At 72.2% G+C, this 56327-nt stretch carries 53 protein-coding genes (1 of these 53 running past the window's edge); 21 read left to right on the top strand and 32 right to left on the bottom strand.

The genetic code is table 11. The features are described from left to right. The 3 genes from ABZ117_RS24835 to hemL form a co-directional block, all read right to left on the bottom strand. Nucleotides 1–1242, bottom strand: partial view of a hypothetical protein gene (locus ABZ117_RS24835; protein ID WP_356823979.1) — the 5' portion only. The gene continues 51 nt to the left of window position 1, outside the view; the window shows 1242 of its 1293 coding nt (coding positions 1–1242); its start codon is at nt 1240–1242; the stop codon falls past the left edge of the window. Nucleotides 1243–1408: 166 nt separating this feature from the next. Continuing rightward, nucleotides 1409–2104, bottom strand: coding sequence for a histidine phosphatase family protein (locus tag ABZ117_RS24830; RefSeq protein ID WP_356823978.1), 696 nt, complete (start codon nt 2102–2104; stop codon nt 1409–1411). Next, a complete protein-coding gene (gene hemL, locus ABZ117_RS24825) occupies nt 2101–3420 on the bottom strand; it encodes a glutamate-1-semialdehyde 2,1-aminomutase (protein ID WP_356824065.1) in 1320 nt (439 codons plus the stop codon). The genes ABZ117_RS24830 and hemL overlap by 4 nt, the downstream gene beginning before the upstream one ends. Before the next feature lie 720 nt (nt 3421–4140). Here hemL and ABZ117_RS24820 point away from each other — a divergent pair. From ABZ117_RS24820 to ABZ117_RS24810, 3 genes are all read left to right on the top strand, one after another. Then, on the top strand, nt 4141–4689 hold the full coding sequence (locus ABZ117_RS24820; protein WP_356824064.1) for a hypothetical protein: 549 nt from the start codon (nt 4141–4143) through the stop codon (nt 4687–4689). Between the two features lie 420 nt (nt 4690–5109). After that, a complete protein-coding gene (locus ABZ117_RS24815) occupies nt 5110–5532 on the top strand; it encodes a hypothetical protein (protein WP_356823977.1) in 423 nt (140 codons plus the stop codon). A gap of 18 nt (nt 5533–5550) precedes the next feature. Further along, complete coding sequence (locus tag ABZ117_RS24810; protein ID WP_356823976.1) at nt 5551–8295, top strand: AAA family ATPase; 2745 nt, start codon at nt 5551–5553, stop codon at nt 8293–8295. Nucleotides 8296–8539: 244 nt separating this feature from the next. Here the strand turns inward: ABZ117_RS24810 and ABZ117_RS24805 are convergent, their stop codons facing one another. Next, on the bottom strand, nt 8540–9196 hold the full coding sequence (locus ABZ117_RS24805; RefSeq protein WP_356823975.1) for an NAD(P)H-binding protein: 657 nt from the start codon (nt 9194–9196) through the stop codon (nt 8540–8542). Nucleotides 9197–9349: 153 nt separating this feature from the next. Here ABZ117_RS24805 and ABZ117_RS24800 point away from each other — a divergent pair, with 153 nt between their 5' ends. Further along, the gene (locus ABZ117_RS24800; RefSeq protein ID WP_356823974.1) at nt 9350–10240 is read left to right on the top strand and encodes a LysR family transcriptional regulator; all 891 of its coding nucleotides are present in this window, start codon (nt 9350–9352) and stop codon (nt 10238–10240) included. 18 nt (nt 10241–10258) lie between these two features. On the opposite strand, the gene ABZ117_RS24795 is transcribed toward ABZ117_RS24800, so the two are convergent. Further along, nucleotides 10259–11149, bottom strand: a complete 891-nt coding sequence (locus tag ABZ117_RS24795) for a helix-turn-helix transcriptional regulator (RefSeq protein ID WP_356823973.1) — start codon at nt 11147–11149, stop codon at nt 10259–10261. Nucleotides 11150–11376: 227 nt separating this feature from the next. On the opposite strand from ABZ117_RS24795, the gene ABZ117_RS24790 reads away from it, so the two are divergent. Beyond that, the gene (locus ABZ117_RS24790) at nt 11377–12789 is read left to right on the top strand and encodes an MFS transporter (RefSeq protein WP_356823972.1); all 1413 of its coding nucleotides are present in this window, start codon (nt 11377–11379) and stop codon (nt 12787–12789) included. 46 nt (nt 12790–12835) lie between these two features. Here ABZ117_RS24790 and ABZ117_RS24785 read toward each other — a convergent pair whose 3' ends face one another. Then, the gene (locus tag ABZ117_RS24785; RefSeq protein ID WP_356823971.1) at nt 12836–13582 is read right to left on the bottom strand and encodes an MBL fold metallo-hydrolase; all 747 of its coding nucleotides are present in this window, start codon (nt 13580–13582) and stop codon (nt 12836–12838) included. A 205-nt stretch (nt 13583–13787) separates the two neighbouring features. On the opposite strand from ABZ117_RS24785, the gene ABZ117_RS24780 reads away from it, so the two are divergent. Next, nucleotides 13788–14369: an ABATE domain-containing protein gene (locus tag ABZ117_RS24780; protein WP_356824063.1), complete on the top strand. Its 582-nt coding sequence runs from the start codon at nt 13788–13790 to the stop codon at nt 14367–14369. Between the two features lie 19 nt (nt 14370–14388). Here the strand turns inward: ABZ117_RS24780 and ABZ117_RS24775 are convergent, their stop codons facing one another. Then, complete coding sequence (locus tag ABZ117_RS24775; protein ID WP_356823970.1) at nt 14389–15219, bottom strand: M55 family metallopeptidase; 831 nt, start codon at nt 15217–15219, stop codon at nt 14389–14391. Nucleotides 15220–15308: 89 nt separating this feature from the next. On the opposite strand from ABZ117_RS24775, the gene ABZ117_RS24770 reads away from it, so the two are divergent. Then, nucleotides 15309–15581 carry a hypothetical protein gene (locus tag ABZ117_RS24770; RefSeq protein ID WP_356823969.1) on the top strand — a complete coding sequence of 91 codons (273 nt, stop codon included), beginning with the start codon at nt 15309–15311 and terminating at the stop codon, nt 15579–15581. Nucleotides 15582–15659: 78 nt separating this feature from the next. On the opposite strand, the gene ABZ117_RS24765 is transcribed toward ABZ117_RS24770, so the two are convergent. The 5 genes from ABZ117_RS24765 to ABZ117_RS24745 form a co-directional block, all read right to left on the bottom strand. Further along, the gene (locus ABZ117_RS24765; protein ID WP_356823968.1) at nt 15660–17102 is read right to left on the bottom strand and encodes a HAMP domain-containing sensor histidine kinase; all 1443 of its coding nucleotides are present in this window, start codon (nt 17100–17102) and stop codon (nt 15660–15662) included. After that, a complete protein-coding gene (locus tag ABZ117_RS24760; protein ID WP_356824062.1) occupies nt 17103–17849 on the bottom strand; it encodes a response regulator transcription factor in 747 nt (248 codons plus the stop codon). 381 nt (nt 17850–18230) lie between these two features. Next, nucleotides 18231–18866, bottom strand: a complete 636-nt coding sequence (locus tag ABZ117_RS24755; protein WP_356823967.1) for an FMN reductase — start codon at nt 18864–18866, stop codon at nt 18231–18233. Continuing rightward, entirely contained in the window at nt 18863–19948 is a 1086-nt protein-coding gene (locus tag ABZ117_RS24750; RefSeq protein ID WP_356823966.1) for an LLM class flavin-dependent oxidoreductase, read from the bottom strand. Before ABZ117_RS24750 ends, ABZ117_RS24755 begins: the two co-directional genes overlap by 4 nt. 29 nt (nt 19949–19977) lie before the next feature. Next, nucleotides 19978–20385, bottom strand: a complete 408-nt coding sequence (locus ABZ117_RS24745; RefSeq protein ID WP_356823965.1) for a hypothetical protein — start codon at nt 20383–20385, stop codon at nt 19978–19980. Nucleotides 20386–20838: 453 nt separating this feature from the next. On the opposite strand from ABZ117_RS24745, the gene ABZ117_RS24740 reads away from it, so the two are divergent. The 3 genes from ABZ117_RS24740 to ABZ117_RS24730 are packed head-to-tail and all read left to right on the top strand — an operon-like array spanning nt 20839 to nt 22186. Then, nucleotides 20839–21177, top strand: coding sequence for a YnfA family protein (locus tag ABZ117_RS24740; protein WP_356823964.1), 339 nt, complete (start codon nt 20839–20841; stop codon nt 21175–21177). A 53-nt stretch (nt 21178–21230) separates the two neighbouring features. Further along, on the top strand, nt 21231–22007 hold the full coding sequence (locus ABZ117_RS24735) for an SDR family NAD(P)-dependent oxidoreductase (protein WP_356823963.1): 777 nt from the start codon (nt 21231–21233) through the stop codon (nt 22005–22007). Further along, the gene (locus ABZ117_RS24730) at nt 22004–22186 is read left to right on the top strand and encodes a hypothetical protein (RefSeq protein ID WP_356823962.1); all 183 of its coding nucleotides are present in this window, start codon (nt 22004–22006) and stop codon (nt 22184–22186) included. The genes ABZ117_RS24735 and ABZ117_RS24730 overlap by 4 nt, the downstream gene beginning before the upstream one ends. A gap of 21 nt (nt 22187–22207) precedes the next feature. Here ABZ117_RS24730 and ABZ117_RS24725 read toward each other — a convergent pair whose 3' ends face one another. Then, on the bottom strand, nt 22208–23053 hold the full coding sequence (locus ABZ117_RS24725; protein WP_356823961.1) for an NAD(P)H-binding protein: 846 nt from the start codon (nt 23051–23053) through the stop codon (nt 22208–22210). Nucleotides 23054–23123: 70 nt separating this feature from the next. Between ABZ117_RS24725 and ABZ117_RS24720 the strand changes: the two genes are divergently transcribed. Then, a complete protein-coding gene (locus ABZ117_RS24720) occupies nt 23124–23738 on the top strand; it encodes a helix-turn-helix domain-containing protein (protein ID WP_356823960.1) in 615 nt (204 codons plus the stop codon). On the opposite strand, the gene ABZ117_RS24715 is transcribed toward ABZ117_RS24720, so the two are convergent. After that, nucleotides 23739–24932, bottom strand: coding sequence for an RtcB family protein (locus ABZ117_RS24715; RefSeq protein WP_356823959.1), 1194 nt, complete (start codon nt 24930–24932; stop codon nt 23739–23741). A gap of 211 nt (nt 24933–25143) precedes the next feature. On the opposite strand from ABZ117_RS24715, the gene ABZ117_RS24710 reads away from it, so the two are divergent. The 3 genes from ABZ117_RS24710 (at nt 25144) to ABZ117_RS24700 (ending at nt 28443) form a co-directional block, all read left to right on the top strand. Further along, nucleotides 25144–25983 (top strand): DUF3558 domain-containing protein, encoded by an 840-nt coding sequence (locus ABZ117_RS24710; RefSeq protein WP_356823958.1) that lies wholly within the window; start codon nt 25144–25146, stop codon nt 25981–25983. Nucleotides 25984–26109: 126 nt separating this feature from the next. Then, the gene (locus ABZ117_RS24705; RefSeq protein ID WP_356823957.1) at nt 26110–27084 is read left to right on the top strand and encodes a DUF3558 domain-containing protein; all 975 of its coding nucleotides are present in this window, start codon (nt 26110–26112) and stop codon (nt 27082–27084) included. A 123-nt stretch (nt 27085–27207) separates the two neighbouring features. Next, nucleotides 27208–28443, top strand: a complete 1236-nt coding sequence (locus tag ABZ117_RS24700; protein ID WP_356823956.1) for a DUF2637 domain-containing protein — start codon at nt 27208–27210, stop codon at nt 28441–28443. A gap of 98 nt (nt 28444–28541) precedes the next feature. Here the strand turns inward: ABZ117_RS24700 and lysS are convergent, their stop codons facing one another. Then, nucleotides 28542–30305 carry a lysine--tRNA ligase gene (lysS, locus tag ABZ117_RS24695; protein WP_356823955.1) on the bottom strand — a complete coding sequence of 588 codons (1764 nt, stop codon included), beginning with the start codon at nt 30303–30305 and terminating at the stop codon, nt 28542–28544. A 126-nt stretch (nt 30306–30431) separates the two neighbouring features. On the opposite strand from lysS, the gene argS reads away from it, so the two are divergent. Then, nucleotides 30432–32195, top strand: a complete 1764-nt coding sequence (gene argS / locus ABZ117_RS24690) for an arginine--tRNA ligase (protein WP_356823954.1) — start codon at nt 30432–30434, stop codon at nt 32193–32195. 10 nt (nt 32196–32205) lie between these two features. Here the strand turns inward: argS and ABZ117_RS24685 are convergent, their stop codons facing one another. Continuing rightward, entirely contained in the window at nt 32206–33153 is a 948-nt protein-coding gene (locus ABZ117_RS24685; protein ID WP_356823953.1) for a YafY family protein, read from the bottom strand. A 73-nt stretch (nt 33154–33226) separates the two neighbouring features. On the opposite strand from ABZ117_RS24685, the gene ABZ117_RS24680 reads away from it, so the two are divergent. Both ABZ117_RS24680 and ABZ117_RS24675 read left to right on the top strand, forming a co-directional pair. Beyond that, nucleotides 33227–33616, top strand: coding sequence for a VOC family protein (locus ABZ117_RS24680; RefSeq protein WP_356823952.1), 390 nt, complete (start codon nt 33227–33229; stop codon nt 33614–33616). A 46-nt stretch (nt 33617–33662) separates the two neighbouring features. After that, on the top strand, nt 33663–34487 hold the full coding sequence (locus ABZ117_RS24675) for a DUF4253 domain-containing protein (protein ID WP_356823951.1): 825 nt from the start codon (nt 33663–33665) through the stop codon (nt 34485–34487). 16 nt (nt 34488–34503) lie between these two features. Here ABZ117_RS24675 and ABZ117_RS24670 read toward each other — a convergent pair whose 3' ends face one another. After that, on the bottom strand, nt 34504–35925 hold the full coding sequence (locus ABZ117_RS24670; protein ID WP_356823950.1) for a helix-turn-helix domain-containing protein: 1422 nt from the start codon (nt 35923–35925) through the stop codon (nt 34504–34506). A gap of 196 nt (nt 35926–36121) precedes the next feature. On the opposite strand from ABZ117_RS24670, the gene ABZ117_RS24665 reads away from it, so the two are divergent. Beyond that, on the top strand, nt 36122–36841 hold the full coding sequence (locus ABZ117_RS24665; RefSeq protein ID WP_356823949.1) for a DUF4232 domain-containing protein: 720 nt from the start codon (nt 36122–36124) through the stop codon (nt 36839–36841). Here ABZ117_RS24665 and hemB read toward each other — a convergent pair. The 6 genes from hemB to ABZ117_RS24635 all read right to left on the bottom strand — a co-directional run bounded on the left by hemB (nt 36828) and on the right by ABZ117_RS24635 (nt 43702). Further along, entirely contained in the window at nt 36828–37847 is a 1020-nt protein-coding gene (gene hemB, locus ABZ117_RS24660; protein ID WP_356823948.1) for a porphobilinogen synthase, read from the bottom strand. The genes ABZ117_RS24665 and hemB overlap by 14 nt on opposite strands. A 126-nt stretch (nt 37848–37973) precedes the next feature. Next, on the bottom strand, nt 37974–39683 hold the full coding sequence (locus ABZ117_RS24655) for a uroporphyrinogen-III synthase (RefSeq protein ID WP_356823947.1): 1710 nt from the start codon (nt 39681–39683) through the stop codon (nt 37974–37976). Next, nucleotides 39680–40687: a hydroxymethylbilane synthase gene (gene hemC / locus ABZ117_RS24650; RefSeq protein ID WP_356823946.1), complete on the bottom strand. Its 1008-nt coding sequence runs from the start codon at nt 40685–40687 to the stop codon at nt 39680–39682. The genes ABZ117_RS24655 and hemC overlap by 4 nt, the downstream gene beginning before the upstream one ends. Then, nucleotides 40684–42387: a glutamyl-tRNA reductase gene (locus ABZ117_RS24645; protein ID WP_356823945.1), complete on the bottom strand. Its 1704-nt coding sequence runs from the start codon at nt 42385–42387 to the stop codon at nt 40684–40686. The genes hemC and ABZ117_RS24645 overlap by 4 nt, the downstream gene beginning before the upstream one ends. Beyond that, on the bottom strand, nt 42384–43148 hold the full coding sequence (locus ABZ117_RS24640) for a redox-sensing transcriptional repressor Rex (RefSeq protein WP_356823944.1): 765 nt from the start codon (nt 43146–43148) through the stop codon (nt 42384–42386). The genes ABZ117_RS24645 and ABZ117_RS24640 overlap by 4 nt, the downstream gene beginning before the upstream one ends. Before the next feature lie 281 nt (nt 43149–43429). Further along, nucleotides 43430–43702 carry a glutaredoxin family protein gene (locus tag ABZ117_RS24635; protein WP_356823943.1) on the bottom strand — a complete coding sequence of 91 codons (273 nt, stop codon included), beginning with the start codon at nt 43700–43702 and terminating at the stop codon, nt 43430–43432. A 126-nt stretch (nt 43703–43828) separates the two neighbouring features. Between ABZ117_RS24635 and ABZ117_RS24630 the strand changes: the two genes are divergently transcribed. The 3 genes from ABZ117_RS24630 (at nt 43829) to ABZ117_RS24620 (ending at nt 47404) form a co-directional block, all read left to right on the top strand. Further along, nucleotides 43829–44758 (top strand): HAD-IB family hydrolase, encoded by a 930-nt coding sequence (locus tag ABZ117_RS24630; RefSeq protein ID WP_356823942.1) that lies wholly within the window; start codon nt 43829–43831, stop codon nt 44756–44758. 399 nt (nt 44759–45157) lie between these two features. After that, on the top strand, nt 45158–45937 hold the full coding sequence (locus tag ABZ117_RS24625; protein WP_356823941.1) for an ECF subfamily RNA polymerase sigma factor, BldN family: 780 nt from the start codon (nt 45158–45160) through the stop codon (nt 45935–45937). Nucleotides 45938–46171: 234 nt separating this feature from the next. Then, entirely contained in the window at nt 46172–47404 is a 1233-nt protein-coding gene (locus tag ABZ117_RS24620; protein ID WP_356823940.1) for a DUF5667 domain-containing protein, read from the top strand. Nucleotides 47405–47476: 72 nt separating this feature from the next. Here ABZ117_RS24620 and ABZ117_RS24615 read toward each other — a convergent pair whose 3' ends face one another. The 9 genes from ABZ117_RS24615 to ABZ117_RS24575 all read right to left on the bottom strand — a co-directional run bounded on the left by ABZ117_RS24615 (nt 47477) and on the right by ABZ117_RS24575 (nt 56209). Continuing rightward, the gene (locus ABZ117_RS24615) at nt 47477–48544 is read right to left on the bottom strand and encodes a lysophospholipid acyltransferase family protein (RefSeq protein WP_356823938.1); all 1068 of its coding nucleotides are present in this window, start codon (nt 48542–48544) and stop codon (nt 47477–47479) included. A gap of 14 nt (nt 48545–48558) precedes the next feature. Further along, nucleotides 48559–49620, bottom strand: coding sequence for an NAD-dependent epimerase/dehydratase family protein (locus ABZ117_RS24610; protein ID WP_356823937.1), 1062 nt, complete (start codon nt 49618–49620; stop codon nt 48559–48561). 184 nt (nt 49621–49804) lie between these two features. Beyond that, nucleotides 49805–49903, bottom strand: coding sequence for an AURKAIP1/COX24 domain-containing protein (locus ABZ117_RS24605; RefSeq protein ID WP_003948845.1), 99 nt, complete (start codon nt 49901–49903; stop codon nt 49805–49807). Nucleotides 49904–50038: 135 nt separating this feature from the next. Continuing rightward, nucleotides 50039–50251 (bottom strand): helix-turn-helix domain-containing protein, encoded by a 213-nt coding sequence (locus tag ABZ117_RS24600; protein ID WP_121791081.1) that lies wholly within the window; start codon nt 50249–50251, stop codon nt 50039–50041. Between the two features lie 128 nt (nt 50252–50379). Continuing rightward, nucleotides 50380–51195, bottom strand: a complete 816-nt coding sequence (locus tag ABZ117_RS24595) for a phosphatase (RefSeq protein ID WP_356823936.1) — start codon at nt 51193–51195, stop codon at nt 50380–50382. A 1120-nt stretch (nt 51196–52315) separates the two neighbouring features. Further along, nucleotides 52316–53488, bottom strand: a complete 1173-nt coding sequence (locus ABZ117_RS24590; protein WP_356823935.1) for an acetoin utilization protein AcuC — start codon at nt 53486–53488, stop codon at nt 52316–52318. Next, complete coding sequence (locus ABZ117_RS24585) at nt 53439–54668, bottom strand: MFS transporter (protein WP_356823934.1); 1230 nt, start codon at nt 54666–54668, stop codon at nt 53439–53441. The genes ABZ117_RS24590 and ABZ117_RS24585 overlap by 50 nt, the downstream gene beginning before the upstream one ends. An 89-nt stretch (nt 54669–54757) precedes the next feature. Continuing rightward, on the bottom strand, nt 54758–55471 hold the full coding sequence (locus ABZ117_RS24580; protein ID WP_356823933.1) for a VC0807 family protein: 714 nt from the start codon (nt 55469–55471) through the stop codon (nt 54758–54760). Between the two features lie 93 nt (nt 55472–55564). After that, entirely contained in the window at nt 55565–56209 is a 645-nt protein-coding gene (locus ABZ117_RS24575; protein WP_356823932.1) for an HAD family hydrolase, read from the bottom strand. Between the last annotated feature and the right edge of the window lie 118 nt (nt 56210–56327).

Genomic DNA, 56327 nt, shown 5'->3' with positions numbered 1-56327 from the left:
TCCCCCGGCGGGCCGCTGCCCGACCTCCAGCGTCCGCAGCCGGGCGAGCACCTCCGGCTTCTGCACGTCCATCCAGTCCACATACTGCCTGAAGGAGACCAGCCGGACGTCGGCGCCCTTCTCCTTCTCCCGCGCGATGTGCAGGAAGGCCTCCTCGACGGAGTCCATGTAGATGCCGCCGTTCCACTGCTCGAAGTGGTTGCCGATGAAGAACGGCGCCCGGTTCGTCTCGTACGCCCGCTGGAACCCCTGGATGTACGCCTGCGCGGACTGCTTGCGCCAGGCCGGGTAGTTGTAGGCGGGCGCCTTGGTCGAGTTCACGGACTGGTTGGCGAGCATGTTGTAGTCCATTGACAGGACCTCGAACGAACGTCCGGGGAAAGGTATCTGCTGGAGGGGCAGGTCCCAGATCCCCAGCTTCTTCACCGGCCACACCTGACGGCCGCCCGGCGAGGAGGCGTCGTAGCGCCAGCCCAGCTCACGGGCGGTGGGCAGCAGGTTGCCCTGGCCGAGCAGACAGGGCGTACGGCCGCCGGTCAGCTCCTTGTCGTAGTCGAAGGGCAGCGACGGCAGGTCGGTCCACCCGGTGTTGGTCCGCCACTCCTTCACGAACGCCTTGGCCTGCCGGATCTCGCTCGCCCACTGCTGCGGGGTCCAGTTGCCGACCGTGCCGTGACCGGCGCAGAAGTGCCCGTTGAAGTGCGTGCCGATCTCGTGGCCCTCCAGCCAGGCCCGGCGCACGTTGGCCAGCGTGGCCTTGATGTGCGGGTCGGTGAGGTAGCCGATGTCGGAGGCGCCGCGCGGGTTGTTCGGGGGCTCGTACAGCCGCCGCTTCGCCTCGGGCAGCAGATACAGCCCCGAGAGGAAGAAGGTCATGCTCGCGCCGTGCTCCTTGGCCAGGTCCAGGAAGCGGGGGAAGAGACCGTTGCCGACCTCGCCGGCGCCGTCCCAGGAGAAGACCACGAACTGCGGCGGGGTCTGGCCCGGCTCCAGCGGCTCGGGCCTGGCCGGCTGGTGCGGCTGGCGGCCGGTGAAGGAGGTCGAGCCGTCGCCGATGGGGCGCGCCGGGCGCGTGCCGCCGTTGCTGCCCTGCTCCTTCTTCCCCTTGCCGGAACCGTTCGGGTGCCCGGCGCCGTCCGAGGACGTGGAGCTCCCGCATCCGGCCAGCGAGGCGGCGGCCGCCGCGCCGGCGCCGAGGCCGAGTGCTCCCCTCCGGGAGAGGGTGCGGGAGAAGGTGCGCATGGAGATCCCCGATCGTCGCGCCTGCTGGTGGTCACCCAGTCAGAGGGCGCGAAGATCGGGGAGGTTCCTGTGATTCTTATGTTTTTCGCAATATCTACGGCGGAATACCCTAAGTCACACCAATCGGACTCTGTGTTCCCGGTTGTCCGCGCGGGAGCCCGTGCGGTCAGGCGCCGAAGGCCTTGCCCTGGGCCGTGCCCGCGCCCTTCTGGGGCTTGGCACCGGCACGCAGATGGACCGGGACGAGATCGATGGCGGGCTCGCTGTAACCCACCGACACGATCCTGTCGCCCTGGTAGGTGAACGTCGTCAGGGACGCGAGCGTGCACTGCCGCTTGCGCGGATCGTGCCACAGCCGCCGCCGCTCGACGTACGACCGCACGATCCAGATCGGCAGCTGATGGCTGACCAGCACCGCCTCGTGTCCGCGCGCCCGGTCCTTGGCCGCGTTCAGCGCGCCCATCATCCGCACGACCTGGTCGACGTACGGCTCGCCCCAGGACGGCCGGAACGGGTTGACGAGGTGCTTCCAGTTGTCCGGGTTGCGCAGCGCGCCGTCCCCGACACCGAAGGTCTTGCCCTGGAAGATGTTCTCGGCCTCGATCAGCCGCTCGTCGGTGTCCAGATCCAGACCGTGCGCCTTGGCGATCGGCGTGGCCGTCTCCTGCGCCCGCTCCAGCGGCGAGGCGCAGACATGGGTCACGTCCCGCGGGGCGAGGTGCTCGGCGACCCGGTCGGCCATCTGCCGCCCCAGCTCCGAGAGGTGATACCCGGGCAGCCGCCCGTACAGGATGCCGTCCGGGTTCTCGACCTCGCCGTGCCGCATGACGTGGACGACGGTGATGTCCTTGCTGTTGCTCATGCCGCTGTGGCCTCCGCAGCCGCCCGGGCCGCCGCCGGAAGGGCGTCGGCGATCTTCTGGATGGCCCGCTCGTCGTGGGCCGTGGACACGAACCAGGACTCGAAGGACGACGGCGGCAGGTAGACGCCGTTCGCCAGCAGCGAGTGGAAGAACGCGGTGAAGCGGAACGACTCCTGCCGCTTGGCGTCCTCGTAGGTGCGCACCTGCCGGTCCGTGAAGAACACCGAGAACATGTTGGAGGCGGTCTGGAGCCGGTGCGCGACCCCCTCCTTGGTGAGCGCCTCGCCGACGAGGGACCGGATCTGCGCCGAGACGGCGTCCACGGTCTCGTACGCCGCGTCGTCCAGCAGCCGCAGCTGGGCGAGCCCGGCGGCGGTGGCGACCGGGTTACCGGAGAGGGTGCCGGCCTGGTAGACGGGCCCCGCGGGGGCGAGGTGGGCCATGACGTCGGCCCGGCCGCCGAACGCCGCGGCGGGGAACCCGCCGCCCATGACCTTCCCGAACGTCATGAGGTCCGGCCTGACCCCGTCGACCCCGTACCACCCGGCGCGGCTGGTGCGGAACCCGGTCATGACCTCGTCGGAGATGTACAGGGCGCCGTTCTCCCGGCAGGCGTCCCGGAGCCCCTGGTTGAACCCGGGGTCCGGCGGCACGACGCCCATGTTGCCCGGCGATGCCTCCGTGATCACGCAGGCGATCTCACCCGGGTGCCGGTGGAACGCCTCCTGCACGGCCTCCAGGTCGTTGTACGGCAGCACGATCGTGTCGCCCGCCTGCGCACCGGTGACACCGGGCGTGTCGGGCAGGGCGAACGTGGCGACCCCGGACCCGGCGGCGGCGAGCAGCGAGTCGACGTGCCCGTGGTAGCACCCGGCGAACTTGATCACCTTCGACCGCCGGGTGAACCCGCGGGCGAGCCGGATGGCGGACATGGTGGCCTCGGTCCCGCTGCTCACGAGCCGGACCTGCTCGACGGGCTCGACGCGGGCGACGATCTCCTCGGCGAGCGCCACCTCACCCTCGCCGGGCGTGCCGAAGGACGTACCGCGGGCCACGGCCTCCTGGACGGCGGCGATCACCTCGGGGTGGGAATGCCCGAGGATCATCGGCCCCCAGGAACACACGAGGTCGACGTACTCGCGCCCGTCGGCGTCGGTCAGCCAGGCCCCCTTGCCCGACACCATGAAGCGGGGAGTGCCGCCGACGGCGCGGAAAGCGCGCACCGGGGAGTTCACCCCGCCCGGGGTGACGACGGAGGCACGGTCGAAGAGCGCCTGTGAGGCGGGCGCGTCGTAGGGATAGGGCGTTTCGCTCAGGGCGCTCATGACGTGCGTCTTCTCCGGCTTCTCGGACTCCGGTTGCGGGGGGACCTCCTCAGGGTAGGCCGCGCCCCCGCCGGACCGCGGGCGGCCTCGGGATCACGGCGCCGCCATCCGGCGGGCATCTGCGAGACTGGCACCTGATACACACAGCTCCTGCGCACGTAATCATCAGAAGCCGGGTGATCAGGGGCCGGACGGATCCCGTGGACTGTTGTTCCACCGCACGTTTCGGCGGGCGGCCGTGGGGGAGGTCACTGACACGATGATCGGGTTGCGCGGCGGGGGCCACGCGTCCTAGAAAAGCAGTCGGGTGGAGATATGCATCGCGGTGGCGGACTGGGCGAGGGGACTGACGACCTGGGTCCTCGACGTGCCCGGCGGGGAAGGCACCGGCGCGACGCGGAGGAAACGACCGAAAGACGACAGGAAACACGCCAGGCCGAGGCGCGGCCGTCCGACGCACGGCAGCCCGAGCCGCGCCAGGCCGACGCACGGCCGTCCGAGGCGCGGCAGCCCGAGACGCGGCCGTCCGACACATGGCAGGCTGACGCCCGGCAGGTACAGGGTGTACCGAGCGAGCCCGAGCGGTACGACCGGCGGATCGGCCGGGAGCGGATCGACCTGGAGCGGATCGACCGGGAACTGGACCGCGAACTGGACCGCGGTCCGGACCGCGGATCCGGCCGTGAACTCGACCGCGAACTGGACCGTGAACTGGACCGCGATCCGGAGCAGCGGCGGGACGGCAGGCCGGACCGGCAGGCCGACCGCCGGCTCGACCACCGGGTCGACCGCCTCCGGGCGGAGAGCAGGAATGGTGGTCGGGTGGGGGTGACGTACAAATACTTCGGCGCGCCGGACGGTGCGACCGCGGCCCGCGTTCCCATCTCGATGCGTCCCGAGGAACTCGGCGGCGACGAGCTGGGCATGAACGGCATGTTCACCAAGATCAAGCCGGAGACGATGGCCGCGATGGTCCTGACCGGCATCGAGGGCGTCCCCCTGCACAAGGTGCCACCCCTCGAACTGGTCGTCCTGCACCCCGACTACGCGGTGGTCAAACTCCCCATGACGGTCGTGGACCCCCTGCGGGGCATCGGCGAGGAAGCGGTGGGCGCGGCGGCGTTCATCTGGTCGACGGTCCCCGACCGAGGCGGCCCACGCGACGCGTTCAACGTGTACCAGCTGCTGCACGAGTGGCAGGACTTCAGCCACCGGCTGCATGAGGCAGGGCATCAGCCTTACTGCCTGGTGTGGCCCTGAGCTGAGGAACCTGGACGTCTTGCTGGGTCCGGGCGGGGCTTTCGGGTCCGTCCTGGCCAGTACCTGAGAAGGGCCGCGTCAGGCGGCGCCGTCGATCATCATGCGGGTAGGGGTCTCGCCGGACGGCAGCAGGGCGTGTACGTCCGCAGCGTGAAGGCGGGGTCCGCGTCCAGGAGTACGGGGGCGTAGGGCAGGAGCTACTTCATGTTCGTCCAGGTCCTCCGGCACAGTCTTTTCTCCACGGCCCGCAGTACACCGTCCGGATGCGGACGGGAGTCGACCCAATCCCCGTGCAGGAGTACCGGCAGACGAGACGGCGCGGGCGTACGAGTAATTCCGCACCAGACAAGTGCGCCGGGAGGCAGCCTGTCTTCACCCAGAGTGAGCCTGGCACTGGGACAGCGATGGCAGGATGGCGCCATGGTGCTTCAGGTGGGGGTCAAAGCGCTCCAGAGGAGACGAGATCAGCTACGCGACTCAGCGGAGTCGGTCGACTCGAATGGCGCGCTCGGAGACGTGGCCACAGTCTGTCTTCTCCTCTTTTACGCCGCCGAGTGCGGACTCAAGGAACGGCTGCTCGTCCGGCAGGGGCACCGCGACTCCGCAGCCTTGGAGTCCACCCACGATCTTCGCAAACTGGCCAAGGAACTGCGGCTGCCTCGGGCCATCGGTGCGCGCCTCGACCGGCTTAAGAGTTGCAGAATGCACCCGGCCACGCGTGGCTCCGTCGCCCTGGCCGATCTACATCAGGCATGGCGCTATGGTGCAAAGCTCGACTCGGCGGACGAGAAGGAAGCCCAGGAAGCGCTTCGCGCTCTGATCAGCTGGTGTGAGCAGGACTAGGGGTAGGAGTACGTGGTCGTGGCCGAACTAACTGATCTGGAAGGGCTGGCTCCCCCCGAGCATCTCTTCACTTGGGTGGATGTGGAAGAGCACCTGGCTCTCCTGGCGGCAGCGGGCCGGTGGCCCCGTTGGCTGCAAGCGGCGGATGGCTGGTGGGACGGTCTGGAGCTCGTCGTCTCACCTGGTACGGATGCCGAACAAGTGAAGCAATGGTTGGACGAGGCTTTCGGAGCGGGGTCGACCGACTGGCGCGACGGCACGCTGGTGCTGGCGCTCGACGATCCGAGGACCACTGAGCTTGTTGGCCTGCCCGTCATGTTCAGCCGCGGAGAGGAAAACGCGAACCAGCCGCGACGTGTCCCGCTGCTGCGCGAGAAGCACATCACCCCGCAGCTGGCGCACCCGCTGGAAAGGCCCGCCAACGAGTCCTTTGTTGGTGACGTACAACTGGTGGCGTTCCATTCATTCAAAGGCGGAGTCGGGCGCACGGTCCACGCGGTTGCCATGGCTGACGCCGTGGCCCAACTCGGTGGGAGCGTTCTGCTGATTGACGCCGATCTTGAGGCCCCCGGAATCACGTGGATGCACAGAGCACAAGGGGGGCAGCTCGATTTTTGTTACGAGGATCTCCTCGCCCTGTTGCAGGGAGCCGAGGACGGCAGCTGGTCAGCAGCTGTGGACATCGCCGCCGCTTACCTGCCAAATCAGCAGGTCGGACGGTACACCAGTGGCGGGCGCGTGACCGTGGTCCCGACCAGTCGGAGGCCACTGCTCGGCCCACCTCGGATCGACCCAGCGGATCTGCTCACGCCGGGCCGCTCTCCGTACTTTCTGACCGAAGCACTCGCGGCGCTCGCCGCCCGTGTTGGTGCAGACACCATCGTCATGGACCTGCGTGCAGGAGCGACCGAGTTGTCCGCTCCAGTGCTGCTCGACCCCCGGGTCCAGCGCGTGTTCGTCACCACCTTGAGCCACCAGTCACTTGCCGGAACCGAGAGGCTGCTGCGACAACTGGGACACCGGGCACCGACGCTGCAGGGTGTCGATCCGGCGAGCTCTGTGATCATCACGCAGTATCGGCAGGACGTGCACGAGGACCAAGCGGAACGCGCACGTAATGAGCTGGGCAGCGCGCTGTTCGCGTCGCTCAGGCGGCTGGACGATGAACCGGGCACTGGGGTTGACGACACCGGTGAAGTAGACACTGACCTCCTTTCCCAGCCACTGCTCAGTCCATTTCGAGAAGAGCTGCTCGCACTTCCCTCCTCCTGGGACGCTGTATTGCGAGTGTTGGAAAGCAGCAAGGTAGCTGACGTCCTTGAGCCGATCGTGCCCACTCTGGCCTCTTCGGCTGTCCCCGATACAAAGGAGTTGTTGGGGACCGTCGATCACACGACGCTACGCAGCCGACTAGCAGAGACCGCACGACGGTTCATCTACGCCGAACGAGAAGGCATGTCGTCAGCCAGTGGCTTCCTGGTGACCGATCCGCTGCGCAGGCTCCTGGGTGATCACCGTACAGAGCCACCCTTGGCGCTCGTGGTAGGCGCCAAGGGCGCAGGAAAAACCTTCATGTACGCCAAGGCATGTGCGGCCCAGTCATGGGACAAGTTCGCCGAGCAGTCCGGCATTGAGGGAGTTCAACTAGCCGGGCCTGTGGTCCCAGTGCTTGAGTCGGACAGCCTGGAGTATGACGACCTGACAACGCAGGACTTGCGAGATGCATTCGTGGCAGGGCACAGCGGCAAGGCGGGCCAGGGCGCTACCTCGCAGGAAATCAAGGATCGGCTGAAGACAGGGCTCATGACGCTCGATGCGCAGGATGAGCTCCAGTGGCGGCACTTGTGGCTCGAGTGCCTGGCCATCGCGGCAGGCGTACGGCCGCCGGAGAGTAGCGGCGCGGAAGCCGCCCTCACCGAGCTCGGCAGACGAGCGCGGGCTGTGTTCGTCATCGACGGGCTTGAGGACCTGCTGCAGTCACTCGACAGCGAGTCGAAGCGCACAGCGCTGCGCGTGCTGCTGATCGACGTTCTCGCCTGGTTGCGCTCACTGCGGGGGCGTCCTCTTGGACTGGTCGTCTTCGTTCGTCAGGATCTGGTGACACGGGCGGTGCGCCAGAACAGCGGGCAGCTCTTGGCCCGGTACGAGCCCTACGCCCTGCGCTGGGACAAGGAAGAAGCACTACGGCTCGCGCTGTGGGTAACCGCTCACGCCGGCGCGCTGCCTACGCCCGTGGTTGAGTCCCAGATCGCCGAGCTGTCCTACGACGACCTCGTAGAGACCCTCATCCCAGTGTGGGGCTGGAAGATGGGAACGGAGAAGTCCAAGGAAGCGCGTTCTCACCTTTGGGTACCCGCCGCCCTCGGAGACTTCAATGATCAGGTGCAAGCCAGGGACGTAGTCGTGTTTTTGTCCGAGGCGGCACAGTTGTCGATTACTCAGATGGCATGGGAAGACCGCGTACTGGCGCCCGGGGCCATGCGCAAGGCGCTACTCGCGTGCAGCACGATTAAGATCGACTCAATCCAGCAGGAGAATCAGGAAGTCGGCCAGCTGTTGAGCCGACTACAGCAGGTACGTCAGTCAGTGACGGTGCCCTTCGAGTTGGAGGAGGTGGGAATTTCGGTACAGGAAGCGGATTTCCTCGTAGACTCCGGGGTCTTCGCTCGAGGCAACGACGGTCGCTACTGGGTGGCTGAGATCTACCGACACGGCCTGGGGTACGGAAGTGAGCGCAGGGCAAAGGTGCTGTGGCGACGATGAGGGCCGTGAGCGCGCCTGCCGGTCGCGGTGATTTCGCGATACCGCAAGGTACGCTCTGGTCCGAACCAACCGGGTTGCTTGAAGGCACATCCAGGCACATGAACTCGGGAATCGGCGTTGAGCAGCACCCCGCCCCTCCCACCGCTGCACGAGTGGCAGAACCTCAGCCACCGGCTCCGTGAGCTGGATGTCCGCCGGGTAGCGGCCGGGCCCCGGCGGGTGGGGGACAGTACGGGGGGTGTAATCACTCCGGTGTGTGGACGACCGTGATGTGGCGGTCCGGGCCCGGGATCTCCAGTTCGTCGAGTACGGCCACCGCCAGGTCCTCCGCGCTGATCCAGGAGCGGCCGTCGGTGCCGGTGAGCAGGGTGTCGGTGCCACGGCGGTAGCGGCCGGTCCGGGGGCCGGGTTCGAGGAGGGCCGGTGGGCTCAGGTAGACCCAGTCGGCCGTGGCATGCGCCTGGCAGGTCCGCAGCTGGGCGATGCCGGCCGCGGCGACCGTCCTCACCTCGGGGGGTACATACGCGGGGTTGTCGGCCACCAGCAGGCCGGGGTCGCCGGGGCTGCGCAGGGCCCCGGCGCCACCGGTGACCAGGACGCGGATGCCGAGGTGCGCGGCGGCGTCCAGCACCGTACTGGTGGCGTCCACCAGGAAGGCCGGGTCGAGGGGGAACGTCCGTACGGCCAGGACGACCGCATCGGCCGCGGAGTCCGCCAGGGCCCCGTGCACGGCGTCCCGGTCGCCCACGTCCACCGCGACCGATGTCACGGCGGGGTCCTCGTTCTCCGGTTTCCGGGACAGGGCGAGCACCCGGTGTCCGCGCACCCGGGCTTCGGTGATCACCCGGCTGCCGACCATTCCGGTGGCGCCGAGCACGGCGATCGTCTTGTGTGTCCTCATCGGTCCGTCCCCTGGTGTCGGTTCACGTGCGTGGTGCTGCCGTTTCGCGTCCCGTCGCCGCGCGGTCCCGGGAGTCGGGTGAAGTCTGCGCCGCTCCGGTCATGAAACCAACGCATGGTTGTGATGGCAGCCATGAACGCGGAACATCAATGCGTGGATCTCCAGCAGATGCGGTACGTCGTCGCCCTCGCCGAAACCCGTAGTTTCACCCGCGCCGCCGAGCGCTGCGGAGTCGTGCAGTCGTCACTCAGTCACGGAATCGCCGCTCTGGAGGGGGAGTTGGAGGTGCGGCTGTTCGCGCGGTCCAGCCGGCGGGTCGAACCGACCGGCGCCGGGGAGGCGTTCGTGACCCGGGCCCGCGAGTGTCTGGCCGCCGCCGACCTCGCGGTGACCGACGCCGTCGCGGCGACGGGGGTGGTACGGGGGCGACTTGCCGTCGGAGTGATCGTGACGACCGCTGCCGTCGACGTACCGGAGCTGTTGCAGCGGTACCGCGGCCGGCACCCTCAGGTGCGCGTCGCTCTTCGGTCCGGGCGCAGCGACGAGCTGGTGGCGGCGGTCCGCGACGGCGAACTGGACATCGCCTTCATCGGGTTGCCGGAGGGTGAGCTGCCCACGGGTGTGGAGCACGTCGTGCTCGATCACGACGCGCACGTCCTGGTGGTGCCGGCCGGGCATCGGCTGGCCGGGGCTTCCCGGGTCGTACTGCGGGAGATCGCTGAGGAGACGTTCGTGGACTTCGCGGCCGGGACGCCCGGCCGTGCCCAGTCGGACCAGGCGTTCACCGCCGCTGGGCTGCTCCGTGACGTCGCGTACGAGGTCGGTGCCGTGGAGCTGATCACCCGGTTGGTCGCGCGCGAGCTCGGTGTCGCCCTGCTGCCCTCGGCGTTCGTCCGGCCGGTGGCGGACACCGACTCTGGGCTGGCGCTGGTCCCGGTGGCCGACGGGCCACGGCGGGCGGAGTTCCTGGCGTGGGGCCGTTTCAACCCCGGCCCCGCCACCGTGGCGATGCTCGATGTCCTCGGGGTGCGGCGGCCGGCGTGACCAGGGCGCCCCGGGTGGTCAGGCGGGTTCGGGGCTGGGGCCGGCGGGGGCCGGCCTCCGGGACGTGGTCGTGCTCGCCAGCAGGCGCAGGGCCGCGTCGGACGGGGTGCCGGGTTCGGCGGTGTAGGTGATGAGGCGCTGGCCCGCCGGGCCGGGCAGGCACAGGTTCTCGAAGCTCAGGTGCAGCGCGCCGACCGCCGGGTGGTGCAGGGACTTGCCGCCCGAGGTGCAGGTGCGGACCGGGTGCCGGGCCCACAGGGCGGCGAACTCGTCGCTGTGGATGGAGAGCCGGCCGATCAGCTCGGCCAGGGCGCGGTCGTCGGGGTGGCGGCCCGCGACCAGGCGCAGGGAGGCGACCGCGAGGTGGGCCTCCTCCTCGAGGTCGGCGTACAGGTTCCGGTACCGCTCGTCCAGGAACAGCATGCGTACCAGGTTGGGCCGGTCCGCCGGGATGTCCGGGATCTCGCGGGGCAGGTGCGCGGCGAGCAGCGCGTGGCCGAGCGGGTTCCAGGCGAGGACGTCGCCGCGCCGGTCGAGGATGAGCGCCGGTACGTCCGTCATGGCGGCCAGCAGCTGCCGGGCCGACGGGGTGGCGTGCTCGGCGCGGGATCCGCCGGTACGGCGTCCGGTGGCCGGGCGGGCCAGGTCCTTGAGGTGGGCTCTCTCGTCGTCGGTGAGCCGCAGGGTGCGGGCGACGGCGTCCAGCACGGAGTCGGAGACGCCGGCCGCGCGGCCCTGTTCGAGGCGGGTGTAGTGGGTGATGCTGACGCCCGCGAGCAGGGCCAGTTCCTCGCGGCGCAGTCCAGCGACCCGGCGGCGGGCCGGCGCGGTCGCGATGCCGACGTCCTCCGGCCGTAGCGCGCCACGGCGGGACCTGAGGAAGTCTCCCAGCTCGGACAGGGCGTCCACGCGTGCCTCCGGGGGGTCGAGGGGTCGTGTCCATCCTGCCCGCGTGGCCGCGAGAAGGGGATGCCCGTAGGTGGTCCTGTGATGACCACCCTCGCGGCGGGTGGTCGGGAGACGGTGCTGGCTGTGGCGACCGGGGCGGACGAGCCTCGTACCGCGCGACTCCGCCCCGGCCGGGACGGACGAGCTCGTACCGCGCGACTCCGCCGCACAGAGGGGATCTCCTCGTCATGTCCGTCACCGTCACACCGTCCGCGGGTACGCCCACGGCCCTCACCCCACGGCTCCGCCTGGTGCTCGTGCTGCTGCTCGCGGCCCAGTTCATGCTGGCCGTGGACTTCTCCATCCTGAACGTGGCCCTGCCGGTGATCGGCACCGGCCTGGGCTTCTCCCTCGCCCGCCTCCAGTGGATCGGCACGTCGTTCGCCCTGTGCGCCGCCGGGTTCACCCTGCTGTTCGGCCGGGTCGCCGACCTCTTCGGCCGCCGCAGGCTGTTCCTGGGCGGTCTCGTCGTCCTCGCCGCGGCCTCGCTGGCGGGCGGGCTGGCGCAGAGCCCCGGGATGCTGATCGCGGCCCGGGTGTGCCAGGGGCTGGCCACCGCCGCGGTGACCCCGGCGGGGCTGTCGCTGCTGACGACGTCATTCCCGGAGGGCCCACTCCGGGAGAGGGCGCTCGGTCTCAACGGGGCGCTGATGTCGGCCGGTTTCACCACCGGGGCGGTCCTCGGCGGCCTGCTGACGGACCTGCTGTCGTGGCGCTGGTCCTTCTTCGTCAACGTGCCGGTCGCACTCGCCGTCCTCCTGATCGCGCCCGCGGTCATCGCCGAGTCACGGCCCGAGGAACGCCCGAAGCTGGACGTGCCGGGTGCGGTGACGGCCACGTCCGGGCTGCTCGCCGTCGTCCTCGGTCTGACGCGGGCCGGCGAATACGGCTGGGGCGCACCGGCCACGCTGGTCCCGCTGGCGGCCGGGGCCGCCCTGCTGCTGACGTTCCGGGCCGTCGAACGGCGGGCATCCGCGCCCCTGGTGCCGTTGGGCGTGCTCGGAAGGCGCTCGGTGGCGTGGGGCAACGTCGTCGGGCTGGTCGCGTTCCTGACCGAGACGTCGCTGGTGTTCCTGCTGACCCTCTACCTCCAGGAGGTCCTCGGCTTCTCCCCGCTGGCCGCCGGGCTGTCGTTCGGCGTGCTGGGCGCGGGTACCGTCGTCGGCGGGTCGGTCGCCCCCCGGGTGATCGGCCGGTTCGGCGCACCCCGGGTGATCCTGGCCGGCGGTCTCGTGCAGGCCCTGTTCACGGCGGCCCTGCTCGGACTCGGCACCGGCCACTCCTCGCTCCGGCTGCTCCTGGCGGCGACGTTCGCGGGCGGGGTGGGCAACATGCTGGTCATCGTCGGCTTCATGGTCACCGCCACGTCCGGGCTCGCCGACCACGAGCAGGGACTGGCCACCGGCCTGGCGACGATGACCCAGCAGATCGGCATCACGATGGGCACCCCGGTGATGAGCGCGGTGGCCACCGCAGCGATGTCGGGTACGGGCGCGGTGGCGGTCCTCGGCGGGCTGCGGACCGCGATCGCGGTGAACGCGGCCGTCGCCCTCGTCGGCACGCTCGCCGGCGGGTTCTTCCTGCGGCGCGGGACGCGGTGACCTGCCGGTCGGCCCGGCTGCGGCGCGGGACGCGGTGACCTGCCGGTCAGGCCGGCTGGAGCACGTCCCGCAGTCCCGCCTCCTCGAACGCCCGCACCACGTCGTCCCGGCTCTCGGTGAAGTGCGCCCAGCTGTCGCAGTGGGCCGCGACCACCCGGCGGGCCTGAAGGAGCTGGGCGGCGGCCGCGGTGCCCCTGCCGTCCAGGACGAGGAGGGCGTTGTCCAGGACGGGCAGGCGGGGCGCGCCGGCGAAGAGGACGGCGGTGTCGACGGGGCCGTACCGGGCGGCGATCTCCTTCACCAGGTCGAGGGAGGCGTTGTCCCCGCTGACGTAGACGGTGGGCAGGTCGGTGGCGGTCAGCAGGAAGCCGGTGACCTCGCCGACGATCGGCTCGGAGCCCTCGGGGCCGTGCAGGGCGGGGGCCGCGGTGACGGTGAGCGTGCCGCCGTCGGGACGGGGCAGCTCGACGGACTGCCAGGGGGTGAGTGGTTCGGTACGGCCACCGAGCCGGCCGGCCGCGGCGGGGGTGGTGAACGTGCGGGGTACGTCGGCGAGCAGGGCGCGGCCGGAGTGGTCCAGGTTGTCGGCGTGCTGGTCGTGGGAGAGCAGGACGACGTCGACGGGGCCCAGGCCGGCGAGGGGGACGCGGGGCGGGGCGGTCTTGGTGAGGACCCGGCCGCTGGGCGCCGGGTAGTCGCCGGGGTCGTCGAAGGTCGGGTCGGTGAGGAAACGGAGACCGCCGTACTCGATGAGAACGGTGGGTCCGCCGAGGACCTCTACGGGAATCCGCATTCCAGTCACCTCACGGATAGAAGGGGTGTCATCCATGAGAGACGCTAGCCCTTCCTCACGGATGGACGCAAGCCCTACCATGAGATATGTGAGCGAGCGCGATGAGACGCCGGAGAACGCCGAGACGGCCGGTACCGCCGAGACGGCCGGGGCAGCAGGGGGAGCGGATGCGGGGCGGCCGGAGGAGGGCCCCGGCCGACCGCCGGTGCCTCCCGCTCCCGGCGCCGCGCACCACCCCGCGCTCGACCTCGCCAACACCGACGTCGCCCTGCCCGGCGGACAGTCGGTGGATCTCCTCGCCACACCCGCCGCCGCCCGGCGCTGGCTCGTGGACCGCGGTCTCGCCCCTGCCGACGCCGACCTGCGCGAGACCTGCGCGAGCCGGCTGCGCGCCCTGCGCGATCACATCCGGGCGCTGCTCACCGCCCGGACCACCGGCGCCCCCGCGCCCCGGGCCGCCCTGGACGCCCTGAACGAAGCGCTCACCCGGGCCCCGGCCGCCTCCCTGCTGCACTGGTCCCCGGAGCGCGGCCTGTACCGGGCGGCCGCCCACCCCACCACGCAGATCGTGGAGCACGCCCTGGCCACGCTCGCCGCCGACGCCGCCGACCTGCTCACCGGTCCCGATGCCGAGCGCCTCACCGCGTGCGGCTCGGCCCCCTGCAACCGCTACCTGCTCCGCCACGGCCGCCGCCACTGGTGCTCCACCCGCTGCGGCGACCGCGCCCGCGCCGCCCGCGCCTACGCCCGCCGCACCGCCGCCACCGCCCGCACCACGCACGAGTGACCGCCGGTCGGCCGGCCGGTCAGCAGTACGGTGCCTGGCCGGTCAGCGATGCCGCCACCCGCATCCACACCCCGAACTGCCGGTACAGCGCGGGCAACCGGTCCGTCGCGCGGACCGTCCGCGCGTCGTCGGCCGTCACGCCGGGGATGCCGAGCAGGGTGGCGGCCACCGAGGCGGACTGCCAGCGGACGGTGAGCGTGGCTCCGGCGGCGGAGGGCCCGGGGCGGGGCGGAGCGGCGGTCAGCGCCCGCGCGACGGTCTCCTCGATGGCCTTGCGGGCCTCCGCCTGGGGCCGCAGCTCGGCCGCGAACCGGTCCCGGGCGTACTTCACGGGTACGGTGGCGACCGACGCGTCCCACTCCGTCATCTCCGCGCACGCCGCGTCGTCCCCCGTGAGGGCGACCACCGGCACCCCGAGGGCCGCCGCCGTGGCGTGGGCGAGGCCGATCTCGCCGACCGGGCGGCCGTCCAGCCACATGTCCTCGATCTCGTGCCCCATGAAGCTGTGGCTGAGGACGCCCGGAGAGCCGGCCCGGGAGTGGTAGCCGACGCACAGCGCGGCGTCGTACTCCCCGGTCAGCCCCTCCAGCATGCCGAGCCGCTTGGGCCTGCCGCGCACCAGCCGGGCCGCCGGGTGCAGGGCCTCGGGGAGCAGGTTGCGCATCGGTCCGTGGGCGTCGTTGACGAGGACCCCGGTGGCGCCCGCCGCCAGCGCGCCCCGTACGGCGGCGTTCACGTCCTCGGCCATCATGGAGCGGCCCCGCTCGTAGTCCCGGCCGCCGGGCTGGACGTCGTCGGCGTCGACGAGCCCGGTGATGCCTTCCATGTCCACGCTCAGGTAGATCAGCACGGCGTCGACCCTAACGCGCCCTCCGTATTGTAGTTTCCCAACCGCCAGCGGCCACCGGGCTCTTCACACGTCTGTTCATCGGGGGATCCATGCAGGACATCACGGAAGCGGAGCCCGCCGGGGAGGTCTGTGTGCGCAGTCTCGCGCCGACACTGACCGTTCTCGTCATCAGCCTCGCGATCGCCGCCGTCGGCGTGTACGAGCTGTGCGGCTTCGGCCTGCACAGCCTGGACCGGCGCCCGCACCTGTTCAGCGACGGGCTGGCGACCGGCGGGGTGATCGTCGCGACGGTGGCCGCCGGGGCGGCGGTGGGCAACCTGGCCTGGCTGCTGACGGCGGCCCGGCGCGGCGGCGGCGGCTGACGGCGGTCTGGCACGGCGGCGGCGGCTGACGGCGGCCCGGCACGGCGGCGGCTGACGGCGGCCCGCGCGGCGGAACCGTCAGACCCCGCCCCCGCCCCCGCTCCGCGTGAACCCGCCCCCGGCCGTGAAGCCGATGACGGCCCCGCCGCCCTCCCGCCGGAAGGCGAACGGCGCTCCCCCGTGTGCCGTCGCGACCTCACGCACGATGGACAGGCCGAGGCCCGAACCCGGCAGGGAGCGCGCGTCGGCGGCGCGGTAGAAGCGGTCGAAGATGCGGACGAGGTCGCCCTCGGCGATCCCCGGCCCCCGGTCCCGCACCTCCACCCGGACCGTGCCCGGCCGCGCCGGCCCGGTGACGACGACCTCGATCGGCGCCCTGCCGCCCCGGTCGAACTTGGCCGCGTTCTCGACCAGGTTGGAGATGGCGCGCTGGAGCATCCCGGGCCGGCCGTCGGTGGTGGTGTCACCGCTGGTGTGCAGCAGGATGTCCCGGCCGGTGCGGCGCCGGGCCAGCCCGACCACGTCCTCGGCCAGGTCGGCGAGGTCCACCCGCTGGGGCGGCTCGCCGTCGGACTGCCCGGCGGCGAGGTCGACCAGCTCGTTGACGAGGTCGGTGAGTTCGCGGGCCTCCTGGCCGAGGTCGGCGACCAGCTCCTCCCGCGCGTCGGGCGGCAGTTCGTCGATCCGCCGCAGCAGTGAGATGTTCGTCCGCAGCGAGGTGAGAGGGGTACGCAGCTCGTGCCCGGCGTCCTGCACCAGGCGCCGCTGGTCCTCCTCGGACTGCGCGAGCCGTCCCAGCATGCGGTCGAAGGCCCGGCCGAGCCGTCCCACCTCGTCCAGGCCGGCCACCGGCACCTGGATGCCGAGCTGGCGGGTGCGGGCCACGTCCTCCGCGGCCGAGGTGAGGATCACCAGGCGCCGGGTGATGCGCCGCGCCAGCCACCAGCCGAACAGCCCGGCCGCCACCACGACCGCCGCCATCAGGATCAGCGTCCGCTGCTGCAACGCCCGCAGCAGGTCCTCGGTGTCGCTGAACTCCTGCGCGACCTGGACCGCGCCGCGCCCGTCACCGAGCGAGACGGTGGCGATGCGGAACAGGTCCTCGTCCACCCGTACGTCCTTGTGCTGGACCACTCTCCCGGCCGTCCGGGCGAGGGCCGTGGCCCGGTCCCGGGAGGTGACCGGCAGCACCGGGTTGCCGTGGTCCATGATCTGTCCCCGCGCGCCGAGCACCTGCACGTCGGTGCGGGCGGGGCGGACCAGGTCGTGCCCGGGGCGGGAGGAGGAGAAGTCCCCGGGGACCATCTCGTGCTGCCGTACCTCGTCCTGGACGTCCCGGACGACCTGCGTGAACACCGACTGCTGGTCGACGCGGACGAGCCGCGCGGCGGAGTTGTACGACAGGATGCCGACGAGGATCGTGACGGCGGCGGTGACGGCCGCGAAGGAGACCGCGAAGGTGGTGCGCAGGGAGACCAGCTTCGGCCGGGGCCGGGCCGGCAGCCGCAAGCGGCGTCCCACCTAGTCCTCCCGGAGCACGTAACCCACGCCGCGCACCGTGTGGATCAGCTGCGGGGCACCGGGCTCGTCCAGTTTGCGGCGCAGGTAGCCGACGTACACGGCGAGGTTCTTGGAGCCCGGCCCGAAGTCGTAGCCCCAGATCCGGTCGTAGATCGTGGAGTGGTCGAGCACGATGCCGGCGTTGCGCACGAGCAGTTCCAGCAGCTCGAACTCGGTGCGGGTCAGCTCCAGCTCGCGCCGGCCGCGCCAGGCGCGGCGGGCCTGGAGGTCCATGCGGAGACCGGCGGCCTCCACCTGCCGGTCGGAGGAGGCGGACGCCTCTCGTCCGGCCCCGTCCCGTACGGCGCCTTCGCGCGCGGCGCCTTCGGGGGTGCCGTCGGTGGTGGGCACCGGGCTGGTGCGGCGCAGCAGGGCGCGCAGCCGGGCGAAGACCTCCTCCACGTCGAACGGTTTGACCACGTAGTCGTCGGCGCCGGCGTCCAGGCCGGCGATGCGGTCGGCGGTCTCCACGAGGGCGGTCAGCATGAGGATCGGCGTGCGGTTGCCCTCCGTGCGCAGCACGCGGCAGACCTGGAGGCCGTCGATCCCGGGCATCATCACGTCGAGGACGAGGACGTCCGGCGGGTTCCGGTGGGCCTGGGCCAGCGCTTCCACGCCGTCGGCGACCGCCGTCACCTCGTACCCCTCCAGGGTCAGGGCCCGCTCCAGGGCGTGGCGGATGGCGCGGTCGTCTTCGGCGAGCAGCACAGTCGGGGGCACGCCCCCAGTCTGCCAAGGCCGCCGCCGGTTCAGCCGGGGGCGGCGGCCCCGCGATCACCCTTTTTACCGGCCTCTCACCGTCACAGCCGTTACCGGTGCCCCGGCGCCTCAGCCGTCACCGGTGTCCCGGCGGCGCACAGCGACCGCCCCGTCCCGAAGGTGCCGGGCGTCCCGGAGATGCCGGGCGTCCCGCGGGTCCCGCGGGTCCCGAGCCTCCTGGAGGTGCCGGGCGTCCCGCGCGCCCCAACCGTCCCGGAGGTGCCGGGCGTCCCGGAGGTGCCGACCGTCCAGGAGGTGCCGACCGTCCAGGAGGTCCCGAGCGTTCCGTCCCGGCCGCCTCCGGTGCCCGCCTTCGGTGCCCGCCTTCGGTCAGGCACCGAGCCGGGCGAGCCGGTCGGCGAAGGGGACGACCTCGAAGCCGGCCGTGCCCGTCCGCCCGGTCTCCTCCGTCGCGCCCCGCCGGGGCCCCGCGGGCTGCCGTCCGGGACCCGTGGACAGGCCCGTCATGAGCGCCGCCAGCTCCCCCGCGGCCCGTTCGACCCGCTCCGGCAGCCCCTCGGCCCCCCAGTCCTCCGACGCCGCGTACACGCCGGTCGGCACGACAACGGCCCGCAGGTAGGCGAACAACGGCCGCAGCGCGTGGTCCAGCACCAGCGAGTGCCGGGCCGTACCGCCGGTCGCGCCGATCAGCACGGGCTTGCCGGCCAGCGCGTCCTTGTCCAGCACGTCGAAGAACGACTTGAACAGTCCGCTGTACGAGGCACTGAACACCGGTGTGACGACGATCAGCCCGTCGGCCGCCGCCACCGCCTCCTGGGCGGCGGCGAGCCTCTTCCCGGCGAACCCGTTGGTGAAGGCGTGCGCGATCTCGACCGCGAGGTCCCGCAGTTCGACCACTTCGATGTCCGCCGGCGTGTGCCGGCCCACCGCGGCGGCCAGCCGGTCGGCCAGCAGCCGGGTGGACGAGGGCACGCTCAGTCCCGCGGAGACGACGACGAGCTTCATACGGTGGCCGCCTCCTTCGTGGCGAGCAGGGACCGGTGGGTCGGCGCCTGGGGCACATCCGCCGGACGCCCCTTGGCGAACTCCTCGCGCAGCACCGGTACGACCTCCTCGCCGAGCAGGTCGAGCTGCTCCAGCACGGTCTTCAGGGGCAGGCCGGCGTGGTCCATGAGGAACAGCTGGCGCTGGTAGTCACCGGCGTACTCGCGGAACGACAGGGTCTTCTCGATCACCTGCTGCGGCGACCCCACGGTCAGCGGGGTCTGCTCGGTGAAGTCCTCCAGCGAGGGTCCGTGGCCGTACACCGGCGCGTTGTCGAAGTACGGCCGGAACTCCCGCACCGCGTCCTGGGAGTTGTGCCGCATGAACACCTGGCCGCCGAGGCCGACGATCGCCTGCTCCGGCGTGCCGTGCCCGTAGTGGGCGTAGCGGGTCCGGTAGAACTCGACCATCCGCCTGGTGTGGTCGGCGGGCCAGAAGATGTTGTTGTGGAAGAAGCCGTCCCCGTAGTAGGCGGCCTGCTCGGCGATCTCCGGGGAGCGGATGGAGCCGTGCCAGACGAACGGCGCCACGCCGTCCAGCGGGCGGGGCGTCGAGGTGAACCCCTGGAGCGGCGTGCGGAACTTGCCCTCCCAGTCGACGACGTCCTCGTGCCACAGCCGGCGCAGCAGGGCGTAGTTCTCGATGGCGAGGTCGATGCCGTCCCGGATGTCCTTGCCGAACCACGGGTACACCGGCCCGGTGTTGCCGCGGCCCGTCATCAGGTCGACGCGCCCGTCGGTCAGGTGCTGGAGCATCGCGAAGTCCTCCGCGATCTTCACCGGGTCGTTGGTGGTGATCAGGGTGGTGGAGGTGGAGAGGAGGAGCCGCTCCGTCCGCGCGGCTATGTAGCCGAGCATGGTGGTCGGGGACGAGGGCACGAACGGCGGGTTGTGGTGCTCGCCGGTCGCGAAGACGTCGAGCCCGACCTCCTCGGCCTTCAGCGCGATGGCGACCATGGCCTTGATCCGCTCGCGCTCGGTCGGGGTGCGCCCCGTGGTGGGGTCCGGCGTGACGTCGCCGACCGTGAAGATCCCGAACTGCATGGTCGCTCACCCTCCAGCTTGTTGATTGTTCAACTATATCCCGCCAACGGTCCCCCTCCCCCGGTTATTCCGCCCCGGGATCCCCGCCCGGTCCGGCGGCTCAGAAGGCGTACGAGTCCCGCGTGGCCGGCACCAGCGCCGTCAGCCGGTCGTTTCGACGGGTTCGCGTCCACCGCACTGCCGGGCCACCCGGTGTCGATGTCCAGCGTCACCTCCGGCGCCGACTCCGGGAGCCGTACCGGCACATGCAGCTGCTCCGCCGCCGCCTCCCCCGCCGCGTCCGCGGCCGGCGTCCCGGTCGCGCGCAGCACGGTCCGCTCGTCCGCGCGCAGGCACCCGGCGGACAGCTCCTTGCCGGCCAGCGGCACCGACCAGCGCAGGCGGACGGTGGCGTCCGTGACGGCGCCGGATCCCTCGTTGCGCGGGGTCAGCCGCACATCCCACCTGGTCCGCGTCCAGCACCGCGCTCCCGTGCAGGGAGAGATCGGCCACCGGCGCGGGAGCGGCCACCGGCGTCCCAGCCACGGCCCCGGCCCCGGCTACGGCCACCGGCCACCGGCCACCGGCCACCGGCCACCGACCACCGGCGGGGGAACGACCTCCGGGACGGGAACGGCCGTCGACGGAATCGAGGCCACCGCCGTCCCCGGTACCGCGACCGCCGTCCCCGGTGCCGCCAACCGGCGCGGGAGCGGCCGCCGCCGGCCCCGGGGCCAGGACGGCACCGGCACACGGACCGGACAGCACCCGACAGCACCCACGTCCGCATCCGCACGGCCCCTCACCCCTTCCCGCTCACCCCCGGTCCGCCGTAGGGATGCATGCCACGCCCACCGCCGGTCAGGCGCCCTCCGACAGGCGACACGGCCACAGCGTGGGAAGCTGCCCGCATGCCCGTCCTCCGCTCCGCCGCCCTGTTCGCCGTCGCCGCGCTGTTCGAGATCGGCGGCGCCTGGCTGGTCTGGCAGGGCGTGCGGGAACACCGCGGCCGGCTGTGGATCACCGGCGGTGTCCTCGCCCTCGGGGCGTACGGCTTCGCCGCGACCTTCCAGCCCGACGCCCACTTCGGCCGCGTCCTCGCCGCCTACGGCGGGATCTTCGTGGCCGGCTCCCTGCTGTGGGGCGTCGTCGCCGACGGCTACCGCCCCGACCGCTGGGACATCACCGGGGCGCTGATCTGCCTCGCCGGGACCGCGGTCATCATGTGGGCGCCGCGGAACGGCGGCTGAGGCCTCACTTACGCTGGGACGCGACCGACCCCGCCGCAGTCCCAGGAGCAGCCATGGCCACCGCCGCCCCGTCCGCCGCCTCCCGCATCGCCGTCGTCACCGGTGCGAGCAGCGGGATCGGCGCCGCCACCGCGCGGCAGCTCGCCGCGGCCGGTTACCGCGTCGTCCTCACCGCCCGCCGCAAGGACCGGATCGAGGCGCTGGCCGAGGAGCTGACGGCGGCGGGCCACTCGGCGGTGGCGTACCAGCTGGACGTCACGGACCGCGCGGCCGTGGACGAGTTCGCCACGGCGTTCCAGACGATCGGCGTCCTCGTCAACAACGCGGGCGGCGCGCTGGGCGCGGACCCGGTGGCCACCAGCGACCCCGCCGACTGGCGCACGATGTACGAGACGAACGTCCTCGGCACCCTGAACCTCACCCAGGCCCTGCTGCCCAAGCTGGTGGCGAGCGGCGACGGCGTGGTGGTGGTCGTGTCCTCCACCGCGGGCCACGGCACCTACGAGGGCGGCGGTGGCTACGTGGCCGCCAAGCACGGCGCCCACGTGCTCGCCGAGACGCTCCGCCTGGAGATCGTCGGCCGGCCGGTCCGGGTCGTCGAGATCGCGCCCGGCATGGTCCGCACGGACGAGTTCGCCCTGACCCGCTTCGGCGGGGACACGGAGAAGGCGGCGAAGGTGTACGAGGGCGTCGCCGAGCCTCTCACCGCGGACGACGTGGCCGAGACGATCGCCTGGGCGGTGACCCGCCCCAGCCACGTCAACGTCGACCTGCTGGTCCTGCGGCCGCGCGCCCAGGCGTCGAACACCAAGGTGCACCGGGAACTGTGACACCCGCCGAGGACCCCGGCGCCGACACCTCCGGCACCTCCGCCGAGTCCGCCGAGAAGCGCCGCCTCGCGCAGGAGACCAAGGACGAGCGCCAGGCCTGGTACTTCCTGGCCTACTTCCTCTTCGGCATCCACTTCGTGGCGTTCGTCATGATCTACGCCGTCCGGCACGCGAAGTAGCCCGCCGGACCGGCTCAGGAGTCAGGCGAACGCCGGCAGGTTGCGGGCGGCCCAGGCCGCGAAGGGCGCGGCCGGGCGGTGCAGGACCGCCGCCACGTCGGGGCTGACCCGCCGCTCGGCCGGCAGCGGCTCCCCGAGGACGTCCAGCGTGCCGGCCACGGCCTCCTCGGGCATGAACCGGGCCATCCCCGCGTGCGCCTCCTCGCGGGACAGTTCCACGAAGGCCACCTCCTCGCCCAGCGCGTCGGAGAGCACCGCGGCCTGCCCGCGCGGACTGATCGGCTCCGGGCCGGTCAGCTCGTACACGCGGCCCGCGTGGCCGTCCTCGCGCAGCGCGGCGGCGGCGACCGCGGCGATGTCCGCCGGGTCGACCACGGGCAGCGCCACGTCACCGAAGGGCGCGAGGACGGTACGCCGGGTGCGTACCGACTCGGCCCAGGCGAAGGCGTTGGAGGCGAATCCGCCGGGCCGCAGGACGGTGAACTCCCGCCCGGACGCGCGTACCGCCGTCTCGAACGCCCGCAGCCGGGCGTACGCGGGCGCCTCGGGGCGGGTGGCGCCGGCCTGCGACGACACGAGGACGATCCGCTCGACACCGGCTTCCGCGATCACGTCCAGCAGCACCTCGGGGCTCTCTCCCCGGCTGTTCAGCTCACCGCCCAGCAGCAGGAGAACCGCCCGCGATCCGTCGAGGGCCGCCCGCATGCCCACGGCGTCCCCGGCGCTCCCCCGCACCCACCGCACCCCGGCCGCGGGGCCCGCGGGCCGGTCCCGCCGGGACACGGCGACGACCTCCTCGCCGGCCGCGGCCAGCATCTCCACCAGTGTCCGCCCGACGTTCCCGGTGGCACCCGTCACTGTGATCACAACGCCCCCTGCTGTCCGAGTTATTAGTCAGTCAACTGACTAACTAAGAAGCTACTCTATAGTCAGTCAGGTGACAAACTCAGTGGACCGGCGGGTACGGGCGTCCCAGAAGCGGCGGCGGCTCACGGCGGCGGCGGCCCGGGTCCTGCACGAGCAGGGCGTCGAGCGCACCACCCTCGCCGACATCGCGCGCGAGGCCGGCGTCCCGGTCGGGAACGTCTACTACTACTTCAAGACCAAGGACGAGCTGGTCCGGGCCGCGCTCTGCGAACACCGCGCCCACCTGGACGAACTCACCGCGGCGCTGGAGGAGTCGGCGGACCCGCGCGACCGACTCAAGGGCCTGGTCGAAGCCTGGGTCGAGCAGCGCGAGACCGCCGCCCGCCACGGCTGCCCCACCGGCACCCTGGCCGTCGAGCTCGGCAAACGCGCCGACGGCACCCTGGACGCGGAGGCCGGCGCGGTGATCCGGTACCTGCTGGACTGGGCCGCCGCGCAGTTCCGCGCGCTGGCCCTGCCCGCCCCCGACGACCTCGCCCTCACCCTGGTCTCGGCCTACCAGGGCATGTCCCTGCTGGCCAACGCCCTGCGCGACCCGGCCGTCATGACCCGCGAGGGCACCCGCCTGCTGCGCTGGCTGGACTCCCTCGGGGGGCCGGAGGGAGCCGACCGCCCCGCGCGGTGATCAGCCCTTCACGCAGACGACCTGCTTGAGCTTCGCCACGACCTGGACCAGGTCCCGCTGCTGGTCGATGACCTGGTCGATCGACTTGTAGGCGGCCGGGATCTCGTCCACGACGCCGGAGTCCTTGCGGCACTCCACGCCCCGGGTCTGCTCCTCCAGGTCCTGCGCCGAGTAGCGCCGCTTGGCCGCGTTGCGGCTCATGCGCCGGCCCGCGCCGTGGGACGCGGAGTTGAAGGCCAGCTCGTTGCCGAGCCCCCGCACGATGTACGACCCCGTGCCCATCGAGCCGGGGATGATCCCGTACTCGCCGGAGCCGGCCCGGATCGCGCCCTTGCGGGTCACGAGCAGGTCCATGCCGTCGTAGCGCTCCTCCGCCACGTAGTTGTGGTGGCAGGAGATCTCCGGCTCGAAGACCGGCCGGGCCTTCTTGAACTCCTTGCGGACCACGTCCTTCAGGAGCGCCATCATGAGCGTGCGGTTGTACTTGGCGTACTCCTGCGCCCAGAAGAGGTCGTTGCGGTAGGCCGCCATCTGCGGGGTGTCCGCCACGAAGACGGCGAGGTCGCGGTCGACCAGGCCCTGGTTGTGAGGGAGTTGCCGGGCGACGCCGATGTGGTGCTCGGCGAGTTCCTTGCCGATGTTGCGGGAACCGGAGTGGAGCATGAGCCAGACCGAGCCGTCGTCGGCCACGCAAACCTCGACGAAGTGGTTGCCCGAACCGAGCGTCCCCATCTGGGCGACCGCCCGGCTCCGGCGGAAGTGCACCGCGTCCGCGACCCCGTCGAACCGCCCCCAGAAGTCCTCCCACCCGGACGTGGCCAGCCCGTGGAAGTCCCCCGGCTCGACCGCGTCCTCGTGCATGCCGCGGCCGACCGGAATGGCCTGCTCGATCTTCGACCGCAGCCGCGACAGGTCCCCGGGGAGGTCGTTCGCGGTCAGTGACGTCCGCACCGCGGACATGCCGCAGCCGATGTCCACGCCGACCGCGGCCGGGCACACCGCGTCCCGCATCGCGATGACCGAGCCGACCGTCGCGCCCTTGCCGTAGTGCACGTCCGGCATCACGGCCAGGCCCTTGATCCACGGCAGGGTGGCCACGTTCTGGAGCTGGCGCAGGGCGACGTCCTCGACCGTCGCCGGGTCCGCCCACATCCGGATCGGCGTCCTCGCGCCCGGCATCTCCACGTACGACATACGTTCCTCATTCCCCCGGGATTCACAAAAAGGCTATAAGCGGCAGAACGCAAAAGCGGCGCCAAGGTCGACGAAAAGAGACAGGGGACCGGCGTCCACGGCAGTGCGTGCGATACACATTGTCTCCAGGGGGCGCCCCGCCGCGGCAAGCGAATAACCGGCGGGGACACTGGAACGCCAGCGATCACAGACCGTCGAGAGGAGCCCGACCGTGCAGCGGAAGGCGTACGTATCCGGCACCGCCGCACTCCTCGCGGCGCTGCTGGCCGGCTGCACGAGCGGCTCCGGGGACGCCGGGCAGGCGGACAACGCCAACCCGGGCGACGCCGGCACGACCGCGGTCGCCGCCCAGCCCGGCAAGTACCGCACGCTGCCCGAACCGTGCGGCGCGGTCGGCCGCGACCACCTGGCCGCGCTGCTGCCCGGCATCCAGCAGATCACCGACCCCGACCAGCGGGACAAGGCCTACCAGGGCGAGGCCACGCTCACGTACGACACCGACCGCAAGGTCGGCTGCCGCTGGAAGGTCGAGTCGGCCGGTGCCACGGACCGCCTGTCGGTGGACTTCGAGCGCGTGGTGTCGTACGACAACGCGGTCAGCGACGACGACCAGGCGCAGAAGCTGTTCCAGGAGAAGGAGACGGCCGCCGACCTCCCCGAGCCGAGCGGCGCCTCGACGACGGCCGCCGTTCCGACGGCCACCGCGTCCCCCACGGCCTCCGCGGGCGACCACGCCTCCCCGTCCGCGACCCGGCCCTCCTCGGCGTCGGCGGCGGCCTCGGCGTCGTCCGCCGGTGCCCCGCCCGCCGATCTCCAGCCGCGCGCCCTCTCCGACCTCGGTGACGAGGCGTATCTGGACGACCGGCTCAGCACGTCCGGCTCGACGGCCGAACAGCGGACGGTGACTGTGGTGTTCCGCACGTCCAACGTCGTCGTCACCGTCCAGTACGAGGAGCAGCCGACGGCCACCGGAACGGTCCCGGACAGCAAGGAAATGCAGGACAGGGCCGGTGATCTGGCCTCTCAACTGGCCGACGCGTTCACCGGTTGACGGCCGCCGCGGCCTCACCACCGGCCGCCCGCAAAGGAGTCGGACGCGGACCGCACGGCTTCCTCACCGCGTACCGTGGCCCCGCAGGAACCCGCACGAACACCGAGCGTCATGAGTGAAGGAACCATGCAGCGAGCAGCCCAGCGAGACGACCGTGCCCTGGAGGTACCTCCCACGCCGTCGAGGCGGTCGGGGAGCGACCGGCGGGCCAGGCGCCTGCGCCGTGCCCTTGTCTGCGCGGCCGCCGTCCCCGCGGTGCTGATCACGGCCGCGTGCTCCTCCGGCTCCGGGGACTCCGAGGCCAAGGCCGGCAGCGAGAGCACGCCGCGGGCCGCGGCCGGCAGCACCACCCCCTCGGCGAGCGCGTCCCCGACCGTGCGGCCCGCCGCCTACCACAAGCTTCCCGAGCCCTGCGGGGTGCTGTCGAAGAAGACCCTGACCGAACTGGTGCCCAAGGGTGCGAAGTCGGGCAAGGACGGCAGCTCGGACGACCCGTCGGCGCGCTCCTCCTGCTCCTGGGACAGCCTGGACAACAACGGCGTCAAGGGCTCCCAGTTCCGCTGGCTCCACGTCTCCCTGCTGCGCTTCGACTCGGACGCGACCCGCGGTTCCGGCGACGACCAGGCCCACACGTACTTCAGCCGGCAGTCCGAGGACGCGAAGGCGGTGGACGGCGCCAAGAACGTCAAGATCGTCCCGCTGAGCGGCACGGGCGCGGAGGCCACGGCGGTGCGCTACGACCTGAAGAAGAAGGAAGGCCTCTTCCGGCAGCAGACGGCCGTCGCCCGGGTCGAGAACGTCGTCGTCACCGTGGACTACAACGGGGCCGGTCTCGCGGGTGAGAGGACCCCGGACGCCGACGACCTGGCGAAGGCCGCCGAGAAGGCGCTGAAGGAGGCGGTCGCGTCCGTCTCCGCGGCCAACGGTGAAGATTCCGGGCAGGGTTCGGGCACGAAGTCCCCCGCGTCGCCGTCCGCTCCGGCGTCCGGGCCGGCGTCGAAGTCACCCTCCGGATCGCCCTCGAAGTCCGCCTCCAAGGCGCCGTCGAAGTCGCCCTCGGCGAGCGCGTCCGCGGCCAGGGCGGCCGTCGCCAAGAGCTGACCGGAGGGCCGTGACGGCCTACCGGCAGCGCGTTCGCCGCACACGTGTGCCACTCTGTTGCGCGCAACAACACGCAAGGGGAGGGGAGTACGAGTGGCCGCGCCACTGCCGCAGCTGACTCGGATGCACCGCGTACTCATCGGCGTGGTCGTGACCGGCGCTTTGATCATCGCCGGGATCGGCTTCGCCGGCTCGTACGCGGCCGTCCGTGAACTGGCCGTCAAGAAGGGCTTCGGGAACTTCTCCTATGTGTTCCCGGTGGGTATCGACGCGGGCATCTGCGTCCTGCTCTCCCTCGACCTGCTGCTGACCTGGATCCGCATCCCCTTCCCGCTCCTGCGCCAGACGGCGTGGCTCCTGACGGCGGCGACGATCGCCTTCAACGGCGCCGCCGCCTGGCCGGACCCGCTGGGCGTGGGCATGCACGCCGTGATCCCCATCCTGTTCGTCGTGTCCGTGGAAGCCGCCCGCCACGCGGCCGGCCGCATCGCCGACATCACGGCGGACAAGCACATGGAGGGAGTCCGCCTCACCCGCTGGCTCCTCTCCCCGCTGCCCACGTTCCTGCTGTGGCGCCGTATGAAGCTGTGGGAGCTGCGCTCCTACGAGCAGGTCATCAAGCTGGAGCAGGAACGTCTCGTCTACCAGGCCCGCCTGCGTTCCCGGTTCGGCCGGGCCTGGCGCCGCAAGGCCCCGGTGGAGTCGCTGATGCCCCTGCGCCTGGCCCGCTACGGCGTTCCCCTGGCGGAGACGGCCCCGGCGGGCCTGGCGGCGGCGGGCATCGACCCGGTGCTCCTGCCGCCGGCCCCGCAGCCGGCCGTGGCGGCCGGCCCCGCCGCCCTCGCGGGTGCCCGCGCCGCCGGGCCCGCGCCCGCCGCGCGGCGGGCGGAACCGTCCGGCGAGCAGCGTCCCGAGCCGCCCGTGGACGAGGAGAGCCCCTGGTTCCAGGCGCCCCGGGAGATCGAGTACCAGGGCGGCTACGACCCCACCTACGAGCCGCCCCCCGAGCCCCAGTACGAACCCGAGGAACAGTACGAGGACTGGTACGACGAGCAGCCCCCGGAGCAGTTCCAGCAGCCCTCCCCGGAGGAGACCGGCAGCTTCCCGATCCCGGTGGGCCCGCACCGCACCCGCGAACTGGGCGAGGGCGGCGGCATCCCGGAGCCGGAGCCGACCGAGGACGACTACTACCAGGTCTTCCGCAAGTCGATCGACGGCAGCTATCCCACGGCCGCCCAGTTCCGGGACGACGTGGAGGCGACGTTCGCCGTCGCGCTGCCCCCGCAGGAGGCCAACCGCATGGTGAACCGTTTCACCAACCGGCACACCGCGGAACTCCAGGACGACCACATCGCCTGAGAGACGCCGCCACAGGAAAAGGGGCCCTCCGCGGAGGGCCCCTTCCTCATGCGCCGTCACACCTGCGCGGTCACACGTGCGCCGTCACTCGTGCCCGGTCACGCCCCGAGCAGCTCCCGCACCCGCTCCTGTCCGACGGCGAGCAGCAGCGTGGGCAGCCGGGGGCCGGTGTCCCGGCCGACCAGCAGGTGGTACAGCAGGGCGAAGAACGCCCGCTGCGCCGTCTTGATCTCGGCCGGCAGCTCCTTGGGCGTGGCGTCGGCGGAGAAGCCGGCCTGCACCTTCGGCACGCCGTACACGAGGTGCGTCAGCCCGTCGAGCGACCAGTGCGAGGCCAGGCCGTCGAGCAGCAGCCGCAGCGACTCCCGGGACGCGTCGTCCAGGGACTTCAGCAGCTCGGCGTCCGGCTCGTCCCGCACGACGGTCCGCTGGTCGGCGGGCACCTGCGTGTTGATCCACGCCTCGGCCCGGTCGAACCGCGGGCGGACCTCGTCCAGCGAGGCCAGCGGCTGCTCCGGGTCCAGCTCGGACAGGATCCGCAGCGCCTGGTCCTCGTGCCCGGCGGTGATGTCGGCGACGGACGCGAGCGTGCGGTACGGCAGCGGACGCGGCGTCCTCGGCAGGTCACCGGCGGCGGTGCCGACGGCCCGCGTGTAGGCGGCGACGTCCGCGGGCAGGGCGGAGCCGTCGGCGACCTTGCCCGCCAGCTTGTCCCACTCGTCGTACAGCCGCTGGATCTCCTGGTCGAAGGCGATCTTGAAGGACTGGTTGGGCCGGCGCCGGGCGTACAGCCAGCGCAGCAGCTGCGGCTCCATGATCTTCAGCGCGTCCGCCGGGGTCGGCACCCCGCCGCGCGAGGACGACATCTTGGCCATGCCGCTGATGCCGACGAAGGCGTACATGGGCCCGATCGGCTGCTCGCCGCCGAAGATGCCGACGATCTGCCCGCCGACCTGGAACGACGATCCCGGGGAGGAGTGGTCGACGCCGCTGGGCTCGAAGACGACGCCCTCGTACGCCCAGCGCATCGGCCAGTCGACCTTCCAGACCAGCTTGCCGCGGTCGAACTCGCTGAGCCGGACGGTCTCCGAGAAACCGCACACGGTGCACGTGTACGCCAGCTCGGTGCTGTCGTCGTCGTAGGAGGTGACCGTCGTCAGGTCCTTCTCGCAGTTGCCGCAGTACGGCTTGTACGGGAAGTACCCGGCGGAGCCGGAGCTGCCGTCGTCCTCGGCCGCGGCGCCGGAGCCCTCCGCGGCCTCCAGCTCGGCCTCGTCCAGCGGCTTCTGCTGCTTCTTGGCCGGGGCCTTCTTCGTGCGGTACTGGTCGAGGATCGCGTCGATGTCGCCCCGGTGCCTCATCGCGTGCAGGATCTGCTCGCGGTAGGCGCCCGAGGTGTACTGCGCGGTCTGGCTGATCCCGTCGAACTCGACGCCCAGCTGGGCCAGCGACTCGGTCATCGCGGCCTTGAAGTGCTCGGCCCAGTTCGGGTGCTCGGAGCCCTTCGGCGCCGGGACCGAGGTCAGCGGCTTGCCGATGTGCTCGGCCCACGACTCGTCGACGCCCGCGACGCCGGCCGGCACCTTGCGGTAGCGGTCGTAGTCGTCCCAGGAGATCAGGTGCCGCACCGGGTACCCGCGGCGGCGGATCTCGTCGGCGACCAAGTGCGGGGTCATGACCTCCCGCAGGTTCCCGAGGTGGATCGGCCCGGAGGGAGACAGGCCGGACGCGACGACGATCGGCGCCGCGGTGGCGTCCGGCGTCACTTTGCCGGGGGCACGGCGCTCCGACTCCTCGATGACCTCATCCGCGAAACGGGAGACCCAGTCGGTGGTCTCGGTGCTCTGAGCCACGATCGGCACGTCCTTCTTTCTGAACGGGTGACACCCCATTGTCACAGACCCTCTCGCGACCAGGAAAATCACTTTGCCCCCCATGGGATACTGGCCGGGTCTATCCATCCGACGAGGAGAACGGCACCCCTTCCTATGGCCTCGGTCACGTCCCTCACCGATTCCGTCCAGCAGCGCCTCGCGTCCGCCCTCTCGGCCACCCTGCCGGAGGCCGTCGACGCCGACCCGCTGCTGCGACGAAGCGACCGGGCGGACTACCAGGCCAACGGCATCCTCGCGCTCGCCAAGAAGGCCAAGGCCAACCCGCGGGAGCTGGCCGCCCAGGTCGTCGCCCGCGTCGAGTCCGGTGACCTGATCAAGGACATCGAGGTCTCGGGCCCCGGCTTCCTGAACATCACCATCGGCGACGGCGCCATCACGGCCACGCTGGCTGAGCGCTACGCGGACGACACCGGCCGCCTCGGCGTGCCGTACGCCGCCACGCCCGGTACGACGGTGATCGACTACGCCCAGCCGAACGTGGCGAAGGAGATGCACGTCGGCCACCTGCGGAGCGCGGTGATCGGCGACTCGGTGGTGCAGCTGCTGGAGTTCACCGGCGAGAACGTGGTCAGGCGCCACCACATCGGCGACTGGGGCACCCAGTTCGGCATGCTCATCCAGTACCTGGACGAGCACCCGCACGAGCTGGACCACAAGGACGCCCAGGTCTCCGGTGAGGAGGCGATGTCGAACCTCGACCGCCTCTACAAGGCCGCGCGCAGGCTGTTCGACTCCGACGAGGAGTTCAAGACGCGGGCCCGCCGCCGGGTGGTCGACCTCCAGGCCGGCGATGCGCACACGCTCGCCGTGTGGCAGCGGTTCGTGGACGAGTCGAAGATCTACTTCTTCTCCGTCTTCGAGAAGCTGGACATGGAGGTCCGGGACGCCGACATCGTCGGCGAGTCCGGCTACAACGACATGCTGGCCGAGACCTGCCGCCTGCTGGAGGAGTCGGGCGTGGCCGTCCGCTCCGAGGGCGCCCTCTGCGTCTTCTTCGACGACATCAAGGGCCCGGACGGCAACCCGGTCCCGCTGATCGTGCAGAAGTCCGACGGCGGCTACGGCTACGCGGCCACCGACCTGTCCGCGATCCGCGACCGCGTCTTCCACCTGAAGGCCAGCACCCTGCTGTACGTGGTCGACGCCCGCCAGGCGCTGCACTTCCGGATGGTCTTCGAGACCGCCCGCCGGGCCGGCTGGCTGAACGACGACGTCACCGCGGTCCAGTTGGCCTTCGGCACGGTCCTCGGCAAGGACGGCAAGCCGTTCAAGACGCGTGAGGGCGAGACGGTCCGCCTGGTCGACCTGCTCGACGAGGCGATCGAGCGCGCGTCGGCCGTGGTCCGCGAGAAGGCCCAGGACCTCTCCGAGGAGGAGATCGCCGAGCGGGGCGCCCAGGTGGGCATCGGCGCGGTGAAGTACGCCGACCTGTCGACGTCGGCCAACCGGGACTACAAGTTCGACCTGGACCAGATGGTCTCGCTCAACGGCGACACGTCCGTCTACCTCCAGTACGCGTACGCCCGTATCCGCTCGATCCTCCGCAAGGCCGGCGAGGTCCGCCCGGCGGCCCGCCCGGAACTGGCCCTGGCCGACGCCGAGCGCGCCCTCGGCCTGCACCTGGACTCCTTCGCGGAGGCCGTGGCGGAGGCGGCCGGGGAGTACGCCCCGCACAAGCTGGCGTCGTACCTCTACCAGCTGGCGTCCCTGTACACGACGTTCTACGACAAGTGCCCGGTCCTGCGGGCCGAGACACCGGAGCAGGTCCAGAACCGCCTCTTCCTGTGTGACCTGACGGCCCGCACCCTGCATCGCGGCATGGCCCTGCTCGGCATCCGCACCCCCGAGAAGCTCTGATCCGCGGCCCTCACCCCTGCGCGTCGAGGAGCTCCCGGGCGCGCCGGACGAGGGCTTCGCGTACCTCGTCCGGGGCCAGGACGCGCAGGGGTGTCGCCAGGCCGAGGAGGTAGCGGGCGAGGCCGTCCGCGTCCGGGCCGCCGATGTCCACCAGGGTGGCGTCGGGGCCGTCGGGGCGATGGGTGCCGACCGTCGCCGGGACGACGCGCAACGCCCGCTCCATGGGCAGGGGCAGGCGGACGGTCGCGGACAAGGGGTAAGGGCCGTTCGCCGTGTTGTGGGAGACGAGCTGCGCCGGGTCGGGCGGGTCGGTGATCTCCACCGGCCGCCCGGTCGGGGTCAGCCGCTCCACGCGGTCGGCGCGGAAGGTCCGCCAGCCCCGGGCCACGTCCCGCGCGACGAAGTACCAGCGCCGCCCGGTATGGACGAGCCGGTACGGATCGACCTCCCGGACCGTGTTCCGGCCCTCCCCGTCGCGGTAGGACAGCCGGGCCCGCTCACCGCGCCGGCAGGCGGCGGCCAGCTCCAGCAGCATGCCGGGCCGCAGCCGCGGCCCCTCGGACCCGGGCAGCCGTACCAGCGCGTCGTCCCACTCCCCCAGCCGCCCGGCGATCCGCGCCGGCAGCACCTGACGCAGCTTCAGCAGCGCCGACAGCGCGGCCTGGTCCCCGCCGAGGGCGCCGCTCAGGGCCGCCTCCCGCAGCCCGACCGCCACGGCCAGCGCCTCCTCGTCGTCCAGGATCAGCGGCGGCACACGCGCCCCCGCCCGGAGCCGGTAACCGCCCCAGGGCCCGGCGTCGGAGTCGACGGTGTACCCCAGTTCCCGCAGCCGCGCGATGTCCCGCCGGACGGTGCGGTCGGTGACGGCCATGCGCTCGGCCAGTTCGGCGCAGGTCCAGGCGGGCCGGGCGGCGAGCAGCGCGAGCAGGCGCAGCAGACGGGCGGACGCGCTGATCACGTGTGGAAGTCTCGCACGCGGACCCGCGTGACCAGGACCGGAACTGTCCTGGTCATGGCCTACGGTCGCTCCCATGACCACACAGAGCACACCCGCACCCGCGTTCCGCTACGCCGCCGTCACCCTCGACTGCGCCGACACCGCCGAACTGTCCCGCTTCTACGCGCAGATGTTCGGCCTGTCCGTCGCCTACACCTCCGAGGACTTCGTCTTCCTCGCCGGCAAGGACGGCGGGCCGGGCCTGGGCTTCAGCCGGGTGCCCGACCACCGCCGGCCCACCTGGCCGGACCCGGCCGAGCAGAAGCAGGCCCACATCGAGGTGGGCGTGGACGACCTGGAGGCGGCCGAGGCGCACCTGCTGGCCCTGGGCGCGACCAAGCCCGAGAACCAGCCCCAGCCGGACCGCTGGCGGGTGCTGCTCGACCCCGCCGGGCACCCGTTCTGCATCACGACCCTGGTCTGACCCGGCGCACCGGCCGTTGTCAGTGGGTGCCCCTACAGTCACCGGCATGGCGACTCTTCCGAACCCGCTGCCCAGGCTGGCCACCGACCCCAGCGGGCGTTCTCTGGGGCTGCGACTCCCGCCCGGCAGACTGGTGGACGCGACAGCCGACGGCCCCTGGCACGAACCGCTGCTGTGGCACGCGGAGAAGGGGTCCGCGCCCGGCACCTGGAAGGCGCTGGGCGCGCCCGCGGCCCGGGCGGGGCTGCTGCCGGTTCTGGTGGACCTGGCCGGCTGCCGGACCGGCACCGAGGACTGGCCGCTGCTGCCGGCGGAGGCGTCCTACCCGGGGGACCACGACGCCGAAGAGGTCCTCGGGGAGTACTGGGCGCAGGAGACGGACGGTCAGGGGACCGACGAGACCGAGCCGTTCGGGGACCGCTGGCCGGGGCTCGCCCCCGCCGGCGTCCTCGCCGCCGACCCGGAGACCCGTGCCGCCCAGGTGGCGGACGCGCTGCACAGCGACCGGGACAGGTGGAACGAGTGGATCGAGGAACCCCACCTCGCGCTCGTCCCCGCGCGCCGGTCCGCCGACATACCCGCGGCGATCGGCTGGACCGGCCCGCTCAACTACGACCAGGACGTGGCCCGGGTCTGCGCGGTGCTGCGGTCCTGGGAGGACCGGTTCGGCGCCCGCGTCGTCGCCCTCGGCCGGGACACGCTGGTCATGTCGGTCGCGGCGCCGCCCACCGGGACCGGGGACGCCGAGGCCCTGGCCGCCGAGCACTACGCGCTGTGCCCGGACGTCGTGGCCCGGAACGGGCCGGGGAGCGTCGGCGCGTACGCCAAGGAGCTGGCCGGCGCCACCAGCTGGCCGTTCTGGTGGGACTGACCCGACGGGGACGGCGTCAGCGCGTCCCCGGCTCCACGCCCGCCTCCGCCTCCGCTTCCGCCGCTGCTTCCGGCCGCCACGTGTCGCCCCCGAGCGGATAGGCGTACTTCGGCCGTCCGTTGTTGCCGCTGGTGCGGAACGGGCGGCCGTCGTCGTCGATCAGCAGTGTGCCGTGCCGGCCGCCGCTGGACCAGGACAGCTCGAGGTACCAGCTGACGTCGTACGCGGAGGCGTCGGCCGCGACGTGGAAGACCTCGGGGTCCGACCGGCTCACCTTGAAGGGGAAGCCGCGGCTGCCGGCCTCCGGCACCGGCGCGGGGCGCATCGCGTCCAGGGCGACGGTGAACGAACGGGTGGGCACGGTACCGCCGCAGCCCACACCGGGATAGCCCATTGCGTAGTCGTTCCAGGCCAGGGGGGAGCGCTTGCCCGCCATACGCACGGACAGCTTCTCCAGGACGACGGTCTCCTCGCCGGTGCCCTGCACGGTGAAGGTGACGTACTGCTCCCCCGCCGCCACCGCCTTGTGCACGCTCATCCAGGCCGGCACGTCCTGCTCCAGGGGCGGCGGGGTCACGGCGGACGGCGGCCGGTCGATCAGGTAGTGCTGGGAGCAGGGGTCGCGCCAGGCGTCCGCGTCGGTGTTGACCGTGAGCGGCGGGGCCGCCGTGACCGTCCGCCGGGTCGGGGAGGCGCTCGGCGCGGCCTCGGGGGTGTCGCTGCGGGTGGCGGCGGGGGCCTTGGCGGAGGGGGAAGGGGATGCCGAGCGGGTGGCCGACCTGCGCGGTGTCGCGCTGCCGGACGTCCGGGCGGGTGACACGCCGTCCCGGTCGGCGGCTTCCACGGTGGCCGCCGTGGCCCCCTTGCCGTCCTGTGACCCGGTACCGAAGGGCATGACGAGGCCGACCGCCACCGTGCCGAGCACCGCGGTGACGGCGAGCGCGGCGAGGAGGACGGTCCGGCGCCGGGCCCCGGCCACCGAGGCCGCCGGCACCGGCCCGGATCCGGACCCCGGCACCGACTCGGACTCCTGCTCCGGCACCGGCCCGGGCTGCTGCTCCGGCACCGGCTCGGGCGCCTCCTCCCGGACGGGTACCGGTGCGGGTTCCGGCTCCGGCGCCTCCTCCGGCAGCCGCGTCTCCTGGACCGGCGCCCGCTCCCCCGCCCCGGCCCGCTCCCCCTGGCCCGGTTCCTTCCGGCCGCGCCACGCGTCGGCCAGTACCCAGCGCCGGTGCAGTTCCACGAGTTCCCCGGGCGCGGCTCCGCACAGCCGGGCGAGACGCTCGACGGGCGCGTAGTCCACCGGTACGGCGTCCCCGTTGCAGTACCGGTGGAGCGTCGACGTACTCATGTGGAGCCGCTTGGCGAGCGTGCCGTAGCTGTGCCCGGAGCGGTTCTTCAACTCCCGCAGCAGCTCGGCGAAACCGCTTGCGGACATGCCCTCCGACACCGTTCCTCCGTCCCCCCGCATCCCACCCCGGCGTTCCAGGCAGGGACCGTTTCAGCAGGTCAAGACCTGTGTGGGCGTTCCAGCGTCCCGGATGATCCCCAGCCGCTGGCCCCCGGTGCGCGACCGCCCCCAGGCTGTGGTCATCCAAGCACGACAACAGGCCCGGCCCGAAAGAGGACTTGCCATGCGTTTGCGCCATATCCGTCTGATCGCCGCCACCGGCACCGCCGTCACCGCCCTCGCGCTCACGGCGTGCGGCAGCGGGACGGGCACCGACGACGAGGGCGCCGCCCGGCCGACGGCGGCGGCGGCGGAGCAGACCGCGCCCCGGACACCGCCGGCCACCGGCGACGCCGCCGGCCGCACGGCGGCGGTCACGCCCGCGGCGGCCCGTACCCACGCCCCCGGCGCACAGCCGAGCACCGCCCCGCCGGCCGCCCACGCCGGCAGGAGCACCGGCACCCGTACCGGCGGCTCGGTCGTGCTGTGCAACGGCGCGAACACGACCGTCACCGCCCAGCCGCTCGCCCGGCCCCTCGACCACATGCTGCTCACGGTGACGAACACGGGCGGCAAGACCTGCGAGCTGCCCTACTACCCCGTCCTGCGCTTCGACCGGATGCAGTGGGTGCCGCAGGCGGACGAGTCGACCCGGCCGCAGGCCGTGGTCACCCTCGCGCCCGGCGAGTCGGGTTACGCGGGCGTGCTGCTGTCGGCCGCCGACGGCAGCGGCACCGGCGGGAGGACCGCCCACAAGCTGACGGTGGCATTCCAGGGCCTCACCCCGGACAGCAGCGGCGGCCCGTCCGCGAGCCCGGCCCTGCCCGCCGAGGGCGTCTACTACGACAGCGCGCTGAAGGTGACGTACTGGCAGCAGGACCTGGACGCGATCAGCGGCTGGTGAACGCCTGCGCGGGCTGGCGCAGCTTCCGGGCCGCCTCGGTGGCCCAGTAGGTGAGGATGGTGCGCGCCCCGGCCCGCTTGATGCCGGTCAGGGTCTCGAGGATGGCCCGGTCCCGGTCCACCCAGCCCTTCTCGGCGGCGGCCTCGATCATGGAGTACTCGCCGGAGATCTGGTAGGCGGCGACGGGTACGTCCACGCTGTCGGCGACCCGGGCGAGGATGTCGAGGTAGGGGCCGGCCGGCTTGACCATCACCATGTCGGCGCCCTCGGCCAGGTCCAGTTCCACTTCCCGCAGGGACTCGCGCCAGTTGGCCGGGTCCTGCTGGTAGGTCTTGCGGTCGCCCTGGAGCGAGGACCCGACGGCCTCGCGGAAGGGGCCGTAGAAGGCCGAGGTGTACTTGGCGGTGTAGGCGAGGATGGCGACGTCCTCGCGGCCGATCTGGTCGAGCGCGTCGCGGACGACGCCGATCTGCCCGTCCATCATCCCGCTGGGGCCCACCACATGGGCGCCGGCGTCGGCCTGCACCTGTGCCATCTCGGCGTACCGCTCCAGGGTGGCGTCGTTGTCGACCCGCCCCTCGGCGTCCAGCACCCCGCAGTGCCCGTGGTCGGTGAACTCGTCCAGGCACAGGTCCGCCATGACCAGCAGGTCGTCGCCGACCTCGGCCCGGACGTCGCGCAGCGCCACCTGGAGGATGCCGTCCGGGTCGGTCCCGACCGTGCCCAGGGCGTCCTTCTTGCTCTCCTCCGGCACGCCGAACAGCATGATCCCGGAGATCCCGGCCTCCACGGCCTCCAGCGCGGCCTTCTTCAGGCTGTCCCGGGTGTGCTGCACGACCCCGGGCATCGCCGCGATCGGCACCGGCTCACTCACGCCCTCGCGGACGAACGCCGGAAGGATGAAGTCGGCGGGGTGCAGCCGCGTCTCGGCGACCATCCGCCGCATGACGGGCGAGGTCCGCAGCCGCCGGGGACGCGTACCGGGAAACGTTCCGTACTTCGACATGACTTCTACGCTACGCCCGCCGGACCCGTGCCTTTGCCGACGGGACGTCGGACGGGAAACCCCCGTCCGCCCGCCTCCTGCCGACCGGGGCCGGGGGGAAGCGGGCGAACGGGGGCAGGCCGTGCCTCAGGTGGTCGAGCGGCGCCTGCGCGCACCGGGCCGGCGCTCGCTCGGCCGCGTCACCGGGTCCCCGGCCTCCAGGGCCGCCGCGCGACGGCGCATGCCGAACTCGGCCAGCGCCTCGGCCAGCTTGTGCACGGACGGCTCCGGAGCCATCACGTCGACCCGCAGCCCGTGCTCCTCGGCGGTCTTGGCCGTGGCCGGGCCGATGCACGCGATCACGGTGACGTTGTGCGGCTTGCCGGCGATGCCGACCAGGTTCCGCACGGTGGACGACGACGTGAACAGCACCGCGTCGAAGCCGCCGCCCTTGATCGCCTCCCGGGTCTCCGCCGGCGGCGGCGACGCCCGCACGGTCCGGTAGGCCGTGACGTCGTCCACCTCCCAGCCCAGCTCGATCAGCCCGGCCACGAGGGTCTCCGTGGCGATGTCCGCCCGCGGCAGGAACACCCGGTCGATCGGGTCGAACACCGGGTCGTACGGCGGCCAGTCCTCCAGCAGACCCGCCGCCGACTGCTCCCCGCTCGGCACCAGGTCGGGCTTCACGCCGAAGGCGACCAGCGCCCTGGCGGTCTGCTCGCCCACCGCGGCCACCTTGATGCCCGCGAAGGCCCGGGCGTCGAGCCCGTACTCCTCGAACTTCTCCCGGACGGCCTTGACGGCGTTCACGCTCGTGAAGGCGATCCACTCGTACCGTCCGGTCACCAGACCCTTGACGGCTCGTTCCATCTGCTGGGGCGTGCGCGGCGGCTCGACGGCGATCGTCGGCACCTCGTGCGGCACGGCACCGTAGGACCGCAGCTGGTCGGAGAGCGACGCCGCCTGCTCCTTCGTCCGCGGCACGAGCACCTTCCAGCCGAACAGCGGCTTGGACTCGAACCACGACAGCTGGTCGCGCCGGGCGGCGGCGGAACGCTCACCGACCACGGCTATCACCGGCCGGCCGCCGTCCGGCGACGGCAGCACCTTCGCCTGCTTCAGCGTCTGCGCGATCGTGCCGAGCGTCGCCGTCCACGTCCGCTGACGGGTCGTCGTACCGGCGATCGTCACCGTCAGCGGGGTGTCCGGCTTGCGGCCCGCCGCGACCAGCTCGCCGGCCGCCACGGCCACGGAGTCCAGGGTGGTCGAGACGACCACCGTGCCGTCCGAGGCGCCCACCTCCGTCCAGCAGCGGTCGGAGGCGGTCCGGGCGTCCACGAACCGGACGTCCGCGCCGTCGGCGCCCCGCAGCGGCACACCGGCGTACGCGGGCACGCCGACCACGGCGGCGACACCGGGGACGACCTCGAAGGGCACCCCGGCGGCGGCGCAGGCGAGCATTTCCTCCGCGGCGTACGTATCGAGTCCCGGGTCCCCGGTCACCGCACGGACGACCCGCCTGCCGCCCCGCGCGGCCTCCATGACAAGATGGACGGCATCCCGGACAGGAGACGGGACCGCAGCCGCTGTTGACGTTCCGTCAACGACCGTGAGCTGCGGCGTGCCCGTGCCCGGCGGTGAGACCGAGGAGGGTTCCGCGTTCGTTTCCACGACCGAGACGCCCTGCCGCGCGTGCGCCCGGATCACATCGAGCACCTCGTGCTCGGCGACCAGGACGTCCGCGTGCGACAGCGCCTCCACGGCGCGCAGAGTCAGCAGTCCCGGATCCCCGGGTCCGGCACCGAGGAAGGTGACGTGACCGTGTTCCAGGCCGGCGGGAAGGGTGGTGGGGCTCATCGTGCTCGCTCCCCCATCAGACCGGCCGCGCCCTGGGCGAGCATCTCGGTGGCGAGTTCGCGCCCGAGTGCCGTTGCCCGGTCGTGCGTCTGGGGCACGGGACCGGTGGTGGACAGCTGCACCATGCGAGTGCCGTCGGTCGTGCCGACCACACCGCGCAGGCGCATCTCCTTGACAATCTGCCTGTCGGCCTGGGGGTCCCCCCGCTCGAGCGGAGCCGAGAGTGGGGGAAGGTCGGCCAGCGCGCCCACAGGGGCGCTGCAGCCGGCCTCCAGGGCGGCGAGCAGTGAGCGTTCGGCGGTGACGGCGGCCCGCGTGAACGGGTCGTCCAGTTCGCCGAGCGCGGCGACGAGTGCGGCGTCGTGGGCGGTGTTCCCCGCCCTGCACTCGATCGCCAGTGCCCCCTGGCCGGGGGCGGGCAGAATCGTGTCGACCGACAGGAAGTCGGTCACCTCGTCGATGCGGCCGATCCGGTTCAGTCCGGCGGCGGCCAGCACGACCGCGTCCAGCTCACCGGCGTGGACGTATCCGATCCGCGTGTCGACGTTGCCGCGGATCGGGACGGTCTCGATGTCCAGGCCGTGGGCGCGGGCGTACGCGTTGAGCTGCGCCATGCGGCGCGGCGCACCGGTGCCGATGCGCGCACCGCGCGGGAGGTCGGTGAACTTCAGGGCGTCGCGCGCCACGATCACGTCCCGGGGGTCCTCGCGCACCGGTACGGCGGCCAGGACCAGGTCCTCGGGCTGCGTGGTCGGCAGGTCCTTGAGCGAGTGCACCGCGAAGTCGACCTCGCCCCGCAGCAGCGCGTCGCGCAGCGCCGTCACGAAGACGCCGGTGCCGCCTATCTGCGCCAGGTGCTCACGGGAGGTGTCGCCGTACGTGGTGATCTCGACCAGTTCGACGGGCCGCCCGGTCACCTGGCGGACGGCCTGAGCCACCTGCCCGGACTGGGCCATGGCGAGCTTGCTCCGCCTCGTCCCCAGCCGCAAAGCCTTCTCAGTCATGCCGGTCGGCCCTTCGTGTCTGTGCTGTCCCCGGCCCGGGAGACGGCGGCTACCGTCTCGGGGTCGAGGTCGAACAGGGTGCGCAGCGCGTCCGCGTACCCGGCACCGCCGGGCTCGGCGGCGAGCTGCTTGACCCGTACCGTCGGCGCGTGCAGCAGCTTGTCGACGACCCGGTGCACGGCCTGCCGGATCTCTCCGCGCTGGCGTTCGTCCAGGTCGGGCAGGCGGCCGTCGAGCCGCGCGATCTCGCCGGCGACGACGTCGGCGGCCATGGTGCGCAGCGCCACCACGGTCGGCGTGATGTGCGCCGCCCGCTGGGCCGCCCCGAAGGCCGCCACCTCGTCGGAGACGATACGCCGTACCTGGTCGACGTCGGCCGCCATCGGCGCGTCGGCGGACGCCTCCGCCAGCGACTCGATGTCCACCAGGCGCACCCCGGCCAGCCGGTGCACGGCCGCGTCGATGTCGCGGGGCATGGCCAGGTCGAGGAGGAAGAGGAAGGGGGCCGGTCGCTCGGCGGGCGGCTCGGGCCTGCGCCGCTCGGGGATCCGGGCGCCCGTGGCGACGGTCGCGGCGAGCGCGGTGATCAGCTCGGCGTCCGCCTCGGGCGTACGGCGCTCCCGGCGGTCCAGGACCCCGTTGTCCACCCAGGCCGCGTGCTGCTCCAGGGTGGCCGCGTCCAGGCCGGCCACGGCGGCCTCGCCCATGACGGAGAAGCCGGGCTGCACGGCGGCCAGGTCGAGCGGGCAGTTGTCGTCGGCGCCGGCGGCCGGCGAGACCCTGGCGTTGCCGGTCTTCCCGGCCGGGTGGGCGGTGTGGGCGACGGCCGGCCGCCCGGTGCGTCCCTCGACCGCCTGCGCGACCGTCTCCGCCGTGAGCACCAGACCCGTCGCCCCGGTACAGGAGACGACGACGTCGGCACGTGTCAGCTCGTCCCGTACGGCCTCCATCGGCACCGCGCGCGTGGTCACGGCGGCCTCGCCCCCGGTGGTGCGCTGTCCGTGGTGCTCCGCGAGCAGGAGCGCGAGCCGCTCGGCGCGCTCGAGGGTGCGGTTGGCGACGACGATCTCGGCGACTCCGACGCGCGCGAGCGTGGCGGCGGCCAGCGAGGACATCGACCCGGCGCCGATGACCAGCGCCCTGCGGCCCGCCGCCCAGTCCTGCACGGCACCTCCCGCGGCCAGCTGCTCCAGGCCGAAGGTGACCAGGGACTGCCCGGCGCGGTCGATGCCGGTCTCGGAGTGGGCGCGCTTGCCGACCCGCAGGGCCTGCTGGAACAGGTCGTTCAGCAGCCTGCCGGCGGTGTTCAGGTCCTGGGCGCGGGCCAGTGAGTCCTTGATCTGGCCGAGGATCTGCCCCTCGCCGACGACCATCGAGTCCAGGCCGCAGGCCACCGAGAACAGGTGGTGGACGGCCCGGTCCTCGTAGTGCACGTAGAGGTAGGGGGTCAGTTCCTCCAGGCCGACGCCGCTGTGCTGGGCGAGCAGCGTGGACAGCTCGGCGACACCGGCGTGGAACTTGTCCACGTCGGCGTACAGCTCGATGCGGTTGCAGGTGGCGAGCACCGCGGCCTCGGTGGCCGGTTCGGCGGCCACCGTGTCCTGCACGAGCTTCACCTGGGCGTCCGTGCTCAGCGCGGCCCGTTCGAGGACGCTGACCGGGGCGCTGCGGTGGCTCAGCCCGACGACGAGCAGACTCATGCCGGCATCACGGCGGGTACGTCCCCGTCGGGCCCCTGGTCGGTGGAAGCGTCACGGGTGGTGGCGGCGGGCCGGGCGCCGTCGCCGGCGGCGGTCTCCTCGCCGGCCTTGCGCTGCTCGTGGAAGGCGAGGATCTGAAGCTCGATGGAGAGGTCGACCTTGCGCACGTCGACGCCGTCCGGGACGGACAGCACGGTCGGCGCGAAGTTCAGGATGGACGTGACACCGGCGGCCACGAGCCGGTCGCAGACCTGCTGGGCGGCACCGGCGGGGGTGGCGATGACGCCGATGGAGACCCCGTTGTCCTTGATGATCTTCTCGAGCTCGTCGGTGTGCTGCACCGGGATGCCCGCCACCGGCTTTCCGGCCATCGCCGGGTCGGCGTCGATGAGCGCGGCCACCCGGAAGCCCCGGGAGGCGAAGCCGCCGTAGTTGGCGAGGGCGGCGCCGAGGTTACCGATACCGACGATGACGACCGGCCAGTCCTGGGTGAGGCCGAGTTCGCGGGAGATCTGGTAGACGAGATACTCCACGTCGTAACCGACACCGCGCGTTCCGTAGGAGCCCAGGTACGAGAAGTCCTTGCGCAGCTTGGCGGAGTTGACCCCCGCCGCCGCGGCCAGCTCCTCGGAGGAGACCGTGGGGACCGAGCGCTCCGACAGTCCGGTCAGCGCTCGGAGGTACAGCGGAAGCCGGGCGACGGTGGCCTCGGGAATCCCTCGGCTACGGGTCGCCGGTCGGTGTGTTCGGCCAGTTGCCACGGTGCTCCTGCGGGTAGAGCGGGGCTGTAGGCGGTCATACGTCACCAGACCGCCCCGTCGACAGCAGGCTATGTCTTTGTGAACGCGTGCACAAAGATGGTGTCCGATTTGTCCGGCAGAAGTGACCGGGGTCACGCGCCCCTCGCGCCCTGGCCGGGAACCGGCACACACGCACCGACGTTCCTTCGTTACTGGGGGCAAAACCGCACACTCTCCTCACGAATCCCGCCCCCGAGACCAGACCGCCGTCGATCCTAAGCGAACTTTCCGGCCAGTTCGGACTACTCGGTCAGTGCCCGGCGCAGCCGCGCCTCGTCCACCCGCCAGAAGGTGTGCTGTTCACCGTCGATCAGGACGACCGGGATCTGCTCCCAGTACCGGGCGTGCAGCTCCGCGTCCGCGGTGGTGTCCCTGGGCTCCCACGGCACGCCCAGCTCGCCGCACACCTTCTCGACCACCAGCTGCGCGTCGTCGCACAGATGGCAGCCGGGCTTGCGGACGAGGGTCACCCGCCGCTCACGGGGTTCTGCCTTACGTCGGAAAAGGGCGCTCATACGGTCCATTCTCGCGCGCTCCGCGCCCGTTCCGGATCGCCCGCCGCACGGTACGGTCGCGCAGAGTTCACCCGCCCCCACCCGCTCCGCTCCGGAACCGCCGAACGGACTGGCTATGCTCACGTCATGGCCGCTCTCGGATGGCTCACTTCCCGTAGGCGCTCCGCCACGGCGCGGAGCGTGTTGGCAGGCGAGGCCTCGGCGGAGGCTGCCCGCAAGTCCACGCAGGAAGCCCAGGGGACCCCGCGGGCCGCGCCGGAGGAACCGGTGTTCCCGGTCATCGGCGACGACAAGGCCGCCGCCTTCTTCGACCTCGACAACACGGTGATGCAGGGCGCCGCCCTGTTCCACTTCGGCCGGGGGCTGTACAAGCGGAAGTTCTTCGAGACCCGCGACCTGGCCAGGTTCGCCTGGCAGCAGGCGTGGTTCCGGCTGGCCGGCGTCGAGGACCCCGAGCACATGCAGGAGGCCCGCGACTCCGCGCTGTCCATCGTCAAGGGCCACCGGGTCGCCGAGCTGGAGACGATCGGCGAGGAGATCTACGACGAGTACATGGCCGACCGCATCTGGCCCGGCACCCGCGCCCTCGCCCAGGCCCACCTGGACGCCGGCCAGAAGGTGTGGCTGGTCACCGCGGCCCCCGTCGAGATCGCCCAGGTCATCGCCCGCCGCCTGGGCCTGACCGGCGCGCTCGGCACGGTCGCGGAGTCGGTCGACGGCGTCTACACCGGCAAGCTGGTCGGCGAGCCGCTGCACGGCCCGGCCAAGGCGGAGGCGGTGCGCGCGCTGGCCTCGGCGGAGCACCTGGACCTCACCCGCTGCGCCGCCTACAGCGACAGCCACAACGACATCCCGATGCTGTCCCTGGTGGGCCACCCCTACGCCATCAACCCGGACGCCAAGCTCCGCAGGCACGCCCGCGAGCAGGACTGGCGCCTGCGCGACTACCGCACCGGCCGCAAGGCGGCCAGGGTCGGCATCCCGGCCGCGGCCGGCGTCGGCGCGGTCGCCGGCGGCACCGCCGCCGCGATCGCTCTGAGCCGACGGCGCCGATAACCACGCCCCCGCGGGCCGCACGGCGCCTCCCGGGCACCGCGGCGGCACCGCCGCCCGCCCGGACCACGGCCCCCACCAGGCCGGTCCCGCGTTTCCCGCCCCTTCAGGGGGCGCACGAGCCGCGGCCCCGCGCGCCCAGGATTATGCCGCGGCCACTTCAACTCGTCCCGTACTTCACCGGAATGCGCCCCGATCCGTTCATGAACCGATCACTCTGTGGCACGCGATAGGGCTTCATTCGGTTACGGAAGCGACGCAATCGATAGTTTGAGCAACTCGGTGTAGCAGGGCCTGCACGAAGCGTTATTCTCCTCAGACGCAATCCGGTACCCCTCCGTCGCTACGACGGGTGAACGGTTCCGCACTGCACGTGATGGAAGCTCTGCCTCTGGGAGTCCCGTGTACCCACACGTCGGGGTTGACGCCTCGGGCCTGGCTACGCTGCGCGCAACGATCGCGACGGTCAAAGAGACGCTGCGCGGCCATGTCCCCCCCGCGTACGCCGTCCCCGCCTTCGCCGCCGCCGCGCCCCTGGGCCCGTGCTACGCACTGGCCGACGGCGGCGCCGCCGTCGGCAGACGAGGGCGTGCCACCGGCGCGGCCACCGCCCGCCGCCCTGCCGCCGACAGCGACAGCGCCCGGATGATGGACCTGGTCGAACGCGCCCAGGCCGGAGAGGCCGAGGCCTTCGGACGGCTCTACGACCAGTACAGCGACACCGTCTACCGGTACATCTACTACCGCGTCGGCGGGCGGGCGACCGCGGAGGACCTCACCAGTGAGACCTTTCTGCGGGCGCTGCGCAGGATCGGCACGTTCACCTGGCAGGGCCGCGACTTCGGCGCCTGGCTGGTCACGATCGCCCGGAACCTCGTCGCCGACCACTTCAAGTCCAGCCGTTTCCGGCTCGAGATCACCACCGGCGAGATGCTCGACGCCAACGAGGTCGAGCGTTCCCCGGAGGACTCCGTCCTGGAGTCCCTGTCCAATGCCGCCCTGCTCGACGCCGTACGGCGGCTCAACCCCCAGCAGCAGGAGTGTGTGACGCTCCGCTTCCTCCAAGGCCTCTCGGTCGCCGAGACCGCCCGCGTCATGGGCAAGAACGAGGGTGCGATCAAGACCCTCCAGTACCGCGCCGTCCGCACCCTCGCCCGCCTGCTGCCGGACGACGCCCGCTGAGCCGTGCCACGCCGGGCGACGCTCAACTCACGGTCCGTGAAGGAGCGTTGCCTTTCTGATCCGATCATCCGCCGTCCGTAACCCAAGTGCCGCGCCAGTCGTTGTGCGGGATACAGGCTCCCTGTGGTCACGTCCTGGCCCACCTGATCGCTCGATCGCGTGAGAGTGGTCGCGGACGTGCACCCTCAGGACCCCCTGGGGAGTCGACCGTCATGACGAGAGGAGGTGCCGCCAGTGATCGCGAACGTATCGGCGCACCGGCGGGCGAACGCCTTCGCCCAGGCCGTGGAGGAGCAGTCCGACCAGGACACGGCGGCCGAGCAGTCCGCAGCACCGGCGGAATCACCGCCGGCCGCCGAGGAACAGACCGACCAGGGCCTGCTGCTGGCCCTGACGGCGGGTCTCGGCGCGCTGCCCAAGCCACAGCTCGACCCGGAGGTCAAGGTCGTCCAACGGGCCCAGCTGGTGGCCGCGATGGAGGCCATGCTCCGGGAGGGCACCGGGGCGGCGGACGCGTCGGTACCGGAACAGCGCTCCCACCGGGTCAAGGGCGCGCACCGGGCGAGCCCACTGGGCAAGCTCCGCCCGCGTACGAGACTGACCAAGGGCCTCGCGGCGGGCGGACTGAGCGTCGGCGTGGCCGCCGGGGCCTTCGGCGGCGTCGCCGCCGCCAGCTCCGACGCCCTGCCCGGCGACTCGCTGTACGGCCTGAAACGCGGCATCGAGGACTTCCAGCTCAACTATCTGGCCGACGGCAACGACCAGCGCGGCCAGACCTACCTCGACCAGGCCTCCACGCGGCTCGGCGAAGCCAGACGGCTGCTGGAGCGCGGCCGGGGCGGCCATCTCGACCACGAGTCCATCGGCGAGATCCGGCGCACCCTGTCCGGGATGCGGCACGACGTCACCGAGGGGCACCGCCTGCTCCACGCGGCGTACGAGGCCGATCCCGGATCCCTCGGCCCCATCCAGGCACTGTCCACGTTCTCCCGATCCCACCGCGAGGCCTGGACCGCGCTCAGCGACAAGCTGCCCGTGCAGCTCGGGGACGTCAAACAGGAGGTCTCCTCGGTCTTCGACGCCATAGACCAGGAAGTCGCGCCGCTCCAGTCCCTGCTTCCGCAGCCGCCCGCCGAACCCGGCACCGGCAAGCGGCGGCACGGCTCCGGCCCGGCGGCCACCGGCTCCTCCGGCGGTCACCGGTCGACGGCGCCCAGCTCCACCGGCACCACCCCGTCCACCGGCAAGCACGCCCGCACCGGCGCTCCGAGCGGCTCGGCCAGCAGCAGCGGCGACGGCCTCATCGGCGGCGACACCGGCGGACTGCTCGACCCGCCGAGGACCGGGACCGGCGGCACCACCCCGCCCAGCGTCACCCCGCCGAACAACGCCCCCGACGTCACCATCCCGCCGCTGCTGCCGGGTCTCCTGCCCGACCTGGGCATCGAGAACGACAACGCCGGCTAGCCCCTCCCCGGCCGCGGTGGCGGGGGCGTCCCTCCCGAGCGGGACGCCCCCGCCACCGCGGCCATCCGCACGTCAGAAGAAGACCGAACGGCGCTGCACCAGAAGCTTGTAGAGCGTGTGCTGGATCTGTTCGCGGACCTGGTCGGTCAGGTTGAACATCAGCATCGGGTCCTCGGCGGCCTCCGGCGGGTAGCCGTCCGTCGGGATCGGCTCGCCGAACTGGATCGTCCACTTGGTGGGGAGCGGGACCGCGCCCAGCGGGCCCAGCCAGGGGAAGGTCGGCGTCAGCGGGAAGTACGGGATGCCCAGGAGCCTGGCCAGGGTCCTGGCGTTGCCGATCATCGGGTAGATCTCCTCGGCCCCGACGACCGAGCAGGGGATGATCGGCGCGCCCTGGCGCAGCGCGGTGGAGACGAAGCCGCCGCGGCCGAACCGCTGGAGCTTGTACCGCTCGCTGAACGGCTTGCCGATGCCCTTGAAGCCCTCCGGCATCACCCCGACCAGCTCACCCTGCGTCAGCAGCCGCTCGGCGTCCTCCGCGCAGGCGAGCGTGTGCCCCAGCTTGCGGGCCAGCTCGTTGACCACCGGCAGGACGAAGACCAGGTCCGCGGCGAGGAGCCGCAAGTGACGGTTCGCCGGGTGGTGGTCGTGCACGGCGACCTGCATCATCAGCCCGTCGAGCGGCAGCGTCCCGGAGTGGTTGGCGACGATCAGCGCCCCGCCCTCGGCCGGGATGTTCTCGATGCCCTTCACCTCGACCCGGAAGTACTTCTCGTACAGGGGCCGCAGCAGCGACATCAGGACCTGGCCGGTCAGCTCCTCGTCGTAGCCGAAGTCGTCGACCTCGTAGTCCCCCGTCAGCCGGCGCCGCAGGAAGGCCAGTCCGGCCGCCACACGCCGCTCCAGGCCGCCGTCCCGCCCGTCGCCCACCGACGGCTCGGCCGGCTCCTCCACGGGGCTCACAGGCCCGTCGTCCCGCGTCCGTGCCCGGCCCGGCAGCGACTGGACCTCACCGATCCCGCCGCCCGCCTCGCCGAGCGCGCCGCGCCGGCCGGCCCCGCTCCGGCGCCGCGCCGGGCGCTGCGCGGCGCTCCCGCGGGACCGGTCGTCGTCGAACGGAATGACCTTGGCGTCCGCCATCGTTGTCGCGCTCCTCAGTTGGCGCCGTGCGTCTGGAGGTGGCCGGCCGCCCTCACGGTCAGCGCGGCGATCCGGTCGACCGCTCCCGCGAGGCTCTCCGGCGGCAGCAGCCCGGGGCCCTGGCCGCGCGCGAAGTCCGCGAACGTCTCGGCCGTCGTGTACCGGGGCGTGAAGCCCAGCGTCTCGCGCATCTGGACGGTGTCGACCACCCGCCCGTGGGTGAGCAGCCGGATCTGCTCGGGCGAGAAGTCCGTCATGCCCAGCGTACGGACGAGGGAGCCGGCCCAGGTGACCGCGGGCAGCAGCAGCGGCACGGTGGGCCGCCCGAGCCGCCGCGAACACTGCGAGAGCAGCAGCACGCCGTCCCCGGCGATGTTGAACGTGCCGCTGTTGAGGGTGCCCCGGCGCGGTTCGTGCGAGGCGATCCGCAGCACCTCGATGACGTCGTCCTCGTGCGCGAACTGGAGCCGCGGGTCGTAGCCGAACACGGTCGGCAGCACGGGCAGTGCGAAGTACGAGGCGAGCGGGGTGTCCGCGGCCGGCCCGAGGATGTTGGCGAACCGGAGTACGCACACGGCGACGTCCGGCCGTCGCCGCGCGAACCCGCGCACGTACCCCTCGACCTCGACGGCGTCCTTGGCGAAGCCGCCGCTGGGCAGCGACTTGGGCGGGGTCGTCTCGGTGGACACGGCCGGGTCCCGGGGCGCGGACCCGTACACGTTCGTACTGGACTTCACCACCAGCCGCTGCACGGCCGGCGACTTCTGGCAGGCGCCGAGCAGCTGCATGGTGCCGATGACGTTGGTCTCCTTGACCGTGGCCCGGTTGCCGCCGCCCAGGGGCGTCCCGGTCACGTCCAGGTGGACGACCGTGTCGGCGCCCGTCTCGGCGAGCACGCGGGCGATGGTCGGCTGCCGGATGTCGGCCTGGATGAAGTCGGCTCCGCCCAGATGGTGCGCCGGCGGCACCGCGTCCACGGCGATCACCCGGTCGACCTCCGGGTCCCGCTGGACGCGCCGCACGAAGCGGCCGCCCAGTTGCCGGGCGACTCCGGTGACGAGCACGACCTTTCCCAAGATCAGCGCCTTCCTTCCCGCGTACCGGTATCCCGCGTTCCCCCGTGCGGCCAACCTAGCGGGTCGTGGTCGCGCTGTGACGACCCCCGATGCGCGAGGTGACGGATTTTCCCCCGTCCGCAGACGCCTGTGGCCCCCCACCAGTACTGATGGGGGGCCACAGAGTCACGCTCTCGCGCGTCGCCTACTTCTTGTTGCGACGCTGCACACGCGTGCGCTTCAGCAGCTTGCGGTGCTTCTTCTTGGCCATCCGCTTGCGCCGCTTCTTGATAACAGAGCCCACGACTACCCTCGCTCACTTCTCATGACTCGGTTGTTGGGCGCCATGGGCCCACACGACCTACGAGGGGCCAGCCTACCCAACCGAGCGCCGAGGTCGTAATCGAGGGTTCCCGGGCATCACACCCGGGCGTCGCCGTCAGGCCGTCTCCACCCCCACGTAGCTGTCGCGGAGGTACTCGTGTACCGCTTGTTCGGGGACGCGGAAGGACCGCCCCACCCGGATCGCGGGCAGATGACCACTGTGCACCAGACGGTACACGGTCATCTTCGACACTCGCATCACCGAGGCGACCTCCGCCACGGTAAGGAACTGGACCTCGTTGAGAGGCCTCTCGCCAGCTGCGGCCATGACACACCTGCACCTTCCGCACTCGACGGTCACCGGCTTCCCCTTCCGGTGACTCTTCGTCGCTGCGTGCTCACTCCCCAGACTAGGGGCGGGTGATGCGAGTGGGGAAGAGGTGCACCCATCGGCGGCTACTGTGACAGACATGCCCGATTGAGTACGTAGCGGGTCAGCGGCCGGTAGTGAGCAGACCGTACGGCGTCGTCAACCGGAACGGCGACGGACACCCGCCCCTCGGCCTCCCCCACGAACAGCGCGGGATCGTCCGTGTCGGCCAGCCCGATGGCCTGGAACCCCAGTTGACCAGCGCCGCAGACCCATCCGTGGTCCCCGACGACCAGCTCGGGCAGCGGCCCGCCGGCCTCCGCGGCGGCCTCCAGCGCGACCCGAACCGGGAGGGGGGAATGGCTGTGCACACCCGGCTCACCACCGGGGCGCTCGCCCGCCGGTTCCCGCACCAGGGCAACCCCTCGTACGTAGTCGAGACGATGAGTGCGTAGACCGAACCGGGTCAATATGTCGACACAGCGACCCTGCGCCGGGGTGAGCACGTCACACCCCGCCGCCGAGAGAGCGTCCGCCAGGGCGGCGTAGAAACCGAGCAGCCGCTGCGGGTGCCCGGTGCCGAACAGCACGGGCGCGCCCCGCCGGGCCGTCTCCCGCAGCCGGTCCGCGAAGGCGTCCAGCGCGGCCAGGGTGCGCTCCGGGTCGATCACGTCCGGCCCGGACGTGTGCCGGGGGTCGGCGCACACCCCGCACTTCTCCGCCATCAGCGCGAGCACGTCCCGCTGCCCCCAGGTCCCCTCGGGAACGAGCCCGATCAGCACCCGCGGGTCCCGGGCGGCGAACAGCCGGTAGCTCCGCAGACTGTCCTCCCGCGAGGTGGCCACCACCCCGGCCAGCCGGACGGCCAGCAGATGCGCACGGAGGCGGGCAGAGGTCGACACGGGTGCGATGGTGACGCATCGCGGATCCGGCGGGGACGAGAACCGGCGAACTGCGCACACTCGGCCCAAGGCGGCGGCAACCTCTGCCGCCTCCCCGGGACGAGGGGCGGGCGAACCGAGCGCCGCCCGCGCAGGGGCGACCGAGCGAAGCCTCCGGGACCGTCCCAGGGGGCGCCGGCCGGCCAGAGCTCCACCGGCCGGCGCCCTTCCAGGGGACGGGGACAGGCAAAGCCACCGGACTCTCCCAAGGGAGCGGCGACCGGACGAACACCCGCGCCCGCCCAGCGGGGCAGGCAACCGGGCGAACGGCGCGGTCACCTTCCAGGAGACAGAAAGACAAAGCCTCCGAGCCGTCCCAGGGGGCGCCGGCCGAGCGAAGCCTCCGAGCGCAACCAGGGAACGGTGGCCGAGCGAAGCCTCCTATTCCCCTCCAGGGACGGGCGACCGGACGAACCACGCGGCGGCCTTCCACAGGCGGCGGCCGGGCGAACCATGCGGTGGTCTCCCGGGGGCGGCCAGCCGGACAAAACTTCCGGGGCCCTCCAAGGGTCCGGCAGCCGGACGAACCCTCGCGGTGCGCTCCCCGGAACGGCAGGGAGGCACAACCCTGCAACGCCCTCCCCGGAACGATGCCGGTGAACCCCCAGGGCGCTCCCAGGGGTGGCGGGCAGACACGGCCTCCAGCCCCTCTCGGGAACAGCGGCCGGGCGGAGCCTCCGCACCTTTCCAGAGGGCAGCGGCCGGACGACCGGTGCGCTGGTCTCCCAGCCCGACCAGCCGTACGACACCCTCCGGGCTCTTGCAGGGGCCGGCAGCCGGGCGATCGTGCGGCGCGCTCCCGGAGCGGCAGGGAGGCGGCCCTGCGACGCCCTCCCGGAACGGCGGCCGGGCGAACCCAGAGCGCTCCCAGGGGTGGCGGGCAGGCACAGCGTCCGGGATAGGCGGCCGGGCGGAGCCCAGTGCTCGGGAGCGGAGGCCGGGCGGAGCCTCCGGGCCATCCGCGGGGTGGCGGGCCGGCGCGCCTGCCGTGCCTCACCGAAGTGGCAGGTGCGCCCCGGGGACCTGCCGGGGCGGTGGCCGGGGGACCCTCAGGGCCCCGGCGCGCGCTCCGGCGGTCCGGTCAGGGCAGGAGGCCCCGGAGGGGGAAGACCGCTCGCCGGGTCGCCAGTACCGCCTGGTCGACGCGGTCGGCGGGGTCGTAGCCCGCCTCCCAGTCGCCGTATCCCACCGGCCACAGCCCGTCCGTCATCCGCCGCGGCCCCGGCTGCCGCGTCCGCGCGAACACGTCCTGCCGCCATTCCTCGGGAATCATCGCCTCCGGGGCCACCGGCTTGCCGGCGACGATCCCCACCAGGTGCGTCCACGACCGCGGTACGACGTCCACCACCGCGTACCCGCCCCCACCGAGCGCGACCCACTTGCCGTCCGCGTAACGGTGCGCCAGCTCGTGACACGCCGTCTGCACGGCCCGCTGGGCGTCCAGCGAGACGGCGAGGTGCGCCAGCGGATCCTCGAAGTGCGTGTCGGCCCCGTGCTGGGTGACGATCACCTGCGGCCGGAACCCGGCCACCAGCTCCGGCACCACCGCGTGGAACGCGCGCACCCACCCCGCGTCCCCGGTCCCGGCCGGCAGGGCCACGTTCACCGCGGTCCCCTCCCCCGCGCCAGCCCCGGTCTCCTCGGGCCACCCGGTCTGCGGGAACAGCGTCCGGGGATGCTCGTGCAGCGAGATGGTCAGCACCCGCGGGTCCTCCCAGAACGCGGCCTGCACCCCGTCCCCGTGATGCACGTCCACGTCCACGTAGGCGACCCGCTCGGCGCCCAGCTCCAGCAGCCGCGCGATCGCCAGCGAGGCGTCGTTGTAGATGCAGAACCCGGACGCGCCGCCCGGCATCGCGTGGTGCAGGCCGCCCGCGAAGTTCACGGCGTGGTCGGCGTCGCCGCGCCACACCGCCTCCGCCGCCCCGACCGACTGCCCTGCGATCAGCGCGGACACCTCGTGCATCCCGGCGAACGCGGGATCGTCGGGCGTACCGAGCCCGTACGACCCGTCGGCCCCGTCCGGATCCGCGGACACGGCCTTCACGGCCTCGATGTAGTCCTCCCGGTGGACCAGCCGGAGCGTCGACTCGCCGGCCGGCTTGGCCGCGACGATCTCCAGCTCCCGGTCGAGCCCGAAGGCACCGACCAGTTTCCGGGTCAGCGCCAGCCGCACCGGATCCATCGGATGGCCCGGGCCGAAGTCATAGCCCGTTACTGCCTCGTCCCACATCAGCTGTGCGCGGCCGCTCATGCCCGCCACCGTATCGGTCCGGTTGAGCCGCGAACGACCTGGCGTACCCGAGCGTCAGCAGCACCAACACCATCGGCACGAGCATGGCGCCCCGGTAGCTCCACGCGTCCCCGAGGGCGCCCACCAACGGCGAACCGACCAGAAAGCCCACGTAGTTGAAGATGTTCAGCCGCGCGACCGCCGCGTCCGAGGCCCCCGGGAACAACCGCCCGGCCGCCGCGAACGTCTGCGGCACCAGGACACACAGACCCAGCCCCAGCAGGGTGAACCCGAGCATCCCGGCCCACGCCCCCGACGCCGAGGCCACCACCGCGAACCCGCCGGCCGCCACCACCGCCCCGAGCCGTACGACCGCCACGGCCCCGAACCGCCGTACCCCGAAGTCCCCGATGGTCCGCCCCAGCAGCGTCGTCACCATGTACACGTTGTACGGGACCGTCGCGAGCTGCTCGGAGCTGCCCAGCACGTCCTTCAGATACTTCGCGCTCCAGTTGGAGACCGTCGAGTCCCCGATATAGGCGAAGGTCATCACCAGGCACAGCGGCAGCAGCAGCCGCAACACGAGCGTCCCGCCCCCGCCCGCCGCCTCGCCCCCGCCGGGCACCGCACCCGCGTCGCCCGCGTCGACGTACCAGCGGCTCCCCACCAGCACCGCCGGCAGCAGGACGGCCACGACCGGCAGGTACGACACCCACAGCGCGAGATGCCAGTGCGCCCCCGCCCACGCCAGCGACGCCCCGATGATCCCGCCCAGGCTGTACGCGGCGTGGAAGCTGAGCATGATGCTGCGCCCGTACGACCGCTGGAGGTTGACCCCGAGCATGTTCATGGACGCGTCCAGCACCCCCACCGCCAGACCGAAGACGCCCAGCGCCAGCGCCAGCGCGGCCAGCTGCCCCACCCCGCCCGCCCCGACGCCGAGCAGCCCCAGCAGCACCACCGGCTGGGACCAGCGCAGCAGCCGGCTGGGCGGCACCCGCTTCACCAGGTGCTCGGTGGTCACGCTGCCGGCCCCGGCGAGCACCGGTACGGCGGCCAGGAAGAGCGGCAGCAGCGCGTCGGAGACGCCGTACCGGTCCTGGACGGCCGGGATGCGCGTCACGAGCAGGGCGAAGGCGACACCCTGGGCGAAGAACCCGAACGCCAGCGAGGCCCTGCCGCGCCGCAGCACATCAGTCATGGCGGCGAGCGTAGGGCCCCGGGCTACCCGTGGGTAGATCCAGCCAAAGGTGAGTTTCCCTCAACTTCGTCGGTCCACCCGGCCGGTGGTCAGGCGGCGACGGTCACCGCGGGACGCTCGGCGTGGCCGGCGGCCACCTCGTCCGCGAGCATCCGCTCCATCGGCCCCGCCGCCAGCCCACCGCTGATCACGAAGCCGATCACCATAGCGACGATCAGGAAGACACCGCCGAGCCACACCATCGTGTCCACCGGGAGGGTGTAGGCGCCCACGAACCGTGCGACGCACTCGGCGAGCAGCACCACACCCCAGACGACCGAGAACGCGTTCTCCTTACGGCGGAAGTCCGCGGACCCGGCCGCCGCGCCGGACGCCAGGCGCTGCCAGGCCGCTTCCTTGGCCGCGTCGCCCTTGACGAGGAAGGGCTTCATCCCCGCGGTCATCATGGGCTTCCCGAGCGCGACGGAGACCAGGATGCCGATGGCGACCGTGCTGCTGACACCACTGTCCTTGGCGAGCATCAGCCGCGGATCGCCCGAGACGAAGCTCAGCAGCAGCGAGACCACGTTCACGACGAGGATGAGACCCGCCAGGCCGTTGGTCCTGCGGTCCCTGACCAGGCTCCACCCGGTCCGCACCGCCGGCACCACGCTGCTCCAGGCGAGCGCCGCGAACGTGCTCATCCCGAAGGCGTCCTTGAACAGGTAGTACGAGCCGAGCGGCACCGCCACGTCGATGAGCAGCGGCTTGAAGTTGTCCAGCACGCTCGGGTTCTGGACCTGGTTCCCCGTCTTCTTCGTCATGCCCTCAGCTTCGCCGCCGGGAGGGGTCCGGTGGTAGAACCGATCGTCCGGTGGTCCGCATGACAGATGTCAGGTGAGGGCCGATGGCGGTGGTCATATGAGCAGGTCAGGGAGCTCGCTCATGTCGGCGAAGAGCCGCTGGGCGCCCGCGAGCCGCTCCGCCGGCGTCATCGCGGTGAACCCGTACACGTCCATCCCGGCCGCGAGGGCCGCCTGTACGCCCAGCGGGGAGTCCTCCACGACCACACACCGCCCGGGGGGCACACCCATCCGCTCGGCCGCGTGCAGGAACAGGTCGGGGGCCGGCTTCCCGCGCGCCACGTCCTGCGAGCTGAAGATCCTGCTCTCCTCGAACCACCGGTCGAGCCCGGTCACCCGGTGCCCCACCCGGATCCGCGCATGACTTCCGGAGGAGGCCACGCAGTACGGCACCCCGTCCGCGGCCAGCTTCTCCAGCACGCCGGCCGCCCCGGCCACGGGCTGGAGCTCCCGCTCGAACGCGGCGAAGACCCGAGCGTGGAAGACGTCGTCGAAGTCGTCCGGGAGCCGCTGTCCCGTCCGCTCCAGGACGAGCTCATGGACCCGGTGCATCGCCGAGCCCATGTAGTCCCGGACGGAGTCCTCGTACGAGGTGGGATGGCCCAGCTCGGTCAGAGAGGCGGCCAGGTGCCGGTTGGATATCGGCTCGCTGTCGACGAGGACACCGTCGTTGTCGAAGATGACGAGTTGGTAGCGCATGGCACCGACACTAAAGGACCCACAACGCAGAAAACCCCCGCATCGAAGATGCGGGGGTTTTCCCAAAGATTGTTCGGCGGTGTCCTACTCTCCCACAGGGTCCCCCCTGCAGTACCAT

The sequence above is a fragment of the Streptomyces sp. NPDC006309 genome, assembly GCF_040613095.1.
GTDB lineage: Bacteria > Actinomycetota > Actinomycetes > Streptomycetales > Streptomycetaceae > Streptomyces.
This window is presented reverse-complemented; position numbering and strand designations above follow the sequence as displayed.

What these genes read in the sequence shown, in the direction of transcription:
- ABZ117_RS24590 (WP_356823935.1), bottom strand. Translation starts at nt 53,488, where the DNA reads ATGAGCGGCCGCGCACAGCTGATGTGGGACGAGGCAGTAACGGGCTAT.
- ABZ117_RS24790 (WP_356823972.1), top strand. Translation starts at nt 11,377, where the DNA reads ATGTCCGTCACCGTCACACCGTCCGCGGGTACGCCCACGGCCCTCACC.
- ABZ117_RS24630 (WP_356823942.1), top strand. Translation starts at nt 43,829, where the DNA reads ATGGCCGCTCTCGGATGGCTCACTTCCCGTAGGCGCTCCGCCACGGCG.
- ABZ117_RS24750 (WP_356823966.1), bottom strand. Translation starts at nt 19,948, where the DNA reads ATGCAGTTCGGGATCTTCACGGTCGGCGACGTCACGCCGGACCCCACC.
- ABZ117_RS24580 (WP_356823933.1), bottom strand. Translation starts at nt 55,471, where the DNA reads ATGACGAAGAAGACGGGGAACCAGGTCCAGAACCCGAGCGTGCTGGAC.
- ABZ117_RS24830 (WP_356823978.1), bottom strand. Translation starts at nt 2,104, where the DNA reads ATGAGCAACAGCAAGGACATCACCGTCGTCCACGTCATGCGGCACGGC.
- ABZ117_RS24635 (WP_356823943.1), bottom strand. Translation starts at nt 43,702, where the DNA reads ATGAGCGCCCTTTTCCGACGTAAGGCAGAACCCCGTGAGCGGCGGGTG.
- ABZ117_RS24615 (WP_356823938.1), bottom strand. Translation starts at nt 48,544, where the DNA reads ATGGCGGACGCCAAGGTCATTCCGTTCGACGACGACCGGTCCCGCGGG.
- ABZ117_RS24735 (WP_356823963.1), top strand. Translation starts at nt 21,231, where the DNA reads ATGGCCACCGCCGCCCCGTCCGCCGCCTCCCGCATCGCCGTCGTCACC.
- ABZ117_RS24675 (WP_356823951.1), top strand. Translation starts at nt 33,663, where the DNA reads ATGGCGACTCTTCCGAACCCGCTGCCCAGGCTGGCCACCGACCCCAGC.
- ABZ117_RS24585 (WP_356823934.1), bottom strand. Translation starts at nt 54,668, where the DNA reads ATGACTGATGTGCTGCGGCGCGGCAGGGCCTCGCTGGCGTTCGGGTTC.
- ABZ117_RS24645 (WP_356823945.1), bottom strand. Translation starts at nt 42,387, where the DNA reads ATGAGTCTGCTCGTCGTCGGGCTGAGCCACCGCAGCGCCCCGGTCAGC.
- ABZ117_RS24770 (WP_356823969.1), top strand. Translation starts at nt 15,309, where the DNA reads ATGCAGGACATCACGGAAGCGGAGCCCGCCGGGGAGGTCTGTGTGCGC.
- ABZ117_RS24715 (WP_356823959.1), bottom strand. Translation starts at nt 24,932, where the DNA reads ATGTCGTACGTGGAGATGCCGGGCGCGAGGACGCCGATCCGGATGTGG.
- ABZ117_RS24655 (WP_356823947.1), bottom strand. Translation starts at nt 39,683, where the DNA reads ATGAGCCCCACCACCCTTCCCGCCGGCCTGGAACACGGTCACGTCACC.
- ABZ117_RS24785 (WP_356823971.1), bottom strand. Translation starts at nt 13,582, where the DNA reads ATGCGGATTCCCGTAGAGGTCCTCGGCGGACCCACCGTTCTCATCGAG.
- ABZ117_RS24575 (WP_356823932.1), bottom strand. Translation starts at nt 56,209, where the DNA reads ATGCGCTACCAACTCGTCATCTTCGACAACGACGGTGTCCTCGTCGAC.
- ABZ117_RS24600 (WP_121791081.1), bottom strand. Translation starts at nt 50,251, where the DNA reads ATGGCCGCAGCTGGCGAGAGGCCTCTCAACGAGGTCCAGTTCCTTACC.
- ABZ117_RS24665 (WP_356823949.1), top strand. Translation starts at nt 36,122, where the DNA reads ATGCGTTTGCGCCATATCCGTCTGATCGCCGCCACCGGCACCGCCGTC.
- hemB (WP_356823948.1), bottom strand. Translation starts at nt 37,847, where the DNA reads ATGTCGAAGTACGGAACGTTTCCCGGTACGCGTCCCCGGCGGCTGCGG.
- ABZ117_RS24815 (WP_356823977.1), top strand. Translation starts at nt 5,110, where the DNA reads ATGGTGCTTCAGGTGGGGGTCAAAGCGCTCCAGAGGAGACGAGATCAG.
- ABZ117_RS24805 (WP_356823975.1), bottom strand. Translation starts at nt 9,196, where the DNA reads ATGAGGACACACAAGACGATCGCCGTGCTCGGCGCCACCGGAATGGTC.
- ABZ117_RS24705 (WP_356823957.1), top strand. Translation starts at nt 26,110, where the DNA reads ATGCAGCGAGCAGCCCAGCGAGACGACCGTGCCCTGGAGGTACCTCCC.
- ABZ117_RS24740 (WP_356823964.1), top strand. Translation starts at nt 20,839, where the DNA reads ATGCCCGTCCTCCGCTCCGCCGCCCTGTTCGCCGTCGCCGCGCTGTTC.
- ABZ117_RS24680 (WP_356823952.1), top strand. Translation starts at nt 33,227, where the DNA reads ATGACCACACAGAGCACACCCGCACCCGCGTTCCGCTACGCCGCCGTC.
- hemC (WP_356823946.1), bottom strand. Translation starts at nt 40,687, where the DNA reads ATGACTGAGAAGGCTTTGCGGCTGGGGACGAGGCGGAGCAAGCTCGCC.
- ABZ117_RS24700 (WP_356823956.1), top strand. Translation starts at nt 27,208, where the DNA reads ATGCACCGCGTACTCATCGGCGTGGTCGTGACCGGCGCTTTGATCATC.
- argS (WP_356823954.1), top strand. Translation starts at nt 30,432, where the DNA reads ATGGCCTCGGTCACGTCCCTCACCGATTCCGTCCAGCAGCGCCTCGCG.
- ABZ117_RS24755 (WP_356823967.1), bottom strand. Translation starts at nt 18,866, where the DNA reads ATGAAGCTCGTCGTCGTCTCCGCGGGACTGAGCGTGCCCTCGTCCACC.
- ABZ117_RS24670 (WP_356823950.1), bottom strand. Translation starts at nt 35,925, where the DNA reads ATGTCCGCAAGCGGTTTCGCCGAGCTGCTGCGGGAGTTGAAGAACCGC.